Annotated in this window: 48 protein-coding genes; 28 read left to right on the forward strand and 20 right to left on the reverse strand. The window is 73.6% G+C overall.

What is annotated here, in order from left to right; all coding sequences use genetic code 11:
• The first annotated feature begins 184 nt into the window (after positions 1-184).
• Entirely contained in the window at positions 185-862 is a 678-nt protein-coding gene (locus AB0F62_RS28035; protein ID WP_361804918.1) for a class I SAM-dependent methyltransferase, read from the forward strand.
• Between the two features lie 197 nt (positions 863-1,059).
• On the opposite strand, the gene AB0F62_RS28040 is transcribed toward AB0F62_RS28035, so the two are convergent.
• On the reverse strand, positions 1,060-3,219 hold the full coding sequence (locus AB0F62_RS28040) for an acyltransferase family protein (protein ID WP_361804921.1): 2,160 nt from the start codon (positions 3,217-3,219) through the stop codon (positions 1,060-1,062).
• A 247-nt stretch (positions 3,220-3,466) separates the two neighbouring features.
• Between AB0F62_RS28040 and AB0F62_RS28045 the strand changes: the two genes are divergently transcribed.
• Positions 3,467-4,030, forward strand: a complete 564-nt coding sequence (locus AB0F62_RS28045; protein WP_361804924.1) for a TetR/AcrR family transcriptional regulator — start codon at positions 3,467-3,469, stop codon at positions 4,028-4,030.
• Positions 4,031-4,061: 31 nt separating this feature from the next.
• Entirely contained in the window at positions 4,062-4,658 is a 597-nt protein-coding gene (locus AB0F62_RS28050; protein ID WP_361804927.1) for a DUF4865 family protein, read from the forward strand.
• Positions 4,659-4,662: 4 nt separating this feature from the next.
• Here AB0F62_RS28050 and AB0F62_RS28055 read toward each other — a convergent pair whose 3' ends face one another.
• Positions 4,663-5,034 (reverse strand): fic family toxin-antitoxin system, toxin component, encoded by a 372-nt coding sequence (locus tag AB0F62_RS28055; protein WP_361804930.1) that lies wholly within the window; start codon positions 5,032-5,034, stop codon positions 4,663-4,665.
• Positions 5,031-5,258 carry a toxin-antitoxin system HicB family antitoxin gene (locus AB0F62_RS28060; protein WP_361804933.1) on the reverse strand — a complete coding sequence of 76 codons (228 nt, stop codon included), beginning with the start codon at positions 5,256-5,258 and terminating at the stop codon, positions 5,031-5,033. The genes AB0F62_RS28055 and AB0F62_RS28060 overlap by 4 nt, the downstream gene beginning before the upstream one ends.
• 141 nt (positions 5,259-5,399) lie before the next feature.
• Between AB0F62_RS28060 and AB0F62_RS28065 the strand changes: the two genes are divergently transcribed.
• From AB0F62_RS28065 to mug, 8 genes are all read left to right on the forward strand, one after another.
• The gene (locus tag AB0F62_RS28065) at positions 5,400-6,185 is read left to right on the forward strand and encodes an ABC transporter ATP-binding protein (RefSeq protein ID WP_361804936.1); all 786 of its coding nucleotides are present in this window, start codon (positions 5,400-5,402) and stop codon (positions 6,183-6,185) included.
• A 9-nt stretch (positions 6,186-6,194) separates the two neighbouring features.
• Complete coding sequence (locus AB0F62_RS28070) at positions 6,195-8,762, forward strand: FtsX-like permease family protein (RefSeq protein WP_361804939.1); 2,568 nt, start codon at positions 6,195-6,197, stop codon at positions 8,760-8,762.
• Between the two features lie 110 nt (positions 8,763-8,872).
• Entirely contained in the window at positions 8,873-9,304 is a 432-nt protein-coding gene (locus AB0F62_RS28075) for a GNAT family N-acetyltransferase (RefSeq protein WP_361804942.1), read from the forward strand.
• A 180-nt stretch (positions 9,305-9,484) separates the two neighbouring features.
• Complete coding sequence (locus AB0F62_RS28080) at positions 9,485-10,852, forward strand: hemolysin family protein (protein WP_361804945.1); 1,368 nt, start codon at positions 9,485-9,487, stop codon at positions 10,850-10,852.
• A complete protein-coding gene (locus tag AB0F62_RS28085) occupies positions 10,849-11,874 on the forward strand; it encodes a hemolysin family protein (RefSeq protein WP_361804948.1) in 1,026 nt (341 codons plus the stop codon). Before AB0F62_RS28080 ends, AB0F62_RS28085 begins: the two co-directional genes overlap by 4 nt.
• 37 nt (positions 11,875-11,911) lie before the next feature.
• On the forward strand, positions 11,912-12,682 hold the full coding sequence (locus AB0F62_RS28090; RefSeq protein ID WP_361804950.1) for an SGNH/GDSL hydrolase family protein: 771 nt from the start codon (positions 11,912-11,914) through the stop codon (positions 12,680-12,682).
• 106 nt (positions 12,683-12,788) lie between these two features.
• Positions 12,789-14,222, forward strand: coding sequence for an adenylosuccinate lyase (gene purB, locus AB0F62_RS28095; protein ID WP_361804953.1), 1,434 nt, complete (start codon positions 12,789-12,791; stop codon positions 14,220-14,222).
• A gap of 68 nt (positions 14,223-14,290) precedes the next feature.
• Entirely contained in the window at positions 14,291-14,779 is a 489-nt protein-coding gene (gene mug, locus AB0F62_RS28100; RefSeq protein ID WP_361804956.1) for a G/U mismatch-specific DNA glycosylase, read from the forward strand.
• A gap of 67 nt (positions 14,780-14,846) precedes the next feature.
• Here the strand turns inward: mug and AB0F62_RS28105 are convergent, their stop codons facing one another.
• Both AB0F62_RS28105 and AB0F62_RS28110 read right to left on the reverse strand, forming a co-directional pair.
• Positions 14,847-16,190, reverse strand: a complete 1,344-nt coding sequence (locus tag AB0F62_RS28105; protein WP_361804959.1) for a glycoside hydrolase domain-containing protein — start codon at positions 16,188-16,190, stop codon at positions 14,847-14,849.
• Between the two features lie 205 nt (positions 16,191-16,395).
• Entirely contained in the window at positions 16,396-16,842 is a 447-nt protein-coding gene (locus AB0F62_RS28110) for a hypothetical protein (protein WP_361804962.1), read from the reverse strand.
• A gap of 128 nt (positions 16,843-16,970) precedes the next feature.
• Between AB0F62_RS28110 and AB0F62_RS28115 the strand changes: the two genes are divergently transcribed.
• Together AB0F62_RS28115 and AB0F62_RS28120 are read left to right on the forward strand one after the other, a co-directional pair.
• Positions 16,971-18,128: an ROK family transcriptional regulator gene (locus tag AB0F62_RS28115; protein ID WP_361804965.1), complete on the forward strand. Its 1,158-nt coding sequence runs from the start codon at positions 16,971-16,973 to the stop codon at positions 18,126-18,128.
• 151 nt (positions 18,129-18,279) lie between these two features.
• Positions 18,280-19,902 carry an alpha/beta hydrolase gene (locus tag AB0F62_RS28120; protein ID WP_361804968.1) on the forward strand — a complete coding sequence of 541 codons (1,623 nt, stop codon included), beginning with the start codon at positions 18,280-18,282 and terminating at the stop codon, positions 19,900-19,902.
• Positions 19,903-19,941: 39 nt separating this feature from the next.
• Here the strand turns inward: AB0F62_RS28120 and AB0F62_RS28125 are convergent, their stop codons facing one another.
• A complete protein-coding gene (locus tag AB0F62_RS28125) occupies positions 19,942-20,706 on the reverse strand; it encodes a GntR family transcriptional regulator (protein WP_361804971.1) in 765 nt (254 codons plus the stop codon).
• A 248-nt stretch (positions 20,707-20,954) separates the two neighbouring features.
• Here AB0F62_RS28125 and AB0F62_RS28130 point away from each other — a divergent pair, with 248 nt between their 5' ends.
• Positions 20,955-21,701: an SDR family oxidoreductase gene (locus AB0F62_RS28130; RefSeq protein WP_361804974.1), complete on the forward strand. Its 747-nt coding sequence runs from the start codon at positions 20,955-20,957 to the stop codon at positions 21,699-21,701.
• Positions 21,702-21,710: 9 nt separating this feature from the next.
• Here the strand turns inward: AB0F62_RS28130 and AB0F62_RS28135 are convergent, their stop codons facing one another.
• The gene (locus AB0F62_RS28135) at positions 21,711-23,603 is read right to left on the reverse strand and encodes a hypothetical protein (protein WP_361804977.1); all 1,893 of its coding nucleotides are present in this window, start codon (positions 23,601-23,603) and stop codon (positions 21,711-21,713) included.
• A gap of 1,026 nt (positions 23,604-24,629) precedes the next feature.
• On the opposite strand from AB0F62_RS28135, the gene AB0F62_RS28140 reads away from it, so the two are divergent.
• From AB0F62_RS28140 to AB0F62_RS28150, 3 genes are all read left to right on the forward strand, one after another.
• Entirely contained in the window at positions 24,630-26,081 is a 1,452-nt protein-coding gene (locus AB0F62_RS28140) for an NCS2 family permease (protein ID WP_361804980.1), read from the forward strand.
• A 524-nt stretch (positions 26,082-26,605) separates the two neighbouring features.
• Complete coding sequence (locus tag AB0F62_RS28145) at positions 26,606-27,844, forward strand: MFS transporter (RefSeq protein ID WP_361804983.1); 1,239 nt, start codon at positions 26,606-26,608, stop codon at positions 27,842-27,844.
• Between the two features lie 50 nt (positions 27,845-27,894).
• Entirely contained in the window at positions 27,895-28,656 is a 762-nt protein-coding gene (locus AB0F62_RS28150) for an N-acetyltransferase (protein WP_361804986.1), read from the forward strand.
• On the opposite strand, the gene AB0F62_RS28155 is transcribed toward AB0F62_RS28150, so the two are convergent.
• The 3 genes from AB0F62_RS28155 to AB0F62_RS28165 form a co-directional block, all read right to left on the reverse strand.
• Positions 28,653-30,494: a glycoside hydrolase family 15 protein gene (locus tag AB0F62_RS28155; protein WP_361804989.1), complete on the reverse strand. Its 1,842-nt coding sequence runs from the start codon at positions 30,492-30,494 to the stop codon at positions 28,653-28,655. The genes AB0F62_RS28150 and AB0F62_RS28155 overlap by 4 nt on opposite strands.
• Positions 30,495-30,706: 212 nt before the next feature.
• Positions 30,707-33,712, reverse strand: a complete 3,006-nt coding sequence (locus AB0F62_RS28160) for a tetratricopeptide repeat protein (RefSeq protein WP_361804992.1) — start codon at positions 33,710-33,712, stop codon at positions 30,707-30,709.
• Positions 33,709-35,535, reverse strand: a complete 1,827-nt coding sequence (locus AB0F62_RS28165) for an HSP90 family protein (RefSeq protein ID WP_361804995.1) — start codon at positions 35,533-35,535, stop codon at positions 33,709-33,711. The genes AB0F62_RS28160 and AB0F62_RS28165 overlap by 4 nt, the downstream gene beginning before the upstream one ends.
• A 297-nt stretch (positions 35,536-35,832) precedes the next feature.
• On the opposite strand from AB0F62_RS28165, the gene AB0F62_RS28170 reads away from it, so the two are divergent.
• On the forward strand, positions 35,833-37,416 hold the full coding sequence (locus AB0F62_RS28170) for an alkaline phosphatase D family protein (protein ID WP_361804998.1): 1,584 nt from the start codon (positions 35,833-35,835) through the stop codon (positions 37,414-37,416).
• A gap of 69 nt (positions 37,417-37,485) precedes the next feature.
• Here the strand turns inward: AB0F62_RS28170 and AB0F62_RS28175 are convergent, their stop codons facing one another.
• The 6 genes from AB0F62_RS28175 to AB0F62_RS28200 all read right to left on the reverse strand — a co-directional run bounded on the left by AB0F62_RS28175 (position 37,486) and on the right by AB0F62_RS28200 (position 41,655).
• Positions 37,486-38,163: an alpha/beta hydrolase gene (locus tag AB0F62_RS28175; protein ID WP_361805001.1), complete on the reverse strand. Its 678-nt coding sequence runs from the start codon at positions 38,161-38,163 to the stop codon at positions 37,486-37,488.
• Between the two features lie 214 nt (positions 38,164-38,377).
• The gene (locus tag AB0F62_RS28180; protein WP_361805003.1) at positions 38,378-39,100 is read right to left on the reverse strand and encodes a hypothetical protein; all 723 of its coding nucleotides are present in this window, start codon (positions 39,098-39,100) and stop codon (positions 38,378-38,380) included.
• Between the two features lie 42 nt (positions 39,101-39,142).
• Complete coding sequence (locus AB0F62_RS28185) at positions 39,143-39,847, reverse strand: response regulator transcription factor (RefSeq protein ID WP_361805006.1); 705 nt, start codon at positions 39,845-39,847, stop codon at positions 39,143-39,145.
• A 34-nt stretch (positions 39,848-39,881) separates the two neighbouring features.
• Positions 39,882-40,136 carry a hypothetical protein gene (locus AB0F62_RS28190; RefSeq protein ID WP_361805009.1) on the reverse strand — a complete coding sequence of 85 codons (255 nt, stop codon included), beginning with the start codon at positions 40,134-40,136 and terminating at the stop codon, positions 39,882-39,884.
• A gap of 79 nt (positions 40,137-40,215) precedes the next feature.
• Complete coding sequence (locus tag AB0F62_RS28195) at positions 40,216-40,896, reverse strand: flavodoxin family protein (protein WP_361805012.1); 681 nt, start codon at positions 40,894-40,896, stop codon at positions 40,216-40,218.
• Positions 40,897-41,028: 132 nt separating this feature from the next.
• Positions 41,029-41,655 carry an isochorismatase family cysteine hydrolase gene (locus AB0F62_RS28200; protein WP_361805015.1) on the reverse strand — a complete coding sequence of 209 codons (627 nt, stop codon included), beginning with the start codon at positions 41,653-41,655 and terminating at the stop codon, positions 41,029-41,031.
• Positions 41,656-41,807: 152 nt separating this feature from the next.
• On the opposite strand from AB0F62_RS28200, the gene AB0F62_RS28205 reads away from it, so the two are divergent.
• The 4 genes from AB0F62_RS28205 (at position 41,808) to AB0F62_RS28220 (ending at position 45,696) form a co-directional block, all read left to right on the forward strand.
• Positions 41,808-42,428, forward strand: coding sequence for a TetR/AcrR family transcriptional regulator (locus tag AB0F62_RS28205; RefSeq protein WP_361805018.1), 621 nt, complete (start codon positions 41,808-41,810; stop codon positions 42,426-42,428).
• 519 nt (positions 42,429-42,947) lie between these two features.
• The gene (locus AB0F62_RS28210) at positions 42,948-43,544 is read left to right on the forward strand and encodes a dihydrofolate reductase family protein (protein WP_361805021.1); all 597 of its coding nucleotides are present in this window, start codon (positions 42,948-42,950) and stop codon (positions 43,542-43,544) included.
• A gap of 168 nt (positions 43,545-43,712) precedes the next feature.
• Complete coding sequence (locus tag AB0F62_RS28215) at positions 43,713-44,234, forward strand: DUF1990 domain-containing protein (RefSeq protein ID WP_361805024.1); 522 nt, start codon at positions 43,713-43,715, stop codon at positions 44,232-44,234.
• A 76-nt stretch (positions 44,235-44,310) separates the two neighbouring features.
• The gene (locus AB0F62_RS28220) at positions 44,311-45,696 is read left to right on the forward strand and encodes a GNAT family N-acetyltransferase (RefSeq protein ID WP_361805027.1); all 1,386 of its coding nucleotides are present in this window, start codon (positions 44,311-44,313) and stop codon (positions 45,694-45,696) included.
• Here the strand turns inward: AB0F62_RS28220 and AB0F62_RS28225 are convergent.
• Entirely contained in the window at positions 45,650-46,828 is a 1,179-nt protein-coding gene (locus AB0F62_RS28225; RefSeq protein WP_361805030.1) for a PLP-dependent transferase, read from the reverse strand. The genes AB0F62_RS28220 and AB0F62_RS28225 overlap by 47 nt on opposite strands.
• A 59-nt stretch (positions 46,829-46,887) precedes the next feature.
• On the opposite strand from AB0F62_RS28225, the gene AB0F62_RS28230 reads away from it, so the two are divergent.
• From AB0F62_RS28230 to AB0F62_RS28250, 5 genes are all read left to right on the forward strand, one after another.
• Positions 46,888-47,370, forward strand: coding sequence for an Lrp/AsnC family transcriptional regulator (locus tag AB0F62_RS28230; protein ID WP_361805033.1), 483 nt, complete (start codon positions 46,888-46,890; stop codon positions 47,368-47,370).
• Positions 47,371-47,418: 48 nt separating this feature from the next.
• Positions 47,419-49,095 (forward strand): DUF885 domain-containing protein, encoded by a 1,677-nt coding sequence (locus tag AB0F62_RS28235; RefSeq protein ID WP_361805036.1) that lies wholly within the window; start codon positions 47,419-47,421, stop codon positions 49,093-49,095.
• A gap of 121 nt (positions 49,096-49,216) precedes the next feature.
• Entirely contained in the window at positions 49,217-50,164 is a 948-nt protein-coding gene (locus tag AB0F62_RS28240; protein WP_361805039.1) for an ATP-grasp domain-containing protein, read from the forward strand.
• Positions 50,164-50,706 (forward strand): GNAT family N-acetyltransferase, encoded by a 543-nt coding sequence (locus tag AB0F62_RS28245; protein WP_361805042.1) that lies wholly within the window; start codon positions 50,164-50,166, stop codon positions 50,704-50,706. The genes AB0F62_RS28240 and AB0F62_RS28245 overlap by 1 nt, the downstream gene beginning before the upstream one ends.
• Before the next feature lie 41 nt (positions 50,707-50,747).
• Positions 50,748-51,554 carry an ATP-grasp domain-containing protein gene (locus tag AB0F62_RS28250; RefSeq protein WP_361805045.1) on the forward strand — a complete coding sequence of 269 codons (807 nt, stop codon included), beginning with the start codon at positions 50,748-50,750 and terminating at the stop codon, positions 51,552-51,554.
• Positions 51,555-51,573: 19 nt separating this feature from the next.
• On the opposite strand, the gene AB0F62_RS28255 is transcribed toward AB0F62_RS28250, so the two are convergent.
• The gene (locus tag AB0F62_RS28255) at positions 51,574-52,113 is read right to left on the reverse strand and encodes a rhodanese-like domain-containing protein (protein WP_361805048.1); all 540 of its coding nucleotides are present in this window, start codon (positions 52,111-52,113) and stop codon (positions 51,574-51,576) included.
• A gap of 93 nt (positions 52,114-52,206) precedes the next feature.
• Here AB0F62_RS28255 and AB0F62_RS28260 point away from each other — a divergent pair, with 93 nt between their 5' ends.
• Positions 52,207-52,656 carry an Lrp/AsnC family transcriptional regulator gene (locus tag AB0F62_RS28260; protein WP_361805051.1) on the forward strand — a complete coding sequence of 150 codons (450 nt, stop codon included), beginning with the start codon at positions 52,207-52,209 and terminating at the stop codon, positions 52,654-52,656.
• Here the strand turns inward: AB0F62_RS28260 and AB0F62_RS28265 are convergent.
• Positions 52,621-55,623, reverse strand: coding sequence for an SMC family ATPase (locus tag AB0F62_RS28265; protein ID WP_361805054.1), 3,003 nt, complete (start codon positions 55,621-55,623; stop codon positions 52,621-52,623). The genes AB0F62_RS28260 and AB0F62_RS28265 overlap by 36 nt on opposite strands.
• A complete protein-coding gene (locus tag AB0F62_RS28270; RefSeq protein WP_361805057.1) occupies positions 55,623-56,783 on the reverse strand; it encodes an exonuclease SbcCD subunit D in 1,161 nt (386 codons plus the stop codon). Before AB0F62_RS28270 ends, AB0F62_RS28265 begins: the two co-directional genes overlap by 1 nt.
• Between the last annotated feature and the right edge of the window lie 133 nt (positions 56,784-56,916).

The raw sequence follows: 56,916 nt of genomic DNA on the forward strand, positions 1-56,916 counted from the left end.
CCAGAATGCCCAGCCCCGGAGGCCCCGACCCCGGCCCACCACACACGCAGCGGCGCGGTCACTGACCGCGCCGGGCAATCGGGCGGGAGGGTGGGAAACCCCCCACATCAACCGCACCGCACCCGCAGGGAGCCGCCGGCGCGGCACAATCGGAGGAAGCCGTGCCGAGGCGAAGGGGTCCGCCATGAGGAGCCGCACCAGCGTGACGCGCGAACCCGTCCATCACCCGTTGTTCGCCCGCTTCTATGCCCGCTGCGGACCGGTGATGGACGCCCGCGCCGGCTTCGGGGCGCACCGGGAGGACGCCCTGGCGGGGCTCACCGGCCGGGTCATCGAGATCGGTGCGGGGTCCGGCCTGAACTTCCGTCACTATCCGCGTGCCGTCTCCGAGGTCGTGGCCATCGAGCCGGAGCGGCATCTGCGCCGGCTGGCCGCCGACGCCGCACGGCGCGCCGACGTGCCGGTGGACGTCGTGCCCGGGGTCGCCGAGGCGCTGCCGGTCAAGAGCGAGGGCTTCGACGCGGCGGTCGCCTCGCTGGTGCTGTGCTCCGTGCGCGACCAGAAGCGCGCCCTGGCCGAGCTGCACCGGGTGCTGCGCCCGGGCGGGGAGTTGCGGCTGCTGGAGCACTGCCGGGGCGAGAGCCGGGGGCAGGTGGCGCTGCAGTGGGCCGCGGACCACACGTTGTGGCCGCTGCTGTTCGGCGGCTGCCGGACCGGGCGGGACACGCTCTCCGCGGTCGAGGCGGCCGGTTTTGAGCTGCTGGAGCTACGCCGGTTCCGCGTCCCGGAGCGCGCCAAGGGGCTGACCCTGCCGCTGCCGAGCTCGTCGCACATCCTGGCCATCGCGCGCCGCCCCGCCTAGGGCCTGTCGTCAAATTGGCGCCGGCCGCCCGAAGGGCGGGCCCCGCGGTTCCCCCAGCTGGCGCTGGGAGGTGCCCCCACGTGCGGTGCATCGCAAGGCGGAGAGTCGTCCTCGTAGTGGGCTACTCGGACGATTCGACAACGCAGCGAGGCGCCGCGCCAGGCGCCGTGGGGCAGGCGGGAATTTGACGACAGGCGCTAGGACGCGGCCCGTACGGGGTGCCGGGTCAGGTCGGCGCCGTACAGAGCCGTCAACGCGTGATCCAGTACCGGCGTGATGGCCTCGGCGTAGGACTCGGTGAGGTGGCTGTCGTCCCGGTAGACGAAGGTGTCGCCCACCACCACGGGGCAGCCGCCGCCGGCGCCGCAGAGCCAGCGGGCGGGGTCGATCACCGAGACGCCGGTGACCGCCGCCGCCTCGGTGATCTCCCGCTTCTTCTCGGGGTCCTTGACCGCGTGCCCGATGTCGGACGCGCACCGCTCCAGCTCCAGCGGATGGGCCCCCGCGCAGTCGACCGCGTCCTCCTTCGGCCATGGGGTGTCCTCGATGGCCAGCACCTCGGCGCCGCTCCTGACCAGTTCCCGGTAGGTCCGCTCGAAGCCGTCGGTCCACTGCCGGTTCGGGTCGCCGGACGGCCGGGCCGGGTCGGCAGCGTCCGAGGCGGAGGCGATCACCAGCGCGGGGCGCAGGGACGCGATCCTGGCCAGTGCCCCGGCACGCCACCGGTCGCAGGACGCGTACGGTCTGCCCTGGTGGACGATGGTGACCGCGGCGACCTTGCACGACGACTTGGTCAGCGAGACCAGTCTCCAGTGGTGCTCCCGGGCCATCCGGTCGAGTGCCGGGAACCACTGCGCGGCGTGGGAGTCCCCGAAGAGCACGACCGTCCGCGACGCGGACCGGTCGCCGTAGACGCACGGCGGTGTCGCCTCGCTCTGGTAACCGATGTGGCAGCCGTCGCGGTAGATCGCGGACAGCGTTCCCTTGATCTTGGTGAGCCCCGGAGTCAGATTGCTCGGCAGACTGCGGTTCGGCGCCCCCAGCAGCTCGGTCAGGCGGGCCTGCGGGTCGGCCGCCCCGCCGAGCACGCTCCTCAGTTCGGGCGCCGCCACGCCCGAGCTGATCGGTGGCGGGAAGGTCACCGCCAGCAGGGCCGCCGCCGACGCGCACGCCGTCAGTGCCGCCCCCAGCCCCAGCCCCCGTGCCGGACGGCCGCGGAACATCCGGTGGAACCTCACCGGGTTCTCCACCAGACGCAGCGTCACCCAGGCCGCCGGCAGGGCGATCGCCGCGCACAGCAGCCCGAAGGGGGCGGTCGCCGGCCTGTCCAGCGCCCTCGGGAGGATCACCAGCATCGGCCAGTGCCACAGGTACCAGCCGTACGACAGGCCGCCGACCCATGTGACCGGCCGCAGCGACAGCAGCGGGCCCGCGCCGTACCGCGTGGGTGAACAGCCGCCCGCCAGCACCAGCGCGGTGCCGAGGACCGGTACGAGGGCGTACCACCCGGGGAACGGGGTGGTGTCGTCGAACCGGACCGCCGCGGCCGGCAGCGACACCAGTCCGATCCAGCTCATCGGTCCGGCCACCCGGGCCGGCAGCCGCTCCAGCCTGCCCGCGAAGACGGCGAGCAGCGCGCCGGTACCGAGTTCCCAGAAGCGGGTGTGCGAGCCGAAGTACGCCCAGGAGGCCGAGGAGTCCGTGACCCACAGGTTCAGCGCGAAGGAGGTCACGCACAGCACCGAGAGCGGCACGGCCAGCAGCCCGGGCCGGCGCCGCGCGAGCTTCCAGCTCGCCCACAGCAGCAACGGCCAGACCAGGTAGAACTGCTCCTCGACCGCCAGTGACCAGAAGTGCTGGAACGGCGACGGGGGGCTGTCCGCGTTGAGGTAGTCCGTGCCGGCGTTCGCCAGCCGGAGGTTCACCACGTAGAAGGCGCTGCCGAGCGCGTCCCCCGCGTACTCCTCGAAGCGGATCTTCGACAGGTAGAGCCAGGCGCCGCAGAGCGTGGCGACCGCGACGAGGGTCGAGGCGGGAAGCAGCCGCAGCGCCCGGCGGGCGTAGAACGTGCGCACCGACACGCGGCCGGTCCGTGCCAGCTCGCGCAGCAGCAACGAGGTGATGAGGAAGCCCGAGATGACGAAGAAGACGTCGACCCCGACATAACCGCCCGCCAGCGGCCCGACACCGGCGTGGGAGAGCACCACCAGCGAGACGGCGACCGCGCGCAGACCCTGGATGTCCGCACGCAGCCGTGTTCCGGCGGCGCCCGATCGGCTGTGCGCCTCCGCGCCGGCCGGGACCGGCGGTGGGGGCGTCGCCGTCGCGAGGTCGGGGGGCCACGGCGCACGAACCACGGGAACACTCCTCTGATCACGGGCGGAAGATCGCCGAACCGCACGGCGTCGCTGACCAGACCTGCGATCACCGGCCGGGGTTGCCCCCGAACGGCCCGGTTCGCCCGCTCTTCACCGACCGCCCGTTCCCCGGCCGCCTCTTCGTTCCCCGACGGTCATCCACGCTCCTAGACGTTCATCCGATCGAGTCCGCGGGGCTCCGGATCCACTCCCGGGTTTTGTACCTACTGGTATGTACACTGCCCTCATGGAGACGACCCCCGAGCGCCTGATCGAGAGCACCCGCGAACTGCTGTGGGAACGCGGCTACGTGGGCACCAGCCCCAAGGCGATCCAGCAGCACTCGGGCGTCGGCCAGGGCAGCATGTACCACCACTTCTCGGGCAAGCCGGAGCTGGCGCTGGCAGCCGTGCGCCGCACCGCCGAGCAGATGCGGGAGGCCGCCGAGCGCGAACTCGCCCCGCCCGGCACGGCCGTCGAACGGGTCGCCCGCTATCTGGGCCGCGAGCGGGAGGTGCTGCGGGGCTGCCCGATCGGGCGGCTCACCCAGGATCCGGAGGTCGTCGCGAGCCCGCGGCTGCGAGCCCCGCTCGACGAGACCTTCGAGTGGCTGCGCGGGCGCCTGACGGAGGTACTCGCGGAGGGCCAGGCGCGCGGTGAGATCGCGCCCGGCCTCGACACCGCCGACATCGCGGCCGCGCTCGTGGCCGTACTCCAGGGCGGCTATGTGCTCGCCCGCGCGGCCGGTACGGCCGCGCCCTTCGACCAGGCCGTCAGCGGCGCGCTGGCCCTGCTGGCGCAGCGCGCCTGAACGGCATCCGGCACGACACCCAGGGGGACTCATGTATGCGATGCAGTACGGGATCACACTGCCCGCCGACTACGACATGAAGATCATCCGCAACCGGGTCGCGACGCGCGGCCGGCTCACGGACGCGTACGAGGGACTCGGCTTCAAGGCATATCTGATCCGCGAACGCGGCACGGAGGGCTCCCCGGTCAACGAGTACGCGCCCTTCTACCTCTGGGACGACACCGGGGGCATGAACCGCTTCCTGTGGGGCGGCGGCGGATTCGGCGGCATCGTGGACGACTTCGGCCGCCCGGACGTCGACCACTGGACGGGGGTCGCCTACCGCCCGGGCCCCGCCCTCGGCGCCCCGCCCCGCGCCGCGAGCCGCCTGCGGCGGCGCATCCCGGCCGGGGCCGACCCGCGCGAGCCGGTGGCGCGGGCGCTGGAGGGCTGGGAGGAGCGTGCCGGCACGGCCGGTGTGTACGCGACCGTGCTGGCGGTGGACCCGCGCCACTGGGAGACCGTCCACTTCACGCTCTGGGACCGGACGCCGCCCGCCGACGTCGCCGATCCGGACCGCTACGAGGTACTGCACCTGTCGGCCCCGCATCTGGACGAGGTGCCGGTCGGCAGGCAGTGGACGTAGCCGCTCACACGCACCAGGAGCGCAGTTCGTCGGCGATCTCGTGCACGTCGGCGGTGCCGTCGCTGACCAGACGGGCCAGGTCCCGCACCCGCTCGGGGGACGTGGCGACCTTCAGCCCGCTGGCGACCAGGTACGCGTAGGCGACCGCGGAGGCGAACAGCGCGTTCGACCGTTCCAGGGCCGGCACACGGACCAGCAGTTGCAGCAGGGACGCGGCCCGCTCGTGGGCGTCGGCGTAGACGGGTACGCCGAATATCTCCGCGCGGTGGCGGCTGACCGCGGCGACGAGCGCGCCCCAGTCGGTCACCTGGGGGTCACCGGGGGTGTTGTGCTCGGCGACCATGAGGAGCCAGGCGAGATCGATCTGCAGGGTCAACGACGGCCTTCGCGCTCCGTGCCGAACTCCTCGGCGAAGACGGACTCGTAGCGCTGCATGAAGTCGGCGGCGGCCTCGACGAAGCTGCGGCCCCGCTCCCCGGCGTCCTTCTGGACGAGTTCCTCGATGTACCGGTTGACGCTGACGCCCCGCTGCGCGGCCCGCTCGCGGGCGGTCGCGGCGGTGGTCTCGTCCACCCGCACGTTCAACTGCGTCTTGGCCATACCCTCAAGCTAGCGCCGATGCACTAGCAGTGACAAGCGGCCCCCGCGCTCACCCTCCGGAACGATGCGGCACCGCACCCGACGACCTACGCTCGGGTCGCATACGGACAACTGCGCACTTCCTCACGTTGGGGGGCAAGCGTGTCGACATGGACGGCGGCGGACACAGAGGGCATCGAGGCGGGGGCGGAGCCCGCCGCGCGCGCCACGGCGCTGACGAAGGCATACGGAACGGGCGAGACCCGGGTGGTGGCGCTGGACGCGGTGGACGTGGAGATCGCCCGCGGGCGCTACACCGCCGTCATGGGGCCGTCCGGCTCCGGCAAGTCCACGCTCATGCACTGCCTGGCCGGGCTGGACTCGGTCACCTCGGGGCGGGTGTGGATCGGCGACACCGAGATCACCCGTCTGGCGGAACGGGAGCTGACCCGGCTCCGCCGCGACCAGGTCGGCTTCGTCTTCCAGGCGTTCAACCTGCTGCCGACGCTCACCGCCGCCGAGAACATCACGCTGCCGATGGACATCGCCGGCCGCACACCCGATCGGGAGTGGGTGGACCGGGTGATCGACACCCTGGGCCTGCGGGACCGGCTGGGGCACCGGCCCGCGCAGTTGTCGGGCGGACAGCAGCAGCGTGTGGCGTGCGCCCGCGCCCTCGCCTCCCGGCCGCAGCTGATCTTCGCGGACGAGCCGACCGGCAATCTCGACTCCCAGGCGGGTGCCGAGGTGCTGGGCTTCCTCCGCGAGGCCGTGGACCGGCTCGGCCAGACCGTGGTGATGGTGACCCACGACCCGGGCGCGGCGGCCTACTCGGACCTGGTGCTCTTCCTGGGCGACGGGCGGATCGTCGACGAGATGCACGAGCCCACCGCGGACGGCGTCCTGGAACGCCTCAAGCGGTTCGACGCGCTGCGGAAGCAGGGTTAGGCACCGGCGATGCTCCGGGCGACGCTGCGCAGCTTCCTGGCCCACAAGGGCCGGCTGCTGCTCAGCGCGCTCGCCGTCCTGCTGTCGGTGGCGTTCGTCACCGGCAGCGCGATCTTCTCCGACACCGTCAACCGCACCTTCGACCGGTTGTTCGCCTCGACCTCCGCCGATGTGACGGTGGGGCCCCCCGAGGCGTTCAGCGAGGACCAGCAGTTCGCCTCCGGGCAGGTGCGCACGCTGCCGGCGTCCCTGCTGGACCGGGTGAAGGCGGTGCCCGGCGTCGCGGACGCACGGATCGACGTCACGGTGCGCAACACCACCGTCGTCGACGCCGAGGACCGGCCGGTCGGCCCGACCACCGGCGCCCCGACCCTGGCCACCAACTGGTCGGGAAACCCCCGCAGCCCCGTCCGGCTGACCAGCGGCCACGCTCCCCACGGCCCCGACGAGGCGCTGATCGACGCCGACACCGCCGAGAAGCGGCACCTGAAGATCGGCGACCGGCTGCGGGTGCTGGCCCAGCCCGGCGCGTTCCCGGTGCGGCTGGTCGGCATCGCCACCTTCACCACGACCAATCCGGGCGCCGCCCTGCTGTTCGTCGACACCCCCACCTCGCAGACCCGCCTCCTGGGCCGTACGGGCGTCGCGACGGCGGTGCAGGCCGACGCCGCCCCCGGGGTCTCCGACGACGTGCTGAAGCAGCGGATCGCCGCCGCGCTCGGCCCGCGCTACACCTACACGACCCAGGCCGAGCAGGCGAAGTCGGCGGTGGAGAGCCTGGCCACCTTCCTGGACGTGATCAAGTACGTCATGCTCGGCTTCGCCGGGGTCGCGGTCCTGGTCGGCGTCTTCCTGATCGTCAACACCTTCTCCATGCTGATCGCCCAGCGGACCCGGGAAATCGGCCTGCTGCGGGCGCTCGGCGCGGACCGCGCACAGGTTCGGCGGTCGGTGCTGGTGGAGGCGCTGCTCCTGGGGCTGGCCGGCTCCACCCTGGGCCTGGTCTGCGGGGTGGGGATGGCGGCGGGGCTGATCCGGCTGCTCGGGGTGTTCGGGATGAACGTCAACGCCGCCGAGATGGTCATCCGGTGGCGCGTCCCGGTGGCGGCGTACGCCGTCGGCCTTGTGGTGACGCTGGTCGCCGCCTATCTGCCGGCGCGGCGGGCCGCGCGGGTCTCCCCCATGGCCGCCCTGTCGGACGGCGAGGTCGCGGACGGCGGGCGGAGCCTGAGACCGCGCGCGGCGGGCGGAGCGGTCGTGACCCTGGTGGCGGCGGGCGCGCTGACCGGTGCGGCGGTGGCCGGGAGCACCGGTGACGCCGCGTCGTTCCTGGGGATCGGCATCGGGCTGTCGCTGATCGCGGCGGTGGTCGTCGGGCCCCTGCTGGTGCGGCCGGTGATCCGGGTGCTGGGCGGGGCGTTTCCGCACGTCTTCGGCCCGGTGGGCCGGATGAGCCAGCGCAACGCGCTGCGCAACCCGCGCCGAACGGGCGCGACAGCCAGCGCCCTGATGATCGGGCTGGCCCTGGTCACGGGCATGTCCATCGCGGGCACCTCGATGGCGAGCTCCTTCGACCACGAGATCGACAAGGCCCTGGGCGCGGACTACGTCGTACAGGGCGACCAGTTCGCCCCGTTCTCCCCGGAGATCACCCAGCGGGTGCAGAAGGTGCCCGGCGCCGGGGAGGTCGTGCGGGTGCGGTACGTGTCCGTCCTGATGACCCTGCCGGACCGCCGGAAGACCAAGCTCACGGGTACGGCGATCGGCCCCGGCGCGGACCGGGCGCTCAACCTGGAGTACGCCGAGGGCGACACGGCCCGCGCTCTGGCCCGCGACAGCCTCTCGCTCTCCGCGACCTACGCCGCCCAGCACGGCCTGCGTGTGGGCAGCAGGATCCCCGTCCGCTTCGTCGACGGCCACTCCGCGACCTTCACCCTGCGCGCGCTGACCACCAGCCAGAGCACCCTGATCGGGGACGACGCCACCCTCACCATGGGCCTGGCCACCGCCGAGCGGTTCCTTCCCCGGGGTCAGGACGCCGCCCTGTACGTCAACGCGGCCCCCGGCACGGACAAGCCGACGCTCCGGGCGAACCTGGAGAAGGCCCTCACGGTCTATCCGCAGGTCGAGGTCCGCGACCAGGCCGACTACAAGAAGCTGGTGCGCACCCAGATCTCGGTGCTGCTGAACCTGGTGTACGCGCTGCTCGGGCTGGCGATCGTCATCGCCGTCCTGGGCGTCGTCAACACCCTCGCCCTGTCGGTGATCGAACGCACCCGCGAGATCGGGCTGCTCAGGGCGATCGGCCTGTCCCGGTGGCAACTGCGGCGCATGATCCGCCTGGAGTCCGTGGTGATCGCGGTCTTCGGCGCGGTGCTGGGGGTCGCGCTGGGGCTGGTGTGGGGGCTGGCGACGCACGAGGTGCTGGCGCTGGAGGGCATGCGGGCCTTCACCGTGCCGTGGACCACGGTCGGGGCCGTCATGGCCGGCTCCGTGGTGGTCGGCCTGGTCGCGGCGCTGCTGCCCGCACTGCGCGCGTCGCGGATGAACGTCCTGGACGCCATCGCCCACGAGTGAGGGTCCGCGCGGCGCCTCCAAGCCGCCCGGGAACGGGGCCGGGCGGGGGCCGAGCGCGGCACGCCCGAATTCACTCGCCACCCGGGGGCGGGGACTGCTTGGCTGGCCCCATGGACGATCTCCGGATACGCAGCGCCGTACGGGCGGATGCCGAGCGGGTACTGGACTTCTGGACGGTGGCCGCCGAGGGCACCAGCATCAGCGACGACGTCGAGGGCGTGGCGCGGCTGATCGACCGCGACCCCCGGGCCCTGCTGCTCGCCGAGCGCGACGGGGAGCTGGTCGGCACGGTGATCGCCGGCTTCGACGGCTGGCGCTGCCATCTCTACCGGCTGGCCGTCCACCCCGACCGGCGCCGGCAGGGCATCGCGGGCGCCCTGCTGCGGGCGGCCGAGGAGCGGTTCACCGTGCTGGGCGGCCGGCGCGGCGACGCCATGGTGCTGGAGCGCAACGAGCGGGCCCACCACGCCTGGCGCTCGGCGGGATACGCCCCCGAGCACCACTGGCGCCGCTGGACCAAGCCCTTCGAGCGGACCCCGTAGCGCGCCGGCCGGATCCGCGGCGCACCCCCGGCCGCGTTCCCGGGCTGTCCGTCGCGCCCGCGCTTCCTACGATGGGCTTATGGACGACCCTGCGAGTCCGTCACGTCTCCGGTCCCGTCGCCCACGCCCGCAGCGCGCGGCCCGCCCCGGCCTGACCGATCATGGGACCGAGGTGTCCCGATGACCGAAGTGCTCCTCTTGGCCGTCGCCCTGCTGCTGACCCTGGCCTGCGCCGTCTTCGTCGCCGCGGAGTTCTCCCTGACCACGGTCGAGCGCACCGACCTGGAACGGGCCGAGAGGGCGGGCGAGCGCGGCGCCTCCGCCGCGCTGCGGGCCGTGCGCTCCCTGACGGTGCAGCTCTCCGGGGCCCAGCTGGGCATCACCGTCACCGGACTGGTGATCGGCATGCTGGCGCAGGCCTCCATCGCCGAGCTGCTGGCGGGCCCGCTGCGCGCGCTCGGGATGTCGTCCGCGGGGGCCTCGTCCCTGGGCCTGGTGCTGGGCACCGGCGTCTCGACGGTGGTGCTGATGGTGGTGGGCGAGCTGGTCCCCAAGAACTGGGCCATCTCACGGCCGCTCCCGGTCGCCAAGGCCGTCGCCCCGCCGCAGACCGTCTTCACCACCGCCTTCGGTCCGCTGATCCGGCACCTGAACAACACCGCCAACCGGGTGCTGCGCCGCCTCGGCCTGGAACCCGCCGAGGAGCTCGCGTCGGCCCGCAGCCCCGAGGAGCTGGTGGCCCTGGCCCGGCACTCCGCCAGGGCGGGCGCGCTGGAGGCCGACACCGCGGAGCTGTTCGTACGGACGCTGAGCCTGGCCGGACTGACCGCCGAGAACGTGATGACCCCGCGCGTCCAGGTCGTCGCCCTGGAGGAGAGCGCCACCTGCCAGGACGTCGCCGACATCACCCGCGCCACGGGGCTCTCGCGCTTCCCCGTCCACCGGGGCGGGCTGGACAACGTGATCGGCATCGTCCACATCAAGGACGTGCTGGCCGTGCCCTACGAGCGACGGCACGGCCACCCGATCACCCCGCTGCTGCGGGAGCCGGTGCCCGTCCCCGAGACGCTCCCCGTGGACCGGCTCCTGGACCGGCTGTCCGGTTCCATGAGCATGGCCGTCGTCATCGACGAGTACGGCGGCACGGCGGGGGTCGTCACCCTGGAGGACATCGTGGAGGAGGTCGTCGGCGAGGTGCGTGACGAGCACGACCCGCAGGAGACCCCCGACCTGGCCTTCATCCACCAGGACCGCACCGGGCGCCGCGTCTACGACGCCGACGGCGCGACGCGGACCGACCAGATCGCGCAGGTCGGACTGCGGGTCGGGGACGGCCCCTACGAGACGCTGGCGGGCCTGGTCGCCCACCGGCTCGGCCGCATACCGGCCACCGGCGACACGGTCGAGGTGGAGGGGTGGCTGCTCGAGGTCACCGACGACTCCCACCACCGGGCCGCGCACGTACGGCTGATCTCCCCCGCGCCGCACGCGCAGGAGGACCTCGCGCCGCAAGGCACGGACAACGGACCGCGGGCGGGTGCGCCATGACCTTCCTGCAACTGTTCGTCGGCGCCCTGACCCTGGTCGTGAACGCCTTCTTCGTCGGCGCCGAGTTCGCGATGATCTCTGTGCGGCGGAGCCAGATCGAGCCGCGCGCGGAGGCCGGGGAACGCGGGGCGCGCAGCGTCCTGTGGGGGCTGCAGCACCTGTCGCCGCTGATGGCCGCCGCCCAGCTGGGCATCACACTGTGCACCCTGGTGCTCGGCATCGTGGCCGAGCCCGCCATCGAGCACCTGCTGGCGCCGCTCTTCCACGCGCTGCACGTCCCGCAGGGCGCGATCCACGCGCTGTCGTTCGCCATCGCGCTGGCCCTGGCCACGTACGCGCACATGCTGCTCGGCGAGATGGTGCCCAAGAACATCGCGCTCGCCGCCCCGGAGCGGACCGCACTGGCCCTCGGACCTCCTTTGGTGGCCCTGGCACGGGCACTGCGTCCGGTGATCTTCACGGTCAACGCCTTCGCGAACGGGCTGCTCAAGCTGCTGCGGGTCGAGCCCAAGGACGAGGTGGCGGCCGTGTTCTCGGACGACGAGCTGGCCCGGATGGTGACCGACGCCGGCCAGGCGGGGCTGCTGGACGAGCGCGCCGCGATCCGTCTCCAGGACGCCCTGGAGCTGGGCCGCCGCCCGGTCCGCGAGGTCGTCGTCCCGTGGGAGCGGGTGGTCTCGGCGTGCATCGGCGTCACCCCGGCGGCGCTGGAACGCCTGGCCGCGCGGTCCGGCTTCTCCCGCTTCCCCGTGACCGACGAGGCCGGCCGCATCCTCGGCTACCTGCACGTGAAGGACGCCCTGGCGCTCGGCCCGAGCCGCCACGACCAGCTCTTCCCGCGCGGCTCGCTGCGCCGCATCACCAGGGTCGCGGCGGCGACCCCGCTGGACGACGTGCTGGCGGCGATGCGGGCCAGCGGAGCGCACCTGGCGGCGGTCGTCGACGACCAGGGCCGCGGCATCGGCCTGGTGACCATGGAGGACGTCCTCAAGGAGCTCGTGGGGCACGCGCCGGCCGCTTGAGGAGCCGGTCCGGCCGGCCGGTAGGATCACGCGCGCCATGCAGATGAACACCACCCACACCAGCTTCGTCGCGCTCGGCGACTCCTTCACCGAAGGCATGTCGGACGCGCTCCCGAACGGCTCCTACCGCGGCTGGGCCGACCTCCTCGCCGGCCGGCTGGCCGCCCACACGCCGGACTTCCGCTACGCCAACCTGGCGGTGCGCGGCAAGCTGATCCAGCAGATCGTCGACGAGCAGGTGGAGACCGCCGTCTCGATGGACGCCGACCTGGTGACCCTGGTGGGCGGGCTCAACGACGTGCTGCGGCCCAAGTGCGACGTGGCGAAGGTGTGCGCGCTGCTGGAGGAGGCCGTGGAGCGCCTCGCGCCGAACTGCCGGCAGCTGGTGCTGATGCGCAGCCCGGCCCGCCGCGGCCCGGTGGCCACGCGGTTCCTGCCGCGGATGGAGCAGCTGTTCGGCTTCGTCGACGACCTGGCGGCCCGGCACGGCGCGCTGGTGGTGGACCTGTACGGCGCCCATGTGCTGGGCGATCAGCGGCTGTGGGCGGAGGACCGGCTGCACCTGGACGGCGAGGGACACCGCCGGGTCGCCGAGGCCGTCTGGCAGACCCTCGGGCACACCCCGCGGTTCGACTGGACCGAGGCCCTGCCCGCCTCCGTGCCGCTGTCGTGGCCCGCGCGGCGCGCCGCCGACCTGCGCTTCACCCGGCAGCACCTCGTCCCGTGGATCGGCCGCCGGCTGACCGGCCGCTCCTCCGGCGACGGCCTCCCGCCCAAGCGCGCCGAGCTGCTGCCGTACGAGCTCTGAGGCACCCGGCCCCGGGTTCCCCGTGGTGCCGGGCGCCCCACGGCGCTACGCGCATAGATCCGTGCGGGGCGCTGACCTGCGCCGACGCGCAGTAGAATCTCGCTACGTGACTTCCAAGCCCCGCATCCCCAACGTCCTGGCCGGCCGCTACGCCTCCGCGGAGCTCGCCACCCTGTGGTCCCCCGAGCAGAAGGTGGTGCTCGAGCGCCGCCTGTGGCTCGCCGTCCTGCGGGCGCAGAAGGACCTGGGGATCGAGGTGCCGGACCAGGCCCTCGCGGACTACGAGCGGGTCCTGGAGCAGGTCGACCTCGCGTCCATCGCCGAGCGGGAGAAGGTCACCCGGCACGACGTCAAGGCGCGCATCGAGGAGTTCAACGCCCTCGCCGGGCACGAGCACGTCCACAAGGGCATGACCTCGCGCGACCTCACCGAGAACGTCGAGCAGCTGCAGATCCGGCTCTCCCTGGAGCACGTGCGCGACCGCACGGTCGCCGTCCTCGCCCGCCTCGGCACGCTGGCAGGCGAGTACGCGGAGCTGGTCATGGCCGGCCGCTCGCACAACGTCGCCGCCCAGACCACCACCCTCGGCAAGCGCTTCGCGACGACCGCCGACGAACTGCTGGTCGCCTTCGCCCGCGTCGAGGACCTGCTCGGCCGCTACCCGCTGCGCGGCATCAAGGGCCCGGTCGGCACCGCTCAGGACATGCTGGACCTGCTCGGCGGGGACGCCGGGAAGCTCGCCGAGCTGGAGCGCCGGATCGCCGCGCACCTCGGCTTCTCCGAGGTCTTCACCTCGGTCGGCCAGGTCTACCCGCGCTCGCTCGACTACGACGCCGTCACCGCTCTGGTGCAGCTGGCGGCCGGTCCGTCCTCGCTGGCCAAGACGATCCGCCTGATGGCCGGCCACGAGCTGGTCACCGAGGGCTTCAAGCCCGGCCAGGTCGGCTCCTCCGCGATGCCGCACAAGATGAACACCCGCTCCTGCGAGCGCGTCAACGGCCTGGCGGTCATCCTGCGCGGTTACGCCTCGATGGTCGGCGAGCTGGCCGGCGACCAGTGGAACGAGGGCGACGTCTCCTGCTCCGTGGTGCGCCGGGTGGCCCTGCCGGACGCGTTCTTCGCGTTCGACGGCCTGCTGGAGACGTTCCTGACGGTGCTCGACGAGTTCGGCGCCTTCCCGGCCGTCATCGCCCGCGAGCTCGACCGCTACCTGCCGTTCCTCGCCACGACGAAGGTGCTCATGGGCTCGGTGCGGGCCGGCGTCGGCCGCGAGCTGGCGCACGAGGTCATCAAGGAGCACGCGGTCGCCTCCGCGCTCGCCATGCGCGAGAAGGGCGCCGAGCGCAACGAACTGCTCGACCGCCTCGCCGAGGACGAGCGCATCCCGCTCGACCGCGCCCAGCTGGACGCGCTCATGGCCGACCGCCTCTCCTTCACCGGCGCGGCCGCGGACCAGGTGGCCGAGGTCGTACGGCGGGTCGGCGAAGTCGCCGCGCGGTACCCGCAGGCGGCCGCCTACACCCCCGGAGCCATCCTCTGACCACGGCCAGGCGTCCCCGGCCCACCCCGGACGAGCTGGAGGCCGCCCGCGAACGCGTCATCCCGGACGTGATCGCGGGCGGCCTGCGGGTGCTCTTCTGCGGCATCAACCCCGGGCTGATGTCGGCGGCCACCGGTCACCACTTCGCCCGCCCCGGCAACCGCTTCTGGCCGGTGCTGCACGCCTCCGGCTTCACCCCGCGCCGGCTCGACCCCGCGGAACAGGCCGAACTCCTCGCGTACGGGCTCGGCATCACCAACGTCGTCGCCCGCGCCACCGCCCGCGCCGACGAGCTGACCCGCGACGAACTGCTCGAGGGCGGACGGCTGCTGACGGCGACGGTGGAGCGGCACGAACCGCGCTGGCTCGCCGTCGTGGGCGTCACGGCGTACCGGGTCGCCTTCGGCGAGCCCCGCGCCAAGATCGGCCCCCAGGACCGCACGATCGGCACGACCCGGATCTGGGCGCTGCCCAACCCCAGCGGCCTGAACGCGGGTTGGTCGACCCAGGCGATGGCCGAGGAGTTCGGCCGCCTCCGCGCCGCGGCGGAAGCCTGAGGCACGCCGGTCGCGTGAACCACCGCCGCAGCCCCGGTGCGTGGGGCGACGCCGTCCGGGCTTGCCGCTAGCAGCGCGGGATCGGCTTGCTGTAGCTCGTCGTGCCGGGCGTCGCCACGTAGTGGTCGGAGACGTAACGGCCGTTGTCGAGGCGGTTCCAGATCTTGGTGGGGCCGACCTTGGAGCCGGACTTCTGGCAGACGACCCACGCCAGCGCGCCGCCCGGGGACGTGCCCTTGGCGGCGTAGGACGTGCCGGGGCCGCTGCGCTCCGTCAGGCCGCCCGGCGCGGTGACCTGGTACGGGAGGGTGCAGCGCGGCAGGGGGGAGCTGTAGCCGGTGGCCGACGGGGTGCTGACGTAGTGGTCGCTGACGTAGGTGCCGTCGGTGAGCTTGTCCCACACGGAGGTGGTGCCCACCTTGAGGCCCGGGGCCTGGCACACGACCCGCAGGGTCGAGCCGGGCGCGTGGGTGGTGACGACGGGGTAGGTCGTCGAGGGGCCGCTGCGGGCCTTCAGGGCGGTGGAGCTGGTCACCGCGTAGGGCAGCGCGACCGTGGCGACCGGCGCGTCGAGCCGGTCGTTGTCGATGTTGACCGTGACGCCGCCGTAGGTCTCGTCGTGGCTGCCGCGATACTGCTTCGCGCGCTGGTGGACGGCCCACTTGGCGTCGGCGATTCCGGTCCAGCCCTTGAGGGTGTCGACGCCGTCGTAGCGGGCGATCCAGAGCGCGTCGGGACGGGCGTAGGACGCCGAGGTGTAGACGTCGGAGAGCTGCTTGGCACCGAGGTTGAGGTTCATGTAGACCCCGGAGACGTAGCCCAGCCGGTGCAGTTCCTTGGTCCAGGCCGACAGGTAGGTGAGCACGCCGGTGCGGCAGGCGGTGTCGGTCTGGGTGTAGTTCTCGATGTCGTTGTAGAGGGCGCTGCCCGGCTGCATGCCGAGGGCCTTGGCCGCGGCGACGGCCTCGGCGGCGGCCGCGGTGCCCTGGGTCCTCGCGGTCGCCGGGGTGGTGCTGATCTTGGCGTCGGTGGGCCGCGCGCCGCACGGCGGCTGCAGGCCCTTGTGTATCGGCAGCAGGCGCCACTTGAGCTGCGCGACGGAGGCGACCCACGCGGCCGTGAGCTGCGGCTGGGCGCAGGTGCGGTTGACGCCCGACAGGTAGACGCCGAGCGCGCGGTACGGGGAGGCGTTCCACGCCTGGATCGTGCTGAGCGGCGGCGCGGTGCAGGTGTCGAAGGCGAGCCCGGAGTAGCGGGTGGCGCTCGCCCCGGCCGGGTAGCCCACCGCGGTGGCGGGCTCGGCGGAGGCCGCGGGGGCTTGGACCAGGACGGCGGCGGCGCCCAGGATCAGGGCCGAGGCGGCGGCGCGGAGTCTTCCCGGGGTACGGAGAACGAGGCGTGGGTACGGCATGACGGCCCCCTGTGCGGCGCGGCGCCGGCGGCGCCGGAATCGCTGTGCCAGCCGTCCGCGCCGTGTGCCGGGCCCCCCAGGCGGGTGTCGTCGCGCATGACGACACATCAGGCTGTTGCGGACAAAGGGTAGTGGGCGTGCGGGGGCCGCGTCGAGGTGCGTGACACGACTGGCGCGGCAGGCGTGGCCAGGAGATCGTGCGCCGCTACGGAACCGCCCCGGCGTCGCCGACGGCGGCGACCAGTTGGAAGGGCAGCTCCGGGCCCCACTGGCCGACGCACACTCCTATCCAGCGGTCCTCGACACGCCAGGCCCACGCCTCGGAGGCACAGCCGCACAGGGTGTCCAGCGGCGGCGGAACGGGCTCACCGTGGAAGGAGCGTTCGAGATGGCCGCCGAGGTCGACCGTCTCGGGCTCGCCCCAGCGCAGGGAGAGCAACTCGATCAGGGCCTGGCACTCGGCCTCCAGGTCGTCCTGCGCCCGCCGTCTGCACTCCGCGTCCGCGTCCGCGTCCCAGAAGTCCTCACTGATCCGGAGGTCGGCCACATGGAAGCCGGGGCCGCTCACGACGGCGCCGGAGCGCTCGCGCCGCGCCGGGAACGGGCGGGCGCGGAGCGCGTCGACGGCGGCCAAATGGCCGGGCAGGTCCATGGGTCAAGTAAACCCTCCGCCTGTGACACTTGACACCGAGTCAGTAACCATGGGCCGGGGACACTCGCCGCGGGCCGCCGGGACGGGTACGATCCGGCAAACACGCGCACAAGCTGGGAGGACGTACGTTGGGGCGGCTCACCGGCGGGGATCCGTCCCTGCTCCGGCGGATCAATTCCGCGGTGGTGCTCCACGCGCTGCGCGGCGAGCCCGCGGTGAGCCTGACCGAACTGGTGCAGACGACGGGCCTGTCCCGGCCGACCGTCGAGGGCGTGATCGAGGGCCTGACGGAGTCGGGCCTGGTGGTCGAGGCGCCGCAGGAACCCGGTGACGCCCGCAAGCAGGGGCGTCCGGCCCGCAGGTTCCGCTTCCACGCGGAGGCGGGGCATCTGCTGGGCCTGGAGATCGGCGCCCGGCAGATCCGGGCTCTGCTGTCGGACCTGAGCGGACGCGTCCTGGGATCGCTGGCGCACGACGTCGCCGACTCGCTGCCGGCCGAGGAGCGGTTGGAACGGGTCCGCGGCACCGTCGCCGAGCTGCTGCGGAAGGCCGGGGTGGCGCGCAGCACGCTGTGGGCGGTCGGCGTGGGCAGCCCGGGGATCGTGGAGACCGACGGCGCTGTGCGGCTGAGCACGGCGCTGCCCGGCTGGACGGGCCTGCCGCTGGGCGAGCGGCTGCGCCGGTCGTTCCGCTGCCCCGTGCTCGTCGAGAACGACGCGAACGCCGCCGCGGTCGCCGAGCACTGGAAGGGCGCGGCCGCCGGCACCGACGACGTGGTGTTCGTGCTGGCGGGGCTGAGCCCTGGGGCCGGATCGCTGATCGGGGGCCGGCTGCACCGCGGTTTCGGCGGGGCGGCCGGTGAGATCGGGGCACTGCATCTGCTGGGCCGCGAGGCGACTCCGGAGCGGCTGCTGTCGACGACGGGGACTCCGCTGCACCCGCTCGACGAGTCCGCGGTGGCCGAGGTCTTCGCGCTCGCCAGGTCGGGGGACGTCCAGGCGCGGGAGGCCGTCGACCGCTTCCTGCAGCGTCTGGTGCACGACGTGGCGGCGCTGGTCCTGGCGATCGACCCCGAGCTGGTGGTGATCGGCGGCTGGGCGGCCGGACTGGACGGCGTACTGGAGCCGCTGCGGACGGAGTTGGCGCGGTACTGCCTCCGGCCGCCGCAGGTGGCGCTCTCCGCGCTGGGGCACGAGGCGGTGGCGACGGGGGCGCTGCGGCTCGCGCTCGACCATGTCGAGGAGCAGTTGTTCGCGGTGGCCCGCACCTCCCTGCTCGGCCGCTGAGGCGGGGCACGCCCTCCGGGCCAGGGCAATACGGGCGAAATTCCGCGTCTCATCGGCCTGCCTGCTTTGCCGGCTTGTCGGACCAGCCGACGATCCGTCGCATCGGCGAGCGTGCCGCGCCGCGGGCGCGGCCGGCGAAAGGGCGTCCCGCGTGCGGCGAGCAGTGGTTCTGGCAGTGTCCGTGGTGCTGACGGCCGGCGCGTCGACCGCTCCGGCCGCCGCCTACGCCCCGGATCCGGTGGTCGCCGAGCCGCTGCGGATGGCGGGGGCCGCCGTCGCGGCCCGGCGGGCCGAGGGCACCGGGATCGTCTTCGGTGCGTGCCCGGCGGACAGCCGGCTCAAGTCACCCGTGCAGTGCGGCACGGTGCGGGTGCCGGTGGACTACGCGGATCCGGGGGGCGCGACGATCGACCTGCTGGTGAGCCGGTTGCGCGCGGCGGGCCCCGCCTCGGTCCGGCAGGGCGCCCTGGTGTTCAACCCGGGCGGTCCCGGGTCGTCCGGGCTGTGGTTCCCGGCGGTGGGCCGGCCCGGCGTGGGGAGTGTCACGCGCAAGGTGTGGGCGACCGCTGCCAGGACGTACGACCTGGTGGGCTTCGATCCGCGCGGGGTCGGCCACTCCGCGCCGATCTCCTGCGAGGATCCGGCGGGCTACCAGCACTCCCCCAGCGCCGACCCGAGGCTGGCCACCGGCGCGGTCAAGGCCCGCAAGCGCGCGGAGGCCCGGCGCAAGGCCGAGAACTGCCGGGCGCGGGGCGGCGCCCTGCTGGCGAACATGCGCACCGCCGACCTGGCACGGGACCTCGACGTCATCCGGGCCGCCCTCGGCGAGCCGCGGCTCAACTACTACGGCGTCTCCTACGGCACGTACCTGGGCGCGGTCTATGCCACGCTGTTCCCCTCGCACGTGCGCCGGATGGTCGTGGACAGCGTCGTCAACCCGGACCCGCGCGGCATCTGGTACGGCGCCAACCTGGCGCAGGACGTGGCCTTCGAGCGCCGCTGGTCGGACTGGCGCGACTGGGTGGCCGGGCACGACGCCGTGTACGGACTCGGCGCGACCCCCACCCGCGTGCAGGCGAACTTCGACCGCGCGATGCGGATGCTCGGCAAGCGGCCGGCGGGCAAGGTCGGTGCCGGGGAGCTCCACTCGGCGGCGGTGCAGGCGGCGTACTACGACCAGCGGTGGGTGCCCTTCGCCCATCAGCTCTCGCGCTACCTGCGCGGTGACGACAAGCCGCTCGTCGCGGCGGCCGCCCCGGACCCGGGGCAGGCGAAGGACGAGGAGAACGGCGAGGCCGTCTACCTGGCGGTGGAGTGCTCGGACGGGGTGTGGCCGCGCGACTGGAGCGTGTGGGACCGCGACAACTCGCGGGTCGCCCGCCAGCGTCCTTTCGAGACCTGGGCGAACGCCTGGCTCAATCTCCCCTGCGCCTCGTGGCCGGTCCCGGGGGGACCGGCGGTCGACGTCGGGGCGCGCCGGGGGGCGCAGCCGCCGCCGGTGCTGATCGTCGCCTCCCGGCGGGACGCCGCGACGCCGTACGAGGGCGCGATGGAACTGCACCGCAGGCTGCCGGGCTCACGCCTGATCACCGAGGAGGGACGGGGCTCGCACGGCCTGATCAGCTTCTGGAACGAGTGCGTCACCGCGCGCGTCGACCGCTACCTGGTGTCCGGCGCCGTCGGCGACCGGGATGTGCACTGCTCCGGGCATCCGCTGCCCGTGCCCTCCGGCACCGGCGGTGCGGAGGACGCCAACACGGGCCGCTTCTACTGACCGTGGCGGTTTCCACCGACCGCGCCGGGGCGCGGAAGGTCAGGACGCGGCGGCGTGCCGCTCCTGGCCGTGGTGGGTGATCTCCATCGCACCGCTGTCGCCGAACGTCAGGCGGCAGGTGTCCGCCCGGTAGGTGGCGACGGCGACGGCCGCGACCCGTCCGCCGCTGAAGTAGCGCGTGGTGACGACCAGCACGGGCGCGCCGGGCAGCCGGTCCAGCTGCTTGGCGTCCTCCGCGCGGGCCGAACCGAGCTCCACGGCCCGGTCGTCCCCGTCGAGTTCGAGGGCGCGCAGCTCCTGCAGGACGGCGGGGGCGTGCCCGGCCGGGGTCAGGTCGCCGGCGAGGCCCGGGACGGAGGCCCGGGGCACGTAGAGCAGCTCGGTGGCGACGGACTGGCCGCCCATCGCGCGGACCCGGCGCACGGTGTGCACCGCCTCGTCGGCGTCCGTGCCGAGCGCGTCGGCGACCGCGGCGGGCGCGACGGCCTCGACGCAGCCCACGGTGCGCCAGGCGTCACCCGCGGAGCCCGGCCAGGTCCCGCTGGACGGGCCGACGGAGACGCCCACGCGCGGCGGGGCGACCGTGGTGCCGACGCCGCGGCGGCGCTGCAGGCGGCCTTCCAGCTCCAGCTGTTCCAGGGCCTGCCGCAGGGTGGCCCTGGCGACGCCGAAGCGGGCGGCGAGCTCACGCTCGTTGGGCAGGATCTCGCCGACCTCGAACTCGGAGTCGAGGGCGTCGATGAGGACGGTCTTAAGGTGCCAGTACTTGGGCTCCGGCACGTTCTCGAGCTGCGTGGTCCCCACCCTGTCCTCCGCAATCGGCCTGACCCCGCCGGGGTTTGTTCAGCCTTGTTTCCGAACGGCTCTTTATTAAAGGTTCTTGCACTAGTAGGCGACGATAGAGCCGCCCTCCGGCTTGGTCAAGACCAATGCTCACCGACCCCATGGGATCCGGCCGCCGGCGCCGCGCACTGTTCACGAGGTGTTCGCGCCCGTCAGGGCCCGTCGGCACGCTGGTAGCGTTCGTGATCACGTCGAGTGAGGGAGCTGGCATGGGTCCGGTCACGGTGGTCACCGGCGGCGGCCGCGGCATCGGCGCGGCGGTCGCGCTGCGGCTGGCCCGCGAGGGGCACGCCGTCGGCATCGGCTACGAGAAGGACGCCGACGCCGCCGAGGAGGTCGCCCGCAAGGTCCGCGAGGCGGGCGGGCGGTGCGCGGCGGTGAGGGTCGACACCAGCGACGCGGCGCAGGTGGACGCCTTCTTCGACACGGTGAAGGAGCGGCTCGGCACCCTCACCGGGCTGGTCAACAACGCCGGCATCACCGGGCCGCTGGGGCGGTTCACCGAGACCCCGGTCGAGGTCATGCGCCGGGTGATCGACGTCAACGTGATGGGGGCGATCCTGTGCGCCCGGCGCGCGGCGCTGGAGATGTCCACCCGCCACGGCGGGCAGGGCGGCGCCATCGTGAACATCTCCTCCGGCGCCGCGACCCTCGGCGGTCCCGGGGAGTACGTGCACTATGCCGCCAGCAAGGCGGCGGTGGACGCGCTGACCGTGGGTCTGGCCAAGGAACTGGCGCCGGACGGCGTACGCGTCAACTCCGTGCAGCCCGGCATGATCGTGACCGACATCCACGCCGCCATGGGGGATCCCGAGCGGCCCTGGCGCAATCCGGACCGTGTGCCCATGCGGCGGCCCGGCGAGCCGGACGAGGTGGCCGGCGCGGTCGCCTGGCTCATGTCGCCGGACGCGTCGTACACCACGGGCGCGGTGCTGCGGGTCTCCGGCGGTCTGTAGCTCCGCCGGCTACCCGGCGGCCGGCTCCTCCACCGCGTCCTCCCGGTCGCCCTCCGCGCCATCCGGGGCTTCCGGGGCTTCCGGGGCTTCCGGGGCTTCCGGGTCGTCCCCCGCGTCGATCGTGCGCAGCACGTCCGCGGCGAGCGCCGTGATCTGGGGGATCATCTCCGGGGTGGCGAGGGCGAGATGGCACAGCGACCAGGTCAGGGTGACGACGCGGGTCCGCCGCGCCTCCAGCGCGTCCAGCAGGCGGCGCCCGATCAGCTCGGCGGCGTCCTTGTGGACGGCGGGGTCGGTCCAGGCGGTCGCGACGATCGCGAGGGCGGCCGCCTCGCACACCCAGTCCTCGGCGTTGTTCAGCACGTCGACGAGGAGTGCGCGGCGCCGCGAGACCGCCCAGGGCTCGTCGGTCCGGTGGTGTGCCAGGCCCAGGCACGCCCAGACCTGGACGGAACGTATCCACAGGTCCGGGGCCTGGGCGGCGAGCGCGCGGCCCAGGTCGTCCTCACGCGGGGCCGGGGGGTGGACGAGGACGCCGAGCAGGTCGTCCGGGTCGAGCCCGGAGAGCGTCACCGCCCCGTCGTAGGCGGCGACCAGATGCGGCCAGCCGTGCCACGCCAGACGGCGCACCGCCTCGGCCGCCTCCGGCGACGGCGGACGGACGGCGGGCCGGGCGGTCGTTCCCTCGTACGCCCACAGCGCCACCTCGACGGGGCGGGGGGCGACGCGCAGGTCGGGCTCCGGCACCGACTCGGTGTCGGTCTCGGCGTGGGGGAACGCGGCGCGCAGCGCGAGCAGTGCGCTCGGCGGTTCGAGCGCGGAGACGGTGAGCGTCAGCCGCGCGTCGGCGGGGACGGACTGCCGCAGGGCCTGGTGCAGCAGGCTGACGATCGCCTCGTTGCCGCCGGGTATCCAGTTGAGCCACGGCCTGCCCTGGCCGAGCCGGGCGAGCAGGTCGGCGGCGTAGCCGTGCTCGGGTTCGGCCCGCAGGTGGTCGGCGAGGGCGACGAGGTGACGCAGGTCGGGTTCCGCGGCGTACCGCAGCGCGTGCACCGCGGGCCCCGCCTTGGGGTGCGAGGGGTCGGCGGCCAGCGCCCGCTCGGCCCATGCCACGCCCTCGGCGGGCCGGCCGAGGGCGTCCAGCAGTTCGGCGACGTCGACGTACAGGTCGAGGTCGGAGGGGTCGCGGGCGACCTCGACCTGCCAGACCTCCAGCGCCTCCTCGGCGCGGCCGGCGCTGCGCAGCGCGTAGCCGAGCATCACGGCGGCGGGGTGCGAGGGCTCGAGCTCGTACGAGCGCCGCGCCCAGGCGACGGCCTCCTCGGAGCCGCCCATGCGGCGGGCGAGTGTGGAACCGCACCAGAGCAGCATCGTGTGGTCGGGGTGGCGTGCGGCGCTCGCGCGGACCAGGTCGAGCAGCGGCAGCAGCGGGCCGCGCAGCTCCTCGTCCACCGGGTCGGGCAGTTGCGGTGCGACGCGCGCGGACGCGCGGGCCACGGTGTCCGGGGCGACCAGTTCGGCGATGTCGGGGCGGCGCAGCCATGCGACGTCCAGCCACGGCCGCTGCGGTTCGTACCCGGCGCACTGGGCGAGCAGCCCGACGGCCTCGTCCCAGCGGCCGGCGCCCGCGCAGAGGTGGCCGCGGGCCGCAACGGTGCCGATGAACGCCCGCTCCTCGGGCACGAAGTGGGTCAGCGCCGCCTCGGCGCCTCCGACACGCGCGGCGAACTCGGCGAGCGCCTCGTGGATCTCCGGCAGCACCGGATCGCGCGCCAGCGCGTCCTCCAGGTGTCTGGCGGCGTGCTCGAGGTCGCCACCGGCCAGCGCGATGCGCGCGGTGGCCACCTCGCCCTCGGCCTCCAGACGTGCCCCGCCCTCGTGTCCTTCCGCATGATCGTGCACGGCCGCTCCCCGCCTCCGCTGCTCCCCGGTGCCCCGCCCCGGCACCCTAACCGACGCCGTCGCGGCACCTGTCGGCGCGGCTTGGCAGGACGGGATGCCCTTCGGTGCGGGGTACGGCAATGGCGCCGGCGCGATGGGGCCGTGCAGAGCCCGCCGTGGGGTGGGTGGGTGGGTGGGTGGGTGGGGTCCGGCCGTGGGTGGGTGCGGGTTCGTCTCGCGCCCTACGGGCGCAAAGCGGCGGGCTGCGGAGGGGAGGGTGGCGGTCTGGGGCTTCGCTGCGCTGTGCGAGCCGGTGTTCGGCTGGGGTTCAGGCGCCGGAGCGGGTGGCCTTGGGGGCGGCGTGGGTCTCGTTGCCGTCCGCGCGTATAGATGGCCGCTTCCACGCCTACTCCCGGTGGTGGGCGCGCGCGCCGTAACCGGCGACTGCTACTGATTCGAGGTGCTGTTGAGGGGTGGGCGGGACATCGGGCTCGCTTTCGCCGACATAGTCGGTGAAACAGGGCCCGATCTTTGAGCCGGAGAAGATCGGGCCCGCTTTCGCCGAATATGTCGGCGAAACAGAGCCCGATCTCGCAAAGCCACCCCCAAGCCTGTCGCCCACTGGGGGAATCACCCGCAGACGCAGGTCACGGCGGGCGCGCCACCCACGAACGGTGGGCGTGGCAACCAGCCATCTCTACCCGCGGACGGCAACGAGACCCGCGCCCATGAACAACCGGCCCCGCTCCGGCGCCTGAACCCCCGCCAACCACCCACCCGCACACCGCAGCGAAGCCCCAGACCGCCACCCTCCCATCCGCAGCCAGCCGCTGTGCGACCGAAGGGAGCGAGACGGCGCGACAGCCGACCACCGGCAGCCGCCGGCCCCCGCCGCCCCCAACTCCCGGATGCGCCGAGCCCGCTGAGCGGTGCCGATTCGTTAACACAAGGAAACGAATTCAAAACCCGAGCGGGCGTTCCGGCGTACACAATCCCCCCAGCCCCCAGCAGGTTCACCGGTTGTCGCACCAACCCCCGAGGAGCACCATGTCCGCTCAGGCCACCGACGTGGCGAAGGGCTCTCCGCCACCCGCACCACGCAATCCACTGGACCGCTACTTCCGCATCGGGGAGCGCGGGTCGACCTTCGGCCGTGAGGTCCGGGGCGGCTTCGCCACCTTCTTCACGATGGCATACATCCTCGTGCTCAACCCGATCATCCTGGGGAGCGCCAAGGACAAGTTCGGCCACGTCCTGTCGACCGGTCAACTGGTCACCGCCACCGCGCTGGTGGCGGCGGTGATGACGATCGTCATGGGCGTCGGCGGCAACCTGCCGCTGGCCATCGCGGCGGGCCTCGGCCTCAACGCGGTGGTGGCCTTCCAGATCGCTCCCATGATGAGCTGGGACGACGCGATGGGCCTGATCGTCATCGAGGGCGTGCTCATCTGCGTCCTGGTGGTGACCGGGCTCCGCGAGGCGGTGATGCACGCGATACCGCAGCCGCTCAAACAGGCGATCAGCGTGGGCATCGGCCTGTTCATCGCCTTCATCGGCTTCGTGGACGCCGGCTTCGTCAGCCGGATCCCGGACGCCGCGCACACCACGGTCCCCGTTCAGCTGGGCGGGAGCGGAGCGTTGTCGGGCTGGCCGGTGCTGGTCTTCTGCCTGGGGGTCCTGCTCACGATCGCCCTGCTGGCCCGGAAGGTGAAGGGCGCGATCCTGATCAGCATCGTCGCCATGACCGTGCTGGCGATCGTCGTCGACGCCGTCGCGGACGTGAAGAGCTGGGGGCTGACCACGCCCAAGGTTCCCGACGACGTGTTCGCGGCACCGGACTTCGGGCTGCTCGGGCACTTCAGCCTCTTCGGCGCCTTCGCCGAGGTCAGCTTCATCACGGTGGTGCTGCTGGTCTTCACCCTGATCCTGTCGGACTTCTTCGACACCATGGGCACCGTCGTCGGCATCACCTCGGAGGCGGGGCTGCTGGACGAGGAGGGCAAGGTCCCGAACCTGGGCCGCGTGCTGCTCATCGACGGTGCCGCGGCGGTCGCGGGCGGTGCGGCGTCCGCATCGTCCAACACCGCCTACATCGAGTCGGCGGCCGGCGTCGGCGAGGGGGCCCGCACGGGCTTCGCCAACCTGATCACCGGTGGCCTGTTCGCGGTGGCGCTCTTCCTGAGCCCGCTGCTGACGATCGTGCCGCTGCAGGCGGCGGCGCCCGCGCTGGTCGCGGTCGGCTTCCTGATGATGACCCAGGTCAAGAACATCGGCTGGGACGACTTCGAGATCGCCATCCCCGCCTTCCTGACGATCGCCGTGATGCCCTTCACCTACTCGATCACCAACGGCATCGGCGCCGGCTTCATCGCCTTCGTGCTGCTCAAGGCGGTTCTCGGCAAGGCCCGGCAGGTGCACTGGCTGCTGTGGGCGGTGTCGGCGCTCTTCCTCGTCTACTTCGCGATCGACCCGCTCGAGCAACTGCTCGGGGTGAAGTAGCCGCCACGGGGGCGCGGAGGCCACCGAGGCCTCCGCGGCCCCACGATGAAGACCCCGACCGGGACGGGGGCCCCCGGTCGGGGCCGCTGGCCGGGCCGGCGCTCAGCGCACCAGGCCCGTACTCGTCGAACTCTCCGCGTGGGGCGGGAGTTCCCGCCCGGTACGCGTCCCCCGGTGTGACGTGGCGCACGCCCGCGACGAACCGGCCGCCGGCCGGGCGGCCCCGTACGCGCCCCCGCCGGCGAACGGTGCGGGTCGGCTCGGCGCCGATCCGCCGATCCACCGGGCACCCGCGCACCGGCGGGCGAAGCCGCTCATGGTGCGGAGATCGGGACCTGTGCGCGTGCGGTCCGCGCGTGCGTTTGATCTCGATTCGGCAACACAGGGTTTGAACGGGGAATACCCCCTTATCGCCGGGCCTGGTCGCTTGATACACATGGTTCCGCGCGTTCCTGTCCGTCGATAGGCGCTCCACCCCCCACCTGCTCGCCGTGCCTTCGGCCGTCCCTCACCCAGGAACGCCCATGTCTTCGCGGACCGCGCCCTCGCGCGCCCTGCTGCCGCTCGTCGCGCTCTTCTGCGCCGGCTACCTCGCGCCCTACCTCATGCCGACCGTCGTCGGGCGCCTCACCACCGGACTCGCACTCAGCGGCTCCCAGGCCGGGGCCGTCGGCAGCGCGCTGCTCCTCGGCTCGGCCTGCGCCGGGTTCACGCTGGCCTCACGGGTGGAACGGATCGGCCGGGCGCGGCTGGCGCGGTACGGGCTGCTGATGATCGCGGGCGGCTTCACGGCGGCCGCGGCCACCGGCCACGTCGGCCTGGTGGTGCTCGGCTGCGTCGCGGGCGGCCTCGGTTCCGGTACGTCGACGGCGGTGGCCGCCGTCGGCATCGCCGGGGAGCGAGAGCCCCACCGTGTCACGGTGCTCGGGCTGCTGGCGACCTCCGCGGCGGCGGGGGCGCTCTACCTCGTCCTGCCGCGGCTCGGCGGCGGCCACGCGCTGCCCTTCGCGGCCATCGCGGCGACCGCCCTGCTCGTCCTCCCGCTGACCCGGCGGCTTCCGGCGGCGCCGGGCCCGCGGGCCACGGCGGCGACACCCCGCACGGCGCCGCCGCTGCCGCACCTCGGCTCCGGAGTGGTGCTCGCCGCGTCGATGCTGTGCTGGTCCTTGGCGCAGAACGCGCTGTGGGGGGTGAGCGGCCGCATCGGGCTGGACCGCGTGGGGTTGTCGGAGACGGCGGTCGGCATGGTGTTCGCGGTCGCCCTCGGCGGCGGCCTGGTCGGCGTCGTGGCCGCGGGCGCCCTCGGGCCGCGCCTGGGACGCGCGGTGCCCATCGGCGCGGGCACGGTCGTGATCGCGGTCTGTGTGGCCGCCAGCGCCTCGGCGCGGGGCGCGATGGGCTTCGCCGTGGGCGAGGTGCTGTGGAACACCGTCTACCCGGTGGTGCTCTCGTACGTGATCGGCCTGGCGGCCGCCCTCGACCCGCGGGGCCGCTGGGCGGTGTACGCCGGTTCGGCCTCCTCGCTCGGGGTGGCCTGCGGGCCGCTGACCGGAGCGCTGCTCGGCGCCCGCCTGGGCTTCCCGGCGATGGGCGGCGTCCTCGCCTGCCTGCTCCTGCTCGCGGCCGTGCCGCTCACCGCGGTGGCCCGGGGCGCGGGGGCCGGGACCTGGCGCCGGCGCACGGTGGCGATCGGGCGCCGGGCGGCCGGGCGCCGGGCGGCCGCCGCGGCGATGGCCCGGTCGGAGGTCGGGCGGGCGGCCTGAGGGGAAAACGGGATGCCGCGGCCGGTGCCCGTCTGGCAGGGTGCCGCCTCGTGAACGACACCGCCACCGTCCGCATCACCTCGCTCGCCGAGCGCCCCGCGCTGGTCCCCAGGCTGTGGGAGATCACCGAGAACTGGCCGGCCTTCGTCCCCCAGGACCCGGTCGCCGGGGCCCTGTTGTACCGGGTCGCCGAGGACTTCCCGCGGTACTGCGTCGTGGCCACCGACGGCGACCGCGTCGTGGCGCGCGGGTTCGCCGTCCCCTTCGACGCCTCCCGCGAGGGCCGCGAGGAGACGCCCGACCAGGGCTGGGACCGCGTGCTGGTGTGGGCGTACACCGACCTGCGCGACGGGCGCCCGCCGACGGCGGCGAGCGCGCTGGAGATCACCATCGACACCGGGTACCTCGGCCGGGGGCTGTCCCACCGGATGGTGGCCGCGCTCCGCGGCACCGCGCGGGACCAGGGCCACGACGCGCTCCTCGCCCCGGTCCGCCCCACGGCCAAGCACCAGCGGCCCCGCCTCCCCATGGCCGACTACATCCGCCTGCTGCGGGCGGACGGACTCCCCGAGGACCCGTGGCTGCGCGTGCACGTCAAGGCGGGCGGCGTCATCGAGAAGGTCGCGCCCGCCTCCATGACGGTCAGCGGCACGCTGGCGCAGTGGCGCCGCTGGACGGGGCTCCCCTTCGACCGCGACGGCGCGGTCGATGTGCCCGGTGCCCTGGTGCCGGTGCACTGCGACACCGCGCACGACCACGCCGTCTACGTCGAACCCAACGTCTGGGTCCGGCACCGCACGGAGTCGCGTTAGCCCAGTGCCCGGTCCAGATTGAAGGCGGCGCTGATCAGCGACAGGTGCGTGAAGGCCTGGGGGAAGTTGCCGCGCTGCTCTCCGGTGCGGTCGATCTCCTCGGCGTACAGGCCGAGGTGGTTGCCGTAGGTGAGCATTTTCTCGAAGGCCAGGCGCGCCTCGTCCTTGCGCCCGGCGCGGGTGAGGGCCTCGACGTACCAGAAGGAGCAGATGGAGAACGTGCCCTCGTCACCGGGCACGCCGTCCGGGCTCGCCAGGGGGTCGTAGCGGTAGACCAGGGAGTCGGAGACCAGGTCCTTGCCGAGGGCGTCGAGCGTCGAGAGCCACCTGGGGTCGGTCGGCGAGATGAACTTGGACAGCGGCATCATCAGCACCGAAGCGTCCAGGACGTCCTCCCCCTCGCTCTGGGTGAACGCGCCGCGCGACTCCGACCAGCCGTTCCTCATGATCCGCCGGTAGAGGGCGTCGCGGGCCCCGTACCAGCGCTCGCGGTTGGCGGGCAGGCCGCGGTGGTTCGCCATGCGGATGCCGCGCTCGATCGCCACCCAGCACATCACGCGGGAGTACAGGAAGTTCTTGCGGCCGCCGCGGGTCTCCCAGATGCCCTCGTCGGGCTGGTCCCAGTTGTCGCAGACCCAGTCCACGAGTTCGCAGACGGTCTCCCAGTGGCCGCTGGAGATCGGCTTGCCCCACTTGTCGTACAGGTAGAGGGAGTCGATGAGCTCCCCGTAGATGTCCAGCTGGAGCTGGTGGACGGCGTTGTTGCCCACCCGTACCGGCGCGGAGCCGAAGTAGCCTTCCAGGTGCTCCAGCTCCCGTTCGGGCAACTCGGAGCGGCCGTCGATGCCGTACATGATCTGCAGCGGGCCGGCGGTGCAGCGGGGTCCTCCCACGCAGACGCGGTCCGACAGGAAGTTCATGAAGGCCTCGGCCTCGTCGGTGAAGCCCAGCCGGAGCAGCGCGTAGACGCAGAAGGCGGCGTCGCGGATCCAGACGTAGCGGTAGTCCCAGTTGCGCTCGCCGCCGATGCGCTCGGGGAGGCTGGTGGTGGGCGCGGCGATGATGGCGCCGGTCGGCGCGTAGGTGAGCAGCTTGAGGGTGAGCGCCGAGCGGTGCACCATCTCGCGCCAGCGGCCGCGGTACCTCGACTGGGAGAGCCAGTGCCGCCAGTAGCGCACGGTCTTCTCGAACTGGTCCTCCGCCTCGGTCAGCGGACAGCCGCGGGGGCCGACGCCGTCGCCGACCTGGTCCAGGGCGAAGACGGCGGTCTCGCCCTCGGCCAGCTTGAACTGGGCCCAGACGTCCCGGCCGTCGTTCTCCAGCGGCACCGAGCAGGTGAGGGCGAGGGTCTGGGCGGGGGTGGCGAAGAGCGCCTGCATCCCGTTCATGTGCACCGTGTGCGGCACAGTGCCGTAGTCGAAGCGCGGAGCGACCCGCACCCGGAAGGGCAGCATGCCGCGGACGCAGATCACCCGCCTGATCAGCCGGTGCCGGTCTGCCTCGTGGGACTCGTCGACGACCGGCATGAAGTCCTGGACCTCGCCCATGCCGTCCTCGGCGAAGAAGCGGGTGATCAGGACATTGGTGTCGGGGAAGTAGAACTGCTTGGTCCGCGCGGGCACGTCCGCGGCGAGTTCGAAGCTCCCGCCCCGGTCGGCGTCGAGGATGGAGGCGAAGATGCTCGGCGCGTCGAAGCGCCCTGAGCAGTACCAGTCGATGGTCCCGTTCGTGCCGACGAGCGCGGCGCTGCGCAGGTCGCCGATGAGCCCGTGGGCGGCGATCGGCAGATAGCGGTCGTCGGCCGGCGCGAACTCGGTCTGGAGGGCTTCGGCGGTCACGGTGGCCTCCTCGCGTGCCGGGAAACGGCAAAAGCCACCTTTCAGACTAACCCCCCGGGTCCTTCTCCTTCTCGGTCGAGGGGGTCGAGGCATGGCGACGCACCCGGCCTCGCCGGGAGTCCCGACGGCCGCGGTTCGGCGACGCGGTGCGGGCACAGCCCGTGCGCGGTCCGGCGGGCGCCGAGGGGCCCGCCGGACCGTGCCGGCGGGGGCTATGCCTCCCCGGCCTGCGCTGCCCCGGCCTGCCTCTCGTCGGCCTGCTTCTCGTCGGCCGCTGCCGCTCCGGCGGGCGCCTTCTCCTCCGCGCCGGGTTGCCGCTCCCCCACGTACTCGATGACGGAGCGGGCCTCGGCCAGCCGCTGCCCGGCGACCTCGTCGTCCGCTCCCTCGTACTGGGCGATCACCGTCCGGGCCCGGGCCACGGCCTCGGCGTGCCGTCCCAGGTCGGCCTCGAGCCAGGCCGCCATGAGCTGGGCCGCGCTGCGCGCGGGGCCCTGGTCGAAGGCGGCGATCGCGCGCTCGGCGCAGGCCAGGCCCTCCTCGTACGCCGCGCGCGCCGAGCCGTCCCCGTCCTCGTCGCCGGGCTCGCCCGGGCAGGACCGGACGACCAGTTCACCGGTCTGCCGGTGGGTCCCCGCGACTTCGGCGCGCAACTGCGCGGCGGCGCGCTCGTCTCCGGCCGCCGTCGCGGCGGCCAGCGCCTCCTCCGCCACCGCGACGGCCTCGGCCATCAGGGGGCGCCCCTCGGGCAGCCCGCCGCGGCCGTCGTGGAGGGAGAGCCAGGCCCGGGCGCGCAAGGTCCGGACGAGCGGGACGGGGCGCTCCAGCGCACGCCAGAGCTCACCGGCTCGGGTGTAGGCCCGGGCGGCCTCGTCCGCCAGCCCGGCCCTCTCCAAGGAGTCGGCGGCGAGGTTCGCCAGCACGGCGTGGTCCTGCTGCTCCTCCCATGTCCCGGCGATCTCCGCGGCGAGCAGGAACTGCTCGGCGGCGGAGCGCGGCTCGTCCAGGTCGCGCAGCCCCTCGCCCAGCCACCAGCGGGCCTGGACGACCCGGCCGTCGTGATGGGCCCGTTCCAGGTCGGGCAGCGCGGTCTCCAGTACGGTGGCCGATTCGGCGGCGCGGCCCTGGCGCAGCAGCGCCCCGCCCAGCACGAGCCGGGCCCAGGCCCCCACCTCATCGGACAGGCCCGCCTCGTCGGCCCAGTGGGCGCCCTCCAGGGCGTGGTCGGCGGCCTCGGCGTCGGCGCCGCGCTCGGCGAGCGCCGACGCCAGGACGGTGTGCAGGTGGGCGCGGTGTGCCGGGCGGAGCACCTCGGCGCCGTTCTCCAGCGCCGAACGTGCCGACCGCTCGGCGGTGGCGGAGTCGTCGTGCTCCAGTGACAGGTCGGCCAGCAGCGCCTCCGGCTCGACGGCGTGCCAGGGCGTGCCGGCCTCGTGATAGGTCCGAGCGGCCCGCGCGAAGAGCTCGGCGGCGGTCGCCACGTCGCCGCGTGCGGCCGCGTACCGGGCGTGCAGGGCGATCGCGTCGGCGAGCCGGCCCGCCATCCGCTCCTCGTCGCGGTGCTCCTCGGCGAACGCGATGATCCGCCGCAGTTCCGCCTCGTTCTCGGCGCTCGGCGGCCGCATGTGGAACCGGGCGAGCCAGGCGCCGGAGAGCTGGCGCGAGGTGGCCCGGCCCGCCTCGTGGAGCGCGCGCACCTCGTCGACGGCCGCGTCGAAAGCGTCGAGCGCCGCCTCGGTGGGCTCCGCCAGGGCCGTCGCGTAGGCCGCCCGGGCCCGGCAGGCGGCGGCCTCGCCGGGATCGCCGGCGGCCTCGAACAGCTCGGCGGCGGTGTGGAAGAGGGGCAGGGCGGTCCCGGGGTCCTCGAAGGCGTCGATACCGGCGTGGTCGGCGATCTCGGCTTGGGCCCGCGCGTCGAGCTCCGCTCCCGTGCGCTCGGCGGCGCGGCCCGCGGCGGCCCAGGCGTCGCCGGCGGAGGGGTGCTGGATCCCGCTGAGCCGGCGGGCCTCGGCCAGCAGCGCGGAAACGTCCTCTGCGCGCTCGGCCGCGGCGGCCTCGGCTGCCGGGGCGGGCCGCGGTCGGACGGGCGTGTCGAGGCGCCGGTGTGCGCGGACCCCGAGCGGCAGCCGGTCCGCGAGCGGCTCGGCAGCGAGGCGCCTGCGCATACGGCCGCCGACGGCGTCGTTGCCGTTGCGGGCGTCGAAGCGCGCGGCGACGGCGCCGGCCTCGCGCTCGGCGTGGGCGAGCAGGGCGCGGGCGGTCCAGTCGGTGCCGGCGGGGCCGGGGACGCTCTGCTCGGCGTGGCCGAGGTCGATCAGGCGGCGCATGAGCACCCCGGTGACCACGAGGTGGTCCATCAGCGTGTCGGGGTCGCCGGTGTCGGTGAAGTACGCGGGGTGCTCGGCGAGGATCTCCAGGGCGCGGGCCTCGTTGCCGGTCAGGGCGCAGAACTCGACGTGGCCGGCGACGGCGCCGCGCATGCTCTCCATGGAGCGCACCAGCCGGTAGCCGCGCAGGTGGTGGGCGCGGGCTTCGTCGAGCCGGCCGAGCCGGACCAGCGGCAGCAGTGAGGAGGCCAGCACGTTGTGCGGCTCGTGCGCGCAGGTGTACTGCCCGGCGAGGACGGGTTCCCAGGTGCTCAGCGCCTCGGCGTCCCGGCCGCACTCGACCTGCCAGTTGCCCTGGCCGTGGAGCTCGCAGGCGTGGCAGTCGGCCATGCTGTCGCGGTCGGCGGCGAGCCAGGCGGCATGGGCGGCCGCGGCGCGCGCGGTGTCGCCGAGATGCCGGGCGATGCGGAACTCACCCTGCCGCACGGCGCGTTCGGAGTGGCCGGCGATGCGGTAGCGGTGCTCCATCTCGCGCTGCCACTTCTCGATGGAGGCCAGCGGGATGTCGGGCTGGTCCAGCATCCCGTTGGCCACCCACTTGAAGATCCAGTGCAGGTGGTGGGTGTTCGCGCCGTCGAAGTCGCCGGGCCGCTCGTCCCACATGCGCAGCAGCCGGGCGAAGGGGACGAAGAACTTGTCCCGCTCGCTGCTGTACGCGTACGCACTGGCGAGGTTGAACAACGCGTCGAGCAGCAGCGCGGTGTCACCGGTGGTCTCGGCCTCGGCGACGATGCGCTCCGCGCCGGCGTTGCGGGCGCGGCCCTCGGGCTCCTCCCTGTTCTTGTGCAGGGCGCGGCGTATCGTCTCGGCCGTCGGGTCCTGGGTGCTCATCGGCCGTCCTCCTGTTCGGCGTCGGCGGGGGTGTCCGCTGTCAGTGCCGCCCACTGGAGCAGGCCGAGGAAGGCACGGTTGAGGAGCGCGGAGTCGGCGGGGCGCAGCGGGCGCTGGGCCATCAGCAGGGCCTGGCCGTACAGCGCCTCGGCCGCCGTGCCCACCAGCTCGGGGTCGGTGAAGCCGCTGATCCGCCGGACCAGCGGGTTGAGGTGGTTGAGGACGAGCCGGGCGCGCGGCGCGCCGCCGCGCAGGGAGCCGAGGATGCCCGCCCACAGCTCGTCGGCCTGCTCCTCCTCCTCGGCGCGGGCGCGTTCGTGGCGGGCGGCCCGGTCGTCCAGGTGGAGGGCGGGGACGGTGACCGGGTGGAAGGTGCGCAGCGACACGTCGCAGCCGAGCGGGTCGAGCGTGGCGCGGGCGGCGGCGAGGAAGCCGGACAGGGCCAGTTCCTCGGCGGGGTCGACGGGGTCGAGGTGCGCGGTCACGGTGTCGGCGTCGAGTTCCGCGACGGCGGTGCCGGGACGCACGGTGGGCAGCAGCTCCACCAGGTCGGCGTCATAGGTGTAGCCGCCGTTGACGACGCCGATGCCCTGCGCGGAGGCGATCGCCGCGACCTGCCGGTACTCCTCGACGGTGCGGGTGAAGTGGACGACGGGGTGGCGGCGGGCGAACTCCTCGAGCGACAGCTGCCCGTCGGTGGTCTCGAAGGGCAGCCACGGCAGCATCGTGCGGAGCATGTCCGCGTCGTGCCGGGCGAGCGACTTGACGCCGAGGTGGTGGACGGCCAGGAACTGGGCGAGCCGTTCCCGGTCTCCCGCGGCGAGTTCGGTCAGCCAGTCGCGGACCCGCTCGCCGAGTGCGTCGCGGACGGCGGCGAGCGTCTCGTCGGCGTACAGGCTCTCCCGGGAGGCGGTGGGGCGCAGGCTGTCGGTGTCGATCACGCAGCGGACGAAGAACGCCCACTCCGGCAGGAGTTCGTCGGCCCGGTCGGTGAGCAGCATGCCCTTGAGGTGGACGCGGTGCCCGGCGCGCTGGGCGGGGCTGACCGCGGCGGGCAGGACGTATCCGACACCGCGCACGCCCGCGAGCGGCACGTCGAGGTCGATGACGTCGAGCGGGGTGAAGCCGAACTGCTCGTGGCAGTGCCGGGCCAGGGCGACCCGTCGGCCGGCGGATCCGGGGTGCGACCGCTCCCAGACCGGCGGGCGCTCGGTGACGGGGGTGTCGCCGACCCGCACGTCGTAGGGCAGCAGCGAGCCGAAGTCCTTGGCGAGGGCGAGTACGCGCTCCTCGGTCAGCCATTCCGCGGCGCCCGGCCGGGCGGTCAGGTGGACGGTCGTGCCCGGTTCGGGGCGGGCCTCGTCGGGCAGCGTGCGGACGGTGTACGAACCGTCGTCGCGCGCGGTCCACTCGACGGGCGGGGCGTCCGGGGTCCGTGCGGACCGGCTGACGACCCGGATCTCCCCGGCGACGACGAAGCAGGCCAGCAGCCCGATGCCGAACTGGCCGAGGAACTCGGAGCGGGCGCTCTCCAGTCCGTCGCGCTTGGAGCTGCGGCCGATGGTGGCCAGCAGGTTGTGCACGTCGGCCTCGGTCAGGCCGATGCCCGTGTCCTCCGCGCGCAGCCGGCCGCCCTCGGCGTACAGGCGCACCCGGGCGGGGGCGTCGGGCTGTTCGGCCCGGCGGGCGGTGATCGCGTCGACGCCGTTCTGCAGCAGTTCGCGAAGGTAGACCTTGGGGCTGGAGTAGAGGTGGTGGGAGAGGAGGTCCACCAGGCCGCGCAGGTCGACCTGGAAGGTGTGCGGTGTCTGATCTGCAGTCATCGTGGGAGCGCCGGTGGATTCCCGGGGAGGAACGGGGCGCGGGTAGGGCGATCGGGTGATCGCGGGCCGCCGGGTTGCGAGCCATCGTATGGCGGCGGGGCCCGGGGTGACCAGGGGGTTTCGTGGTGCGGGGCGGCGGGCGGGAAGCGCCGGGGGCGGACGGGCGCCCGCGGGCGGTGGGGGGCGGTTGTTCACCGGGCGTTCTGATCCGCGGCACGCGGCGCGAGTAGGAACGGGAGCGGACGCCTATCGGCGTACGCGGCTCGGGACTTGGGACTTGGGACTTGGGAGGACAGGATGGTGCACGGATCCGGGAGTACGGTCGGGCGGCGCTCGGTGCTGAGGGGCGGGCTGGCGGCCTCGGGGGCGCTGCTGGTGCCCGCCGCGGCCGTACCCGCACTGGCGCTGTCGGGGAGACCGGCGGCGACGTCGGGTGTGCAGACCGGCGACGTCACGGCCTCGGGCGGCCTGGTGTGGGTACGCGCGGACCGGCCGGCGCGGATGGTGGTGGAGACCTCGGCGACCGAGTCGTTCCGCCACACCCGCCGCTTCCACGGCCCGCTGGTCGGCCCCGGCACCGACTTCACCGGGGTCACCCGGCTGCACGGCCTGCCGTCCGGTGAGCAGATCCACTACCGGGTGCTGCTCGCCGACCCCGACGACCCGCGCCGCACCGGCGCGCCGGTCACGGGCACCTTCCGTACGGCGCCGGACGGGCGACGCGGCGGCGTACGCTTCGTGTGGTCGGGCGACCTGGCCGGGCAGGGCTGGGGCATCAACCCCGACATCGGCGGCTACCGCATCTTCGACGCCATGGGCGCGGTGGACCCGGACTTCTTCCTGTGCAGCGGGGACAACATCTACGCCGACGGCCCGATCGCGGCGGCCCAGGCGCTCCCCGACGGCAGCACCTACCGCAACGTCACGACGGCGGAGAAGTCCAAGGTCGCCGAGACCCTGGCCGAGTTCCGCGGCAACTTCCGGTACAACCTGCTCGACGAGAACCTTCGGCGCTTCAACGCCCGCGTGCCGTCGGTCATCCAGTGGGACGACCACGAGGTCCGCAACAACTGGTACCCCGGCGAGGTGATCGCCGCCTCGGACCCGCGCTACACCGAGAAGAGCGTGGACGTCCTGGCGGCCCGGGCCCGGCGGGCCTTCGCCGAGTACTTCCCCATCTCCTCGCTGCGGCCGGACGGCGCCGGCCGGGTGTACCGGGTGCTGCGCCAGGGCCCCCTGCTGGACGTCTTCGTCCTCGACATGCGCACGTACCGCAACGCCAACTCCCCCGACGACCAGGCCCACGACGCGCAGGGCATCCTCGGCCGGGAGCAGCTGGAGTGGCTGAAGCGGGAGCTGTCGCGGTCGCGCGCGGTGTGGAAGGTGATCGCCGCGGACATGCCGCTCGGGCTGGTGGTGCCCGACACCACGGAGGGGAAGCCGAACATCGAGGCGGTGGCGCAGGGCGACCCGGGCGCGCCGCTCGGCCGTGAGCTGCAGATCGCCGAACTGCTGCGGTTCGTCAAGCACCGCAGGATCACGGGCACCGTGTGGCTGACCGCCGACGTCCACCACACCTCGGCGCAGCACTACCAGCCGTCGCGGGCGGCGTTCGGGGACTTCGAGCCGCTCTGGGAGTTCGTGTCGGGTCCGCTGAACGCCGGGGCGTTCCCGGCGAGCGCGCTGGACGGCACCTTCGGGCCGGAGCGGGTCTTCGTGAAGGCGCCCACGGCCTCGAACGTCTCGCCCGCCGAGGGCTACCAGTTCTTCGGGCAGGTCGACATCGACGGCCACTCCGGCGACCTGACGGTGCGGCTGCGCGAGCACGACGGCACGGTGCTGTTCACGAAGGTGCTCCGGCCGGGGCTGGTCGGGCAGTAGGAGCCGACGACGGGACCGCGACGGGCCGACCGCCCGGTGGCGCGAGCGCGCCGCCGGGCGGTCCGCCGCTCAGCCGGCGGCCGCCAGGATCACCTCCGCCACGGCCCGCGGCCGGGAGACCATGACCAGATGACCGGCACCGGGCACCGACACCGTGGTGGCCGCCATGCGTTCGGCCACAAAGCGTTCCAGGTCCGGCGGGATGATCCGGTCGTCCTCCGCGACGATGTAGTGGCACGGGTGCTCGCGCCAGGCCGGCGGTCCCGACACGAAGCCGAAGCGGGCCACGTCGCTGGGCCCCTGGACGGCGGCGAGCACGCGTGCCTCCTCCGGTGCGACGTCCGGGCAGAAGTACTGCGGGAACAGCTCCTGCGGAAGCGTGAAGCGCCCCTGCTTGTCCACCTCGAAGTGGGACGCGGAGGGGAGTTGTCCGAACGGCTCGCCCAGCGTCGCCGCGCTCTCGCCCTCGTCGGGCGCGAACGCCGCGACGTACACCAGGGCGCTCACCTGGGGGGCGTCGTGCGCCGCCTGGGTGATGACGACGCCGCCGAAGGAATGGCCGACGACGACCACGGGCCCGTCGAGTTCGTCGAGCACACTGCGGACCTTGGCGACGTCGTCGGGGATCGAGGTGAGCGGCTGCTGGACGGCGACCGTCTCGTGCCCGGCTGCCTGCAGCATCGGAATGACCTTCGCCCAGGACGACCCGTCGGCGATCGCTCCGTGAACGAGCAGAATGGTGGTCATGCATATGCCTCTCGTTGTGATGGGTGGCCTGCCCCGCCGAGCCGGCTGGTACGTACCGTGAGGTGCGGACGAGAAGGCATCGCGTCCTCCGTTGATTGATCGCGGATACGCGCCCCCCTCACGGCACGGGGCGTTTTCCGGCATCGTAGGGTGCCGGGATCGATGAATTCCGCGTCACGAGGGAGAGGAAGACCGCCCGTTGGGGCAGGGCGGATCAGCCGACCCGCACCTCCCGCACGTCGATTTCGATGGAGCAGTTCTCGCTCGCGGTATTGTCCGGATTCCTCCGATGGACCCTTCGTCGCGTCGGGAAGACGATTCCGTCGAAGTCCCGGTAGTCGCCCACGTAATGAGCGACGGAAACGCCCATATTGACATCGACGTGGTAGTCGAGCCTGCAGAGCATGCCGTCCTCGGCGAAGTAGAAGGTCTGCTCGGCACAGTGCGTGGCGACGTCCCGGGGGAATGTCACCTGCAGCCGCCGCCACACCTCGCCGCCCTCGCTCCACGAGGCCACTTCGCGGGACTCGACCCCGGGACGGGTGAACAGGAACGGTGTGGTCAGGTAGTTCCACATGGCGTACCCGATGAAATAGCCGACCTGAGCCGAATCCCACGGTGACGACAGGTCGTACCCGGTGTAACCGGACCGGACACCGGTGCGGCGCTCGAGGATCTCACCGTCGGGAGACCGCAGTTCCACGGCGTCCTCATCGGCGTCGAACGTCAGGCCCCCTTCGGGGTTCGGCCATGGGGCGAAGCGGATCCGCTCACGGCGGGTGTCGACGGTCAGCCGCGAGCCGAAGGGCCTTTCCGCGAATCCCCTGAGGCTCCAGAAGGGGCCGCCGAACGACACCTCCGCGTTCAGCGAGTCGATCTCGGACCATCGGCCCCGGCCTCCATGGGCTCGCAGGACGTGGTCAATCAGGTCGTTCATCTTCCTCGTCTCCAGGTGTCACACGGTGTCCGCCGAATTCCGTCACAGCAGTCCGGCCCGGATCACATGGGCGACGGCGTGGGTACGGTTGCTCACCCCGAGATGGATGACGATTCCGTGGACGATGCTCTTGATGGTACGTTCGGAATAATTCAGCCGGCGCGCGATCTGCGCTGTGTCGAGTCCGTCCGAGAGCATGCTCAGCACCGTGATCTCCCGCGGTTTCAGCCCGTATCCGTCACCGGTCCTCGTCCGGTCGACGCGCCTGATGTGGCGGATGAGATGCCTCAGCAATTCGGGAGGCACGTCGGAATGCCCTTTGCGTACGGCGGCGACGGCGTTGCCGATGTGAGCGAACGTGATGCGCTCGCGCAGCAGGACACTCACCACACCGAAGCCGATCGCCCTCATCAGCCGGGGCTCGGAAACGGATTCCGCCACGAGGACGACCTGAATGTCCGGCTGGCTCTCCGCGACCTGGCCCATGACCGTCAGCACCCGGTTCGACAGATCATCAGAGAACGCGACGAGAACCTGTGCGCTCCGGTGGTTCTCCCACGGCAGCATCCGGATGCCGGGATATTCCGACAGCGCCGCGACCGCGCCTTCGTAGGTCAGTCGGTCCTCGGAGAGGACCACGACGGAAACCGGATCACACGCGTGCGTCTCGGCCATGGCCTCGGGTGCCACGGGCGTCGGCGGTGCGGACGCGCACCGGGGCGGAACCGCCGGGTCGTGCCCGCTCACCGCACCTCACTCCGTTCCGTCGCGGCTCCCCGGCTCACAACCGGCTGACCTCGACGTACTCCAGGGCCAGCAGACCGTGCGCGACATACGGGAGTCTGCCGAGGCGCTCCCGGGCCTCGCCGGGGCCGTCCGCCTCGACCACGAGGAGGGCACCGGGCCTGTCATGGCGCCGCAAGGCCATCACCACGGTGCCCTCGGCCTTGAGTTCCTCCAGCACCCGGCGCTCTTCGTCGGCGAACGCGGCGAGCCGGTCGGGCTGTGTCACCGTTCCTGTCACGTGCAGATACATCGGCTGTCTCCCAGTTCTTCTCGGTGGCTCGGGCCCGCGTTCCGGCACGGGACCACGTCGGGCCGCGACGGACGGCGGCTCAGCTGCGGGCCCGCGCCTCGGCCGCGCTCCGGGCCGACAACTCCCGGAACTCCTCCTGCGTGAGGCGTCGCACCGCGTGAGGCGAGCCGTGCACCCAGCGCGCCGTCAGCTCGGCCAGCCGCACCCCGTACCGCTCCGCGGTGACCCGGTCGCCGTGCCCTCCGGTGGGGTCCGGTGCCTCGTCGGCGTTGGTCTGGCCCATGGCGCCCAGCCAGGAGCCCAGCCGGTTGACGTCGTAGCGTGTGCCGCCCGTCCAGTTGTCGCCGGCCGAGTCGCCGAGGGAGATCCACTGCATGTTCATCTGCGCGGCGAAGACGGCGAGCTGCTGCAGCGAGAACAGCTTGTCGCCGTTCTGGGAGGCGGAGTGGGTGAAGCCTCCGGCGAGCTTGTCCTTCCACTCCTGACCGAGGAACGGGTAGAAGGCGCCTTCGAGGAAGGCCTTGAACACGGCGGACAGGCTGCCCATGTAGGTGGGGGCGCCGAACACGATGGTGTCGGAGGCCCCGAGGAGTTCCATGGCGGGGGCGTCCGACCAGCGTCCGGCGGTGACCTGCTCACCGCGGATCTCGACGAGGTGGACGTCGGTGCCCGGCACGCTCTCGGCGCCGCGGGCGATGTGCTCGGCCATCGCGCGGGTGTGGCCGTTCGGCGAGTGGTAGACGACGGACAGTGTGGCCATGATCGTTCTTTCTGGGTCGTACTGAAGGTGAAGGGGGGTCGTGTGCGCCGGAGGGCTCGGCCGCCTGGCGTCCTCGCGCATACCGGCGGTGTACGGCGTGGGGGTGGGGTGGGGGTGGGGATCGGAGCCCGACTACGCGGCCGGCTCCACTCCGGCCAGGAACTCATCGACGGTGATCACCTCGTGGCCGTAGGTGGGGTAGGAGATCTCGAGGGCCGCCCGGTGCGCCTCCTCGCTGAAGTCCGCGACCGCGTCGGTGAGGAAGGTGACGTGGTAGCCGGCTTCCAGGGCGTGGCGACCCGTTCCCTCGATGCAGGTCTGCGAGGTGAGCCCTGCCAGGACCACCTTCTCGATCCCGCGGGCCCGCAACCGGTCGTGCAGGTCGGTGCCGGAGAACGCGTCGAACATCCGGTGGCGGGCGATGACGACGTCGCCCTGCCGGGGGCGAAGCGGCGGGTAGAAGTCGCCGCCGCGGCTCCCCTCCCAGAACACCTGGTTGTCCACGGCGAACCGGAAGCGCGGCAGAACGTGCTTGACGTCGTCGAACACGCCTTCCCTGAGGCCGTGCGGCGCGTGGAAGACCGTGACGCCGGCGTCGCGTGCTCCGGCGAGCAGGCGGGCGAGCCGGGAGCGCAGATCGAGTTTGTCCAGCATGGGTCCGATCTGGCCGCCGAGCTTTCCGTCCTCGGCGAGGAAGTCGTTCAGGAGGTCGACGGCGACCAGGGCGGTGCGGGCCGCCGGGTAGCTGCGGGCATTCATGGGTGTTCCTGTCCTGAGATCAAATGTGGGGGGATACGGCGCTGACCGGTGCCGTCTCGGTGTCGGCCATCGGTTACATGATGACCAACATGAATAACTTAATCATGATGGCCGTCATGTAAAGTGTCAAGCGAGGCTCTCCGGAGGTGGTCATGCGTGTAACCCGTGAGCAAGCGGCTGCGAACCGTGAACAGGTCGTCGTCAGCGCGGCTCGGCAGTTCAGGAAGCACGGCTTCAGCGCTGTGTCGATCTCCGACGTCATGAAGGCGGCCGGCCTCACCCACGGAGGCTTCTACGGCCACTTCTCCTCCAAGCAGGCCCTGGAGTCCGAGGTCTGCCGGCGCGGCCTGACCGAGAGCGTGGCCGCCGTCGACGCGGTGATGAACGACGAGCCGGACGGGGTGCCCTCCGCCGACTCCTCTTTCCTCCGGCGCTTCGTCGACGAATACGTGTCCGCGGACCACCGGGACGCGCCGGAGGACGGGTGCACCGTGGCCGCACTCGCCTGCGATGCCGGCCGCAGCGAACCCGAGATCCAGAAACTCTTCGTGGACGGGATCACGGGCATGGCCGGCTCCCTGGCGAGGCTCCGCCGACAGGATTCGCCCGACGCGGAGCAGCACGACGTCCCCGACCTCGCGACGCTGTCGAGCATGGTCGGTGCGCTGGTCCTCTCCCGCGCCGTGGCCTCGGCCGACCCCGCCCTCGCCGAGGAGATCCTCGCAGCGACCAGAGAGCGGATCGAGTCGCGGGCCGCGGCTCCGGGCGGCTGAGAGGAGAGGGCGCTCATGCGCCGCCCCTCCGCGGACGCACCCGCGTTCGCCCGAGCGCCCACGAAGACCCGGCTGCGCGGCGGCGCCCCTCTCCTCGCACGGCATCCCGCGGTCCCGCGCACCACCGGGTCGCACCGGGTCACTCCCACCTCCAGCACAGGCCGGCGCCGGCGCCGCCGATGACCGCGACTCCACCGGAGATCGCACCGAGCCGAAGACGCCCCGCGCCTCCGATCGCCAACCCTGCACGAGGACCCCGTCCCGCTGAAGCCGAGGCGAGGCCCTCTGCACCAAGGGGACGTCGGCCCTGCCCGAAGGGACGGATCAGCAGCTCCCCGGAGTCACACGGCACGAATGCGGCAGAGACATTCAGAGCCGGTCGGTCGCGGTCGGATTCCGTCACGATCCGCACCAATACGGTCCGCGGGACGGAGCACGCCGTTCCGGGCGCGATGATTTCCGCGCAGTGCGACGGTCTGTCTTGCCGTAACCGGAGCGAGTGACGGAGGAACGAGTCCCATGCGCATCGTGATCATCGACTTCATCAGCCTGGACGGCGTCGTGCAGGCGCCGGGCGGACCGGACGAGGACACCGACGGCGGCTTCGCCAACGGCGGCTGGACGCACCCGTTCTTCGACCCGGAGGTCGTGGGCGGCGCCTTCGACGACACGGTGGGCAAGGCCGAGGCGCTGCTGTACGGGCGCCGCACCTGGGCGGCGATGGCCGGGGCCTGGCCCGAGCGGGCCGGCGACCCCTTCGCCGACCGGATGAACGCCCTCCCGAAGTACGTCGTCTCCGGCACGCTGGACGACTCCGAACTGACGTGGCACAACACCACGCGCATCCCCGGCGAGGACGCCGCCGCCCGGATCCGGGAGCTGCGGGACGCACCGGGCGGGGACGTCGTGGTCATGGGAAGTCCCACGCTGGCGCGCGCGCTGCTGCGCGAGGACCTGGTCGACGAACTCCGCCTCATGGTCATGCCGGTGCTTCTCGGCGGCGGCAAGTCGATCTTCCCGGAGGACGGCGTGCTGCGCACGCTGGAGCTGGTCTCGACGGTCACCAGCGCCACCGGCGTGAACGTGTGCACCTACCGGCGGGCCGCCGAGGGCTAGTCGGCGCGCCCCGCGGCGGTGACGGCGCGACGGCGGGGGCGGGGCGGGGCGGGCGGCACCCGGAGGCTTAGCATGTGCAAATCGACCGGGCAATACGGCGATTTCGAGACCTCGTGGAGCGGCCGGGAAGGCCCTTCGCGGGCGCTGACGAGCGGGGAGGATGACGCCGTGACAGGTGGTTTCACCTACGACGAGGTCGGGGTGACCCGGGCCGGCGGCCCCACGCCGCCGGGGTTCCACCGGCTGCACGAGCGGATCCGGCTCGGCGAGGGCCCCGAGGTGCTGGCCGCGGCCGGCCGGGCCCTGATGGGGTGGCGGATGCACCGCGCGGCCGGACTGCGGGTGCCCGCCGGTACACCGGACGCGGCACCGGGGGTGCGGGTGCCCCTGCGGATGGGCCCGTTGCGGGCGCCGTGCGAGGTCGTGTGGGCCGAACGCGGCCCGGAACGCGTGGGGTTCGCCTACGGAACACTCGCCGGCCACCCGGAACGCGGGGAGGAGGCGTTCGTGGTCAGCCTCGCGCCGGACGGGTCCGTGTGGCTGGATGTCACGGCCTTCAGTGGACCGGGGGCGTGGTACGTGGGTCTACTGGGCCCCCTGGGACGCGTCACTCAGCGTGGCTTCGCGCGCCGGTACGGCCGCTGCCTGCGCCGATTGTCGCAGGACGGAACTATTGAAAGGGGGAGTTAACCGACATGGGACACCCTTTACCCGTCGGTCACAAAGCGTTCGTGATCACGCAACACGCGTTCGGCATGGTGTTTGCATGCGAGAACTGACTTCCGCCACGCCCGCCTCCGCCGCCGCCGCGCGGCGGCAGCACCACTGGCGCCGCGACGTGATCGAACTCGCCGCGCTCTTCGTGGCCGTGGCCACCGCCGACCTCATCGCCAATCTCGTGGGGCACGCCCCCGACGGCCCGGCCCTGCTGTGTCTGTCGGCCGCCGCGCTCGCCGCCACCGCCGGCTTCCACACATGGTGGGCACGCCATCACGGTCATTCACCACCCGCCCCGCACACGGCCGGGGCGCCGGCCGTCACCCGTACGACGGAGCCGGGGGAAAGCTCCGCCGAGAACGGGACCGGGGCCGGGGCCGGGACGTCGTTGTGGCGCGTCCGCACCACCGTGCGCGACACCCCGGGAAGTCTCGCCGCCCTCTGCACGGCGCTGGCCGGGCAGGACGTGGACATCCTCACCCTGCAGACGCATCCGCTCGCAGAAGGCACCGTGGACGAGTTCCTGCTCCGCGCCCCGGCCGCCCTCGCGCCGGGAGACCTGACGCGGGCCGTGCGCGGCGCGGGCGGGCGCGACACCTGGATCGAGCGGGCCGACGCCCACGATCTGGTGGACACCCCGACCCGGATGCTGACCCTCGCCACCCGCACCGCCATGGACACCGCCGAACTACCCCTGGCACTACGCCAGTTGTTCGGCCGCTGCACCATAAGGTCCACCCCGCCCGGGACTGCCGGAACCGATCCGGTCGAGGACACCCTGGAGGACACGATCATGCGGCTGCGCGATCCCGCCGGAGGGACCATCACCGTCGAACGCGCCCATCTCCCGTTCACCCCGACCGAGTTCGCCCGGGCCCGCGCGCTCGTCGAACTCGACGCACAACTGGGCACCCGGGTCCCGGAGAACCGCTCCGTCCTGACCCTGCCCGAGGGCAACGAGATCACCGTCCGCCGGGCGGGCCCCGAGGATCTCGAGGCCGCCCGCGAACTCCACGACCACTGCTCCGCCGCCACGTTGGCGAGCCGTTACCACGGTCCGGTGGCCGACGTGGACCGCTATCTGACCCACCTGCTCAGCCCCCGGTTCGGCCGGACGCTCGCCGTGCAGACGGTCTCCGGCCGGATCGTCGCGCTGGGCCACCTGCTCTGGGACGGCGACGAGACCGAGGTCGCCCTCCTGGTCGACGACGCCTGGCAGCGCCGCGGCATCGGCCTGGAACTGCTGCGCCGTCTGGTCGCACTGGCCGTCGAGGCGGAGTGCCGGAGCGTGTACGCGGTGACCCAGGCGACCAACACCGGGATGGTCGCGACGATGCGCCGCCTGGGTCTTCCGCTGGACTACCAGGTCGAGGACGGCACGCTGGTGATCACCGCGACGCTGTCACCGGCCGGCGCGAGCGCTCGGCTGCGCTGAGCGCGATGTCCAGGTCCTCCCACAGGTCCTCGACGTCCTCCAGGCCGACGGACAGCCGCAGCAGCTTGTCGCTGACCCCGGAGCTGTGGCGGTCGCCCTCGTCCACGATGCGGTGGCTGATCGAGGCCGGGTGCTGGATGAGCGTGTCGACGCTCCCGAGGCTGACCGCCGGGGTGATCAGCCGGACCCCGGCGATCACCTCGTGCGGGTCGCCCTGGACCTCGAACGCGACCATGGCGCCGCCGATCCGCGGGTAGTGCACCTTCGCCACCCGCGGGTCGGCGGCCAGCCGCTCGGCCAGCGCGGCCGCCGTCGCCGAGGCGGACTTCACCCGTACGGGCAGCGTGGACAGCCCGCGCAGCAGCAGGTAGCCCGCGAGCGGGTGGAGCACCCCGCCGGTGGCGAACCGCACCTTGCGCAGCACGCGCGCGAACTCCTCGTCGCAGGCGATGACCCCGCCCAGGACGTCGCCGTGGCCCCCCAGGTACTTGGTGGCGCTGTGCAGCACGATCCTGGCGCCGCTCTCCAGGGGGCGCTGCAGGATCGGCGTGGCGAAGGTGTTGTCGACCAGCAGCGGGACCTCGCCGCAGGAGTGGGCGACGGCCCGGAGGTCGACCTCGGCCAGCGTCGGGTTGGCCGGGGTCTCCACGATCACCAGGCCGGTCTCGGGGCGGATGGCGTCGGCGATGCCGGCCGGGTCGGTCCAGGTCACCTCGGTGCCGAGCAGGCCGCCGGACAGCAGGTGGTCGCTGCAGCCGTACAGCGGGCGGACGGCCACCACGTGGCGCAGGCCCATCGTGGCCCGGGCCAGCAGGGTGGCGGTGAGGGCGGCCATGCCGCTGGCGAAGGCCACGGCGGCCTCGGCGCCCTCCAGCCGGGCCAGCGCGGTCTCGAAGCGGGCGACGGTGGGATTGTCGAGCCGGGAGTAGACCGGCGGCCCCGTCAACGCGGCGCCCGTCACGGCGAAGTCGTCCAGCCGGGCGGCCTCGCCCCGGCTGTCGCGCGAGGGGTAGGTGGTCGACAGGTCCAGGGGAACGGCGTGCAGGCCGAGGTCCGCGAGGTCTTCGCGGCCGGCGTGCACGGCTTCGGTGGCGAGGGCGCGGCGGGTGTGCGCCGATGCTGTCGTGTCCATGGCCCGATGCTGAACAGCTACCGGCCCGTAGTGGGGATGGCCCGTGTTAATTTCGGCCGGTGTCCGATTCTGTGCTTCTGGATCCGGTCGACCTCGAGATTCTGCGCCTCCTGCAGAACGACGCACGGACCACCTACAAGGACCTCGCCGCCGCCGTCGGCGTGGCCCCGTCCACCTGCCTGGACCGGGTCAACCGACTGCGCCGCACCGGCGTGATCCTCGGTCATGAACTGCGGGTGGACCCGGCCCGTCTGGGGCGGCCGCTGGAGGCGCTGCTCGCGGTGCAGGTGCGGCCGCACCGCCGTGAGCTGATCGGCCCGTTCGTGGAGCGGGTACGGGCGTTGCCCGAGTCGCGCACGCTGTTCCACCTCACCGGTCCCGACGACTACCTCGTCCACGTGGCCGTCGCGAGCACCGGCGACCTCCAGCGGCTCGTCGTGGACGAATTCACCTCGCGGCCCGAAGTCGCCCGCGTGGAAACCCGGTTGATCTTCCAGCACTGGGACTGCGGTCCGCTGCTGCCGCCCACGTCAGGAATATGATCCACGATGGTGATGACGGAGCGGGGCACTCCGTACCAGGATGTGACCATGCCCGACACCACCGGCAGCGCGCTGCCCCGCCAGATCGCCGACGCGTACGTCGACGCGGTCACCGAACTCGACCCCATCACCGCCACGTACCTCGGGGTACGGACCGGCCAGGACCGGCTCCCCGACTTCACGCCCGCCGGCCTGGAGGCCCAGGCCGAGCTCGCCCGCCGTACCCTCGCCGAACTCGACGCCGCCGAGGTGCCGGACGACGACGAGCGCCGCTGCGCCCGGCTGCTGCGCGAGCGGCTGACCGCGGAACTGGCCGTGCACGAGGCGGGTGAGGGCCTGCGGGCCGTGAGCAACCTGCACTCCCCCGTCCACTCGGTGCGGGGCGTCTTCATGCTGATGCCGACCGCCACCGACGAGGACTGGGCCACGGTCGCCGCCCGGCTGCGCGCGGTGCCGGAGGCCCTGGCGGGTTACCGGGCCTCACTGGAGGAGGGCGTCGCCGGCAAGCTGCCGGCCGGGCCGCGGCAGGTCGCCACGGTCGTCGAGCAGCTCGGCGAGTGGCTGGGCGAGGACGCCGGCACGAGCTGGTTCGCGCAGTTCGTGAAGGAGGGTCCCGAGGCCCTGCGGCCCGAGCTCGACGGCGGCGCCGCCGACGCCACCGCGGCGGTCGCCGCCCTGCGCGACTGGCTGCGCGACACCTACGCCCCCGCCGTCGAGGGCACCCCGGACGCCGTCGGCCGCGAGCGTTACGCACGCTGGGCCCGCTACTGGACGGGCTCGGACCTCGACCTGGACGAGGCGTACGCCTGGGGCTGGGAGGAGTTCCGGCGCCTCGAGGCCGAGATGCGCGCCGAGGCGGAGAAGGTACTGCCCGGCGCCACCCCGATGGAGGCCCTGGCGCACCTGGACGAGGCCGGCGAGGCCATCGAGGGCGTCGACGCGGTCCGCGAGTGGCTGCAGGGAGTGATGGACGAGGCCATGGCCGCGCTCGACGGCACCCACTTCGATCTGGCCGAGCCCGTCAAGCGCGTGGAGTCGCGGATCGCCCCGGCCGGCAGCGCCGCCGCGCCGTACTACACCTCGCCCTCGCTCGACTTCTCCCGCCCGGGCCGCACCTGGCTGCCCACCCTGGGCCGCGAGCGGTTCCCCGTCTGGGACCTGGTCAGCACCTGGTACCACGAGGGCGTCCCCGGCCACCACCTGCAGCTCGCGCAGTGGGTGTACGTCGCGGACCGGCTCAGCCGCTACCAGGCCACCCTCGGCCAGGTCAGCGCCAACGCGGAGGGCTGGGCCCTGTACGCCGAGCGCCTCATGGACGAGCTCGGCTTCCTGACCGACGCGGGACGCCGGCTCGGCTACCTCAACGCGCAGATGCTGCGGGCCACCCGCGTCATCCTGGACATCGGCATGCACCTGGAGCTGGAGATCCCGCAGGACAGCCCGTACCGCCCGGGCGAGACCTGGACGCCGGAGCTGGGACGCGAGTTCTTCGGGCGCTACAACGGGCTGAGCGCGGCCATGCTCGACAGCGAGATCATCCGCTACCTGGGGATGCCGGGGCAGGCCATCGGCTACAAGCTGGGCGAGCGCGCCTGGCTCGCCGGGCGCGAGGCCGCCCGCAAGGCCCACGGCGACGCCTTCGACCCCAAGGCCTGGCACATGGCGGCGCTGTCGCAGGGCTCCCTGGGGCTGGACGACCTCGTCGACGAGCTCTCGAAGCTCTAGCGAGCGGGCGGTGCCCATCGGCGGCGGGGCCTCGGCCGGCTCCGCCGCCCCCGCGGGTCCGCAGGCCCCTCATATGACCGGCAGCCCGTCGACAGCGAGGCCGGCCGGATAGGGTGCGGGTATGGGGGTGTTGTTCGTCTTCTGCGCCGATGCGCTGCGGCCGCGCCGGGTGGACGCGCACTTCGCGGCCGAGGCCGACGCGGTGCGCGCCCTCGGGGGCGACGTGGCGCTGGTGGACCACGACGCCCTGCTCGCGGGCGACGCCACGGCCGCCACGTCACGCGTACCCCGGGGCGCGGGACCCGCCTGGTACCGGGGATGGATGATGCCCTCGGAGCGGTACGCCGCGCTGTCCGCGGCCCTGGCCGAGCGCGGCGTCGTCCTGCGGACCTCCGCCGAGCAGTACCGCAGGGCGCACGAGCTTCCCGGCTGGTACGGGGCGTTCGCCGCACAGACGCCGCTCAGCACGTGGCTGCCCGTCGGCCGCGGCGGGCCACCTCCCGGCGCACCGGCGCTGGCGGAGGCGACCGCGGCCCTCGGCGGCGGCCCGGCCGTGGTGAAGGACTACGTGAAATCCCGCAAGCACGAGTGGGACGAGGCCTGCCACGTCCCCGAACTGGCCGACACGGAGCGCCTGGCCTCGGTCGTCGCCCGCTTCGCCGCGCTCCAGGGAGACGACCTGGCGGGCGGCATCGTCGTCCGGGCCTTCGAGCCCTTCGTCAAGGGTGCCGGAGAGGCCAGGGTCTGGTGGACCGGGGGCGAACCCGCGCTCGTCACGGCTCACCCGGACACCCCGGACCTGCGTCCGGCACCGGACCTGACCGCGGTGCGCCCCCTGGTACGCGGCCTGGGCTGCCCCTTCGTGACCACCGATCTGGCGCTGCACGAGGACGGCCGGTGGCGGGTGGTGGAGGTCGGCGACGGTCAGGTCTCGGACCTGCCCACGGGCGTCTCCCCGAAGACGCTCGCCGCGGCGCTCTGCGCCCTGGCCGGCGAACCCGGCGGTTCCGCCCCGACCCACCGATCCGACCGATCCGACCGATCCCCGCTGCGAAACGGTGCCGCTTGATGATCCCTCAGGCCTCCCACATCCACGGCCGCCTGGTGCTCAGCCACGGTCGGGTGACCCTGCGCGAGCAGCTCCCGGAGGAGTCGGCGCAGCTGGCGGACGGCAAACCGGCCGGGCTGGAGTGGATCGACGGCGGGCCGGGCGAGGGCACGATCATCGCGGCCGGGATGACGACGATCGCCGCGGCCGCGGGGGTGTACGCCCCGGGGTGGGGGCTGTTCGTGATCCAGCGGTCGCACGACGGCCTGGCGCTCGGCGGCATCGGCTTCCACGGCCCGCCCTCCGCCGTCGACGGGGTGGTCGAGATCGGCTACGACCTGTCGGAGTCCGCGCGCGGCGTGGGCTGGGCGACGGACGCCGTACTGGTGCTGTCCCGGTGGGCGCTCAGCCGGGACGAGGTGCGCACCGTGCTGGCGACCACCGACCCGGGCAACCGTGCCTCGCAAAGCGTGCTGGAACGGGCCGGTTTCGGACGGGTCGCGGACCGGGACGCCCAGTGGGCGTACGAGCTGCGGCCGGTCGGCCGGGGTGTGACGGCGTAATTCGCTGTCGCGCCACCCGCCGGATCGGCCACCATCGGGCCGTGAACACCGTGCCCCCGTCCCGGACCCTCTTCCTCTCGCCCCGCGTGACCGCCACCGGCCACGCGCTGGCCGCGGCCGCGCACCGGCGTGGCATGGCGACCCGCACCCTCCCCGCGTGGCGGGTGCCGCAGGACGCGGCGGACGCGGTGGGCCCGTCGCTGTACGCGGGGCCGCTGTTCGCGGACGCCGTGGCGGCGGACCTGGGCCTGGGGCTGCTGGAGGCCGACGAGGACTGGCTGGCCCGGCTGCCGTTCGAACTCGTCGGGCGGCAGGTCGAGTTCACCACGCTGGCGGAGGCCCGGACGCTGCGCCGGCCCGCCTTCGTGAAGCCGCCGAACGACAAGAGCTTCCCGGCCCGGGTGTACCCCGACGGCAGCGGCCTGCCCGGTCCCGACGCGGTGGACGACGACGCCCCCGTGCTGGTGAGCGACATCGTGGCGTTCGCCGTCGAGTACCGGCTGTTCCTGCTGGACGGCGAGGTCGTGACGGGCAGCCGCTACGCGAGCCGAGGTGACCTGGACGTGGCGCCCCTGGACGGCGACCCGTCGGCCGGCGAGGTACGGGACTTCGCCGGGCGGCTCTTCGCGCCCGGAGTGCCGGAGCTGCCCGGCGCGATCGTGGTCGACGTCGGCCGGACCGGGGACGGCTGGGCGGTGGTCGAGGCCAACGCGGCCTGGGCGAGCGGGCACTACGCCTGCGACGCCGACGTCGCGCTGGACGTCGTCCTGCGGGCCGCGGCGCCGCTCGCCGGGTTCGGCCCGCGGGACCGCCGGTTCCTGCGGCCGGCCGTCACCGTCGTGCGCTGAGGCCGCCCCCGCGGCGGCCTCAGCACCCGCACGCGTCCGCGCCCACGGGCGCGGTCAGGGGGTCGGCGGCACGCCGTTCGGTGCCGCCGGCCGTCTCGTGGGCGAAGCCCTCGCGGATCCAGTACTCCATGCCGCCCAGCATCTCCTTGACCCGGTAGCCGGCGCCGGCCAGGGCGTACGCGGCGCGGGTGGCGCCGTTGCAGCCCGGACCCCAGCAGTACACGACCACGGGCACGTCGCGGTCGAGGAAGGCAGAGGCGAGCCGGGGGACGTCCGCGGTCGGCAGGTGAATGGCGCCGGGAACGTGGCCCTGCTCCCAGGCCGCGGTGGAGCGGGAGTCGACGACGACGAACCCTGGGCCGCCACCGGTCTCCGCCGCCGTGGCGAGGGCGGCCGCGACATCGGACACGTCGGCGTGGAAGGCGAGGCTGGCGGCGAAGTACGCGGCGGCGTCGGCGGGTTCGGCGGGCGGCACCCGCAGGACAGGGTTGTCGGCGACGGCGGGGTTGTCGGCGAGGGCGGGGGCAGCGGCGGCGGGGGCGGCGGTCGGTGTCGTCATGGCGGCAAATCTATGGACCGCGGGGGCCCGTCTGAAGGGCCGTTCCCCGGCGCATGCCTTGCCCGGCCGGGGAAATCCTTGGTACTCAGGGGCATGACCGTGGATTCCCTTGACACCACCGACTGGCGCATCCTGGACGCCCTGCAGCGTGACGGCAGGGCCAGCTACGCCGAGCTGGCCCGCGCCGTGTCGATGTCCCCGAGTGCCGTGACCGAGCGGGTACGGCGGCTGGAGGAGGCGGGGGTGATCACGGCGTACACCGCCGTGCTGGACCTGGAGCGGATCGGCCGTCCGATCCTGGCGTTCGTCCGGCTCCGCTACCCGCACGGCAACTACAAGCCGTTCCACGATCTGCTGGAGTCGACCCCGGAGATCCTGGAGGCGCACCACGTCACGGGCGACGACTGTTTCGTCCTGAAGGTCACCGCCCGCTCGATGCGTCACCTGGAGGAGATCACCGGCCGCGTCTCGGGCCTGGGTTCGGTGACGACGAGCGTCGTCTACTCGTCACCGCTCGCCCGCCGTGCGGTGGCGGAGGGCTGACCCGCGCTGCCCCTTGACGACCTGCAGCTGCGCGGGGACGCGCTGCCGGAGTTCGGCGACATGGCTGACGATGCCGACGGCCCGGTCCCGCTCGCGCAGCCCGTCGAGGACGTCCAGCACCTCGTCGAGGGTCTGCTCGTCGAGGCTGCCGAAGCCCTCGTCGATGAAGAGCGTGTCCAGGCGGGCGCCGCCCGCCTCGTCCGTGACGACGTCGGCGAGACCGAGGGCGAGTGCCAGGGAGGCGAAGAAGGTCTCGCCGCCGGAGAGGGTCGCCGTGTCGCGCTCGGTGCCCGTCCAGGAGTCCACCACCATCAGGCCCAGGCCCGACTTGACGTTGCGCGAGGCGCGGGCGTCGGTGTGCACGAGGGTGTACCGCCCGGAGGACATCCGGTGCAGCCGGACGCTCGCCGCGGCCGCGACCTGCTCCAGCCGGGCGGCCAGCACATAGGTCTCCAGCTCCATGCGCAGCGTGTTCTCCCCGGCCCCGGTGGCCAGGTCGGCGAGCCGCCGCAGCCGTGCGTGCTCCTCGCGGGCCGGGGCGAGCGCCCTGGTCCTGGTCAGCGCCTCGGCCCGCAGCCGGTCCAGGGCGTCGCGGGTGGTGCGGGCCGCGGACTGACGGGCGGCGGCCTCGCGCAGCCGTCCGGTGGCGGTCTCCACGGCATGCCGGGCCGCGTCGGGGTCGGCCGGCGGAAGCGCGGCGGCCTCGGCCAGGTCCAGGGCGGTGAGTTCGGCGGTGACCGCGGCCTCCTCGCGGCGCCACTGCTCGGCGCGCTCGTACAGCCGCCGGTGTTCGGGCCGGGGGATCACCGCGGCCGCGGCGGCCTCGGGCGTGTCGAAGCCGGCCTTGTAGGCGGCGTCGGCGAGGTCGGAGTCGGCGTCCTTCAGGGCGCGGGCGGTCTCCTGACCGGCGCGGGCGGCCCGGGCGGCGGCCGCGGCATGCTCGGCGGCCGCCGCGAGCCGGGCGCGGCGCTCGGCGACGGTGGCGTACGCGCCGCGGGCACGCGCCAGCCGCTCGGTGAGTTCGGCGTGCTCGCGGTCGAGGAGCTCACGGCGGGTGGTGAGGGAGGCGAGGCGGTGGTCGGCCTCGTTGCGCTCCGCGCTGCGGCGGGCGTGTTCGGCGAGCGCCCGGTCGAGGGCCTGGCGCGCCGCCGGCAGCTCCGCCGCGGCCCGGACGGCGGCCTGATACGCCAGCTCCAACGCCTCGTGCGCGGAGGCGAGTTCGGGCGCAGGCTCCACTCCCGCGGCGGCGAGGGCCGCGTCATGGGCCGCGGTGAGGCGTACCACCTGCTGGTGCGCGGCTTCGCGGGCGGCTGCGGCCCGCTGCTGGGCCTCCTGCGCGGCCTCCTCGTCGGCGCGGCCGACCTGGCGGCCGGTGGGGCGGGCGGGGTGCGGATGCTCGGTGGCGCCGCAAACCAGGCAGCTCTCGCCGGGGCCGAGCTGCGCGGCCAGTTCGGCGGCGATGCCGTTGATGCGGGCCTCGCGGACGTCCTGCCAGTGGTCGCGGGCGTCCGCGGCCGTGTCGCGGGCGGCGCGCAGCCGGTCCTCGGCGGCGAGCAGTGCGGCGGCGTGGGCGTCGCGTTCGCGGGCGGCGTCCAGCCGTCGGCGGGCCCGGTCGAGGACGCCGGAGAGTTCGGCGGCGCGGGTGGCGGCGGACTGGGCGGTGTCGACGCCGCGTTCGTGGCCGAGGCGTTCGGCCTCCCAGCCGTCGAGCCAGGCGGCCGCGTCGGCGATCAGCTGCCCGTCCGCGGCCGCCTCGCGCTCCACGCGCCCGCGGTCGTGGTCCAGTTCGGCGGCGCGCTGCTCGGCCCGGCCCGCTTCGGCGAGGCCGCCCAGCTCCTCGCGGAGCCGGTTCTCGTACTCCGTGAGCTGCTCCGCGCCCGCCTCGTGCTGCTCGGCGGGCAGGGCCGCGCGGGCGGCGCGCTCCTCCGCTGCCGCGGCGGCGTGCCGGGCGGCGGCCCGCTCGCGCAGCTCCAGGGCGGGCGCCACGGTCGCGGCCCGCTCCGCCGTCTCCAGGAGCCGTTCCTCCTCCGCGCGGGCCTCGCGCTCGCCGGCCATGTCCCGGGCGCGGCGCTCGGCGGCGGCGTGGCGGCGCTGCCGTACCGCGAGTTCCCGTACCGCCTCCGCCTCGCGCCGGGCGTCCTCGTGCGCGCCCTCGACGGCGGTCACCGCGAGGTCGGCGATGTCGGCGCGTTCGCGGGCGGTGGCGGCCAGGACGGCCGCCCAGCGCAGGATGTGCCCGGCGAGTTCGGGGTCGCCGGCGGTGACGCCCTCCGGCAGCGGGCCGGCGAGGGCGTGCGGGTCGTCACCTGCGGCCTGGCCCATCCGCTCGGCGAGGCGCAGCAGTTCGTCGTCGCCGGCGGCGACCCGCTGCTCCGCCGCCCGCCGCTGCGCCCTGAGCCACTCCTCGACGGCCTTGAAGCGGCGGGTGTCGAAGAGCCTGCCGAGCAGGGCGGCGCGGTCGGTGGCCGTCGCCCGCAGGAAGGTGGCGAACTCTCCCTGCGGCAGCAGCACGACCTGGCAGAACTGCTCCCGGCTCATGCCGATGAGCTGCTTCAGCTCCTCGCCCGCCTCCTGGTGCGACTTGCTGAGCGCCCGCCACTGCCCCGCCGTGTGCTCGCGCAGCAGGGTGACGGCCTTCTCCATGGTGAAGCCGGTGCCGCGCTTCTTGGGGCGCGGCTGCTCGGGACGGCGGGTGATCTCCAGCCGCCGTCCCCCCACGGTGATGTCCAGCACCACCTCGGTGAGCGTGTCCTGCCCGGCGTGGTCGCTGCGCAGCCGGTTGCCCTGCCGGCTGCCCGGGACGCCGCCGTACAGGGCGAAGCACACGCCGTCGAGGACGGAGGTCTTGCCGGCGCCGGTGGCGCCGTGCAGCAGGAACAGCCCGGCCGCGGAGAGCTCGTCGAAGTCGACGGTGTGGCTGCCGGCGAACGGCCCGAAGGCGGTGAGGGTCAGGCGGTGCAGGCGCATCAGTCGGTCTCCGCCCGTGCGGCGTCGCTGCGGACCGCGTCGAAGGCGTCGCGCAGGACCGCCCGTTCCGCGGTGTCGGGCCCGGTGCCGCGGACGTGGGCCACGAAGTCCGCGGCGATCTGGCGGTCGGTGCGGCCGCGCAGCCGCTGCGCGTACGAGGCGTGGGGATCGGCGTCCGTGTGCTCGGGCGCGAAGGCCAGGGCCAGGGCGTGCGGGAAACGCTCGCGCAGCCGGGCCATGGGTTCGTGCGGGCGGTGCGCGTCGGTGAGGGTGGCCTCGACCCAGGCCTCCTCGTGCCGTTCGTGCGCCGGGTCCTCGAGCAGTTCCTCGAGGCGGCCGCGGATCCGGGCGAGCGGCCGGGGCACCGGGCAGTCGATCCGCTCGGCGGCCACGGAGCCGTCGGCGCCCAGGTCGACCAGCCACATGCTCTTGCGGTGGTCCGCCTCGGAGAAGGAGTACGCCAGCGGGGAGCCGGAGTAGCGCACCCGGTCGGTGATGGTCTGGCAGCCGTGGAGGTGGCCGAGGGCCACGTAGTCGACGCCGTCGAAGACGCCCGCCGGCACGGCCGCGACCCCGCCGACCGTGATGTCCCGCTCGCTGTCGCTGGCCGCGCCGCCCGCGACGAAGGCGTGCGCCAGCACGACCGAGCGGGTGCCTTCGGGCCGGGTGGCCAGGTCGGCGCGGACCCGCTCCATGGCGGCGGTCAGCACCTCGGTGTGCCCGGCCCGCTCGAGGGTGAACTCCTCACGCACCAGGGCGGGTTCGAGGTAGGGCAGGCCGTAGAGGGCGACCGGGCCGTGCTCGTCGTCGAGGAGGACCGGCGTGGCGCAGCCTGCCGGGTCCGTCCGCAGGTGGATCCCGGCGCGCTCGATGAGGCCGGAGGCCACGCCCAGCCGGCGGGCCGAGTCGTGGTTGCCGGAGATCATCACCGTGGGCACGCCCAGCGCGGCGAGCCGGTGCAGCGCGTCGTCGAACAGCTCCACCGCGGGAAGGGACGGCAGCGCCCGGTCGTAGACGTCACCGGCGACGAGGACGGCGTCCACGCGCTCGGCGCGCACGGTCGCCACGAGGTGGTCGACGAAGGCCGCCTGGGCGTCGAGCAGACCGACCCGGTGGAAGGACCGCCCCAGATGCCAGTCGGAGGTGTGCAGCAGCCTCACCGTGGCTCTCCCGCCCGCATCGTGCCCCGTTCCTCCGGCTCTCGTTCCGCATGCTCCGCAGGGGCCCCGGTGTCCCCACCGGTCCCGTCCGCTTCGAGAGCAGGCTATCGGCCGCCACTGTCACTCGGCCGCG

Origin of the sequence: Streptomyces sp. NPDC026673, assembly GCF_040638135.1 — a bacterium.
Lineage (GTDB): Bacteria > Actinomycetota > Actinomycetes > Streptomycetales > Streptomycetaceae > Actinacidiphila.

What these genes read in the sequence shown, in the direction of transcription:
- AB0F62_RS28145 (WP_361804983.1), top strand. Translation starts at nt 26,606, where the DNA reads ATGTCTTCGCGGACCGCGCCCTCGCGCGCCCTGCTGCCGCTCGTCGCG.
- AB0F62_RS28080 (WP_361804945.1), top strand. Translation starts at nt 9,485, where the DNA reads ATGACCGAAGTGCTCCTCTTGGCCGTCGCCCTGCTGCTGACCCTGGCC.
- AB0F62_RS28035 (WP_361804918.1), top strand. Translation starts at nt 185, where the DNA reads ATGAGGAGCCGCACCAGCGTGACGCGCGAACCCGTCCATCACCCGTTG.
- AB0F62_RS28140 (WP_361804980.1), top strand. Translation starts at nt 24,630, where the DNA reads ATGTCCGCTCAGGCCACCGACGTGGCGAAGGGCTCTCCGCCACCCGCA.
- AB0F62_RS28240 (WP_361805039.1), top strand. Translation starts at nt 49,217, where the DNA reads ATGGGGGTGTTGTTCGTCTTCTGCGCCGATGCGCTGCGGCCGCGCCGG.
- AB0F62_RS28085 (WP_361804948.1), top strand. Translation starts at nt 10,849, where the DNA reads ATGACCTTCCTGCAACTGTTCGTCGGCGCCCTGACCCTGGTCGTGAAC.
- AB0F62_RS28190 (WP_361805009.1), bottom strand. Translation starts at nt 40,136, where the DNA reads ATGTATCTGCACGTGACAGGAACGGTGACACAGCCCGACCGGCTCGCC.
- AB0F62_RS28060 (WP_361804933.1), bottom strand. Translation starts at nt 5,258, where the DNA reads ATGGCCAAGACGCAGTTGAACGTGCGGGTGGACGAGACCACCGCCGCG.
- AB0F62_RS28260 (WP_361805051.1), top strand. Translation starts at nt 52,207, where the DNA reads ATGACCGTGGATTCCCTTGACACCACCGACTGGCGCATCCTGGACGCC.
- AB0F62_RS28165 (WP_361804995.1), bottom strand. Translation starts at nt 35,535, where the DNA reads ATGACTGCAGATCAGACACCGCACACCTTCCAGGTCGACCTGCGCGGC.
- AB0F62_RS28245 (WP_361805042.1), top strand. Translation starts at nt 50,164, where the DNA reads ATGATCCCTCAGGCCTCCCACATCCACGGCCGCCTGGTGCTCAGCCAC.
- AB0F62_RS28130 (WP_361804974.1), top strand. Translation starts at nt 20,955, where the DNA reads ATGGGTCCGGTCACGGTGGTCACCGGCGGCGGCCGCGGCATCGGCGCG.
- AB0F62_RS28255 (WP_361805048.1), bottom strand. Translation starts at nt 52,113, where the DNA reads ATGACGACACCGACCGCCGCCCCCGCCGCCGCTGCCCCCGCCCTCGCC.
- AB0F62_RS28110 (WP_361804962.1), bottom strand. Translation starts at nt 16,842, where the DNA reads ATGGACCTGCCCGGCCATTTGGCCGCCGTCGACGCGCTCCGCGCCCGC.
- AB0F62_RS28200 (WP_361805015.1), bottom strand. Translation starts at nt 41,655, where the DNA reads ATGAATGCCCGCAGCTACCCGGCGGCCCGCACCGCCCTGGTCGCCGTC.
- AB0F62_RS28160 (WP_361804992.1), bottom strand. Translation starts at nt 33,712, where the DNA reads ATGAGCACCCAGGACCCGACGGCCGAGACGATACGCCGCGCCCTGCAC.
- AB0F62_RS28210 (WP_361805021.1), top strand. Translation starts at nt 42,948, where the DNA reads ATGCGCATCGTGATCATCGACTTCATCAGCCTGGACGGCGTCGTGCAG.
- AB0F62_RS28075 (WP_361804942.1), top strand. Translation starts at nt 8,873, where the DNA reads ATGGACGATCTCCGGATACGCAGCGCCGTACGGGCGGATGCCGAGCGG.
- AB0F62_RS28195 (WP_361805012.1), bottom strand. Translation starts at nt 40,896, where the DNA reads ATGGCCACACTGTCCGTCGTCTACCACTCGCCGAACGGCCACACCCGC.
- AB0F62_RS28180 (WP_361805003.1), bottom strand. Translation starts at nt 39,100, where the DNA reads ATGAACGACCTGATTGACCACGTCCTGCGAGCCCATGGAGGCCGGGGC.
- AB0F62_RS28070 (WP_361804939.1), top strand. Translation starts at nt 6,195, where the DNA reads ATGCTCCGGGCGACGCTGCGCAGCTTCCTGGCCCACAAGGGCCGGCTG.
- AB0F62_RS28235 (WP_361805036.1), top strand. Translation starts at nt 47,419, where the DNA reads ATGCCCGACACCACCGGCAGCGCGCTGCCCCGCCAGATCGCCGACGCG.
- AB0F62_RS28225 (WP_361805030.1), bottom strand. Translation starts at nt 46,828, where the DNA reads ATGGACACGACAGCATCGGCGCACACCCGCCGCGCCCTCGCCACCGAA.
- AB0F62_RS28175 (WP_361805001.1), bottom strand. Translation starts at nt 38,163, where the DNA reads ATGACCACCATTCTGCTCGTTCACGGAGCGATCGCCGACGGGTCGTCC.
- AB0F62_RS28105 (WP_361804959.1), bottom strand. Translation starts at nt 16,190, where the DNA reads ATGCCGTACCCACGCCTCGTTCTCCGTACCCCGGGAAGACTCCGCGCC.
- AB0F62_RS28045 (WP_361804924.1), top strand. Translation starts at nt 3,467, where the DNA reads ATGGAGACGACCCCCGAGCGCCTGATCGAGAGCACCCGCGAACTGCTG.
- AB0F62_RS28265 (WP_361805054.1), bottom strand. Translation starts at nt 55,623, where the DNA reads ATGCGCCTGCACCGCCTGACCCTCACCGCCTTCGGGCCGTTCGCCGGC.
- AB0F62_RS28090 (WP_361804950.1), top strand. Translation starts at nt 11,912, where the DNA reads ATGCAGATGAACACCACCCACACCAGCTTCGTCGCGCTCGGCGACTCC.
- AB0F62_RS28220 (WP_361805027.1), top strand. Translation starts at nt 44,311, where the DNA reads ATGCGAGAACTGACTTCCGCCACGCCCGCCTCCGCCGCCGCCGCGCGG.
- AB0F62_RS28170 (WP_361804998.1), top strand. Translation starts at nt 35,833, where the DNA reads ATGGTGCACGGATCCGGGAGTACGGTCGGGCGGCGCTCGGTGCTGAGG.
- AB0F62_RS28205 (WP_361805018.1), top strand. Translation starts at nt 41,808, where the DNA reads ATGCGTGTAACCCGTGAGCAAGCGGCTGCGAACCGTGAACAGGTCGTC.
- AB0F62_RS28050 (WP_361804927.1), top strand. Translation starts at nt 4,062, where the DNA reads ATGTATGCGATGCAGTACGGGATCACACTGCCCGCCGACTACGACATG.